We start from the raw sequence: 57,113 nt of genomic DNA on the forward strand, positions 1-57,113 counted from the left end.
GGCTCTGGCTCCATGTGGACGGCGCGCACGGGGCGAGCCTGCTGCTGTCGGACCGGCACCGGGACAGGCTGCGCGGCATCGAGCAGGCCGACTCGCTGACCTGGGACGCCCACAAGATGCTGTTCATGCCGGCGCCGTGCACGCTGCTCTTCTACCGCGACGGCGCGGCGGCGCGCGGTGCGTTCCGGCAGCGCGCCAGCTACGTCTTCGACGAGGAACCGGACGTCTACAGCGCCTACGACAGCGCGGACAAGAACTTCGAGTGCACGAAACGCCCGATGATCATGCCGCTCTGGACGGTCTGGTCGGTCTACGGCCCGGCGCTGTTCGCGCAGAAGATCGACCGGCTGTGCGAGGTGACCCGGCAGGCGCACCGGATGCTCGCCGCCGAGCCGGACTTCGACGTGGTCCACGAGCCGGAGTCCAACATCCTGTGCTTCCGGTACCGGCCGGACGGCCTGGAACCGGCGGCCCTGCACCGGCTGCAACTGGAGATCCGCAACCGGATCCGGGGCGGCGGGCGCTTCTTCATCTCCAAGGTCGACGTCGACGGGGTGGCGGCGCTGCGCGTGGTGGTGATGAACCACCTGATCGACGCCGACCACCTGGCCATGCTCATCGCCGAGATCAGGGACATCGGGCAGCGGGTGCTGCGCGCGAGCACCGCGGTCCGGCACAACCAGCGAAACGGGAGTCATTCATGACCATGATGGATCTGGACATCGCCGCCTCGGCGGAGGTGGCGACACGGCTGATCCCCGAGGAGGAGATGCGTCCCCGCTCGGTGGACGACGTCGTCCGGCTGCCCTCGTTCGCGGAGAAGCTGGAGGAGTGCGGGCGGCTCACCGGGATCCCGTACTGCGAGTCCCCGCTCGACCTGCAGAACGCGCTGGTGTTCCGCAGGCTCCAGCAGCTCGTCGGCATCGCCCTGCTCAACCCGCTGTGGCGCGAGCGGCTGCACTACTTCGGCATCCGCAACGCCCCCGCCGACATGTCCGAGTGGGAGCGGATCCCCCTGTCGGACAAGATCGTGCAGCGGGACATGTTCATGGGCACGCGGGCCGGGATGGTCGTGCCGCTCGACCGCGGCGGGTTCGAGGTGGTGGCCAGCGGCGGCACCGGTGACGGCACGCCCCTGGAGATCGTGTACTCCCTGCGGGAGCTGCGCGACACCTACCGCATCTCCGGGGCGTTCATGGGCGCCTACCAGCTCGGCCGCTACCTGCACGGTCCCCTGCCGCGCTGGCTGTTCACCACCCTGGCCGACTACCAGATGTGGAGCAGCGGGACCATGGTCGGCGGCGTCCTGTCTCACGTTCCGGGGATCAACTACATCGGCGCGGGACCGGTGAGCGCGCCGGTGCTGGAGCACATGTTCTCCTACCCGGGGCACAAGGCGCTGATGGGCATCACCGCCGGCATCGCGCTCCTGCCCGAGCTGGGCGCGGGCCTGTCCCCGCAGGCCAGGGCGAGCTTCCGGGTCGCCATGTACGGCAGCGGCTCCCTGCCGCAGCGCAAGCGCGACGAGCTGCAGGCGTTCTTCCCCAACGTGTCGATCCTCAGCTACTTCGCCGCGACCCAGGCCGAGTGCGTCGGGCTCCAGCTCGACCACACCTCCCCGGCGCTCTCCGCGGTGCCCGGGCTGCACCTGGTGGAGATCGTGGACGAGCACGGCAGGGCCGTCGCCGAAGGCGAGGAGGGCGAGCTGGTCGTCACCCGGCTGCACGCCGACGAGACGCCGCTGCTCCGGCTCAAGCTCGGCGACCGGATGATCCGCCGCCCCGCCCTGGACGGGCCCGGGCTGCGCGCCGAGCAGTTCGAGTTCGCCGGTCGCACCGCCGACGTGCTGCACCTCAACGACAGCCAGTACTCGGCGACGCTGGCCTACGCGGCCCTGCGCGGGCGGCTGCGCTCGGCGACCGGCGTCGACCTGGACCTGGTCGCGCACGAGACCCAGTTCCACAACCACCGCGAGGACCGGACCCTCACCCTGCTGGCGGCGGTGGACGACGCCGAGGGCGTGACCGCGGCCGTCGAGCGCGCCCTCGGTCCGAGCGGGACGCAGCGGCTGTTCACCCAGGCGCTGCCGAGCTCCCTGTCGCTCTTCAACGACCGGGAGGCCAACGCCGCGGCCATCGAGCAGACCGGATACGTGTTCCGGCTGGTGTTCGTGCCGCGTTCCTCGGCGCAGATCGAGCGGACCACCGTGGGCAAGACGCCGCTGGTCAGGGACCGGGGCTGAGCACGTGGTGGCCCGTACGCCCGAATGACACCCGACAAGGGAGGATAGATGAAAGAAAAAGTCAGCATTGTCGTGATGGTCGACGCCGTCGGGGCGTTGTCCGAGCGGACACTGCACAACGGCAATCTCTCGCTGATCGACGACAGCACGGCGGGGAGCCAGCACCAGGGGACCCCCGACCTCATCACGGCGGTGGTCCCGGGACAGGTCGTCCACTGGACGCCCATCCACATAGACGTGCAGACTCCGGTCGAGATCCACTCCATCGAGTTCCTGTCCGGTGTGGCCGTCCCGCCCCCGGCCGATCCGGCGGACGTCCCGCCCGCGGACGACCAGGCGGCCGTGCCGCCGTACCCGGTGGACCCCTCGGCCGTTCCGGCTTTCGGTGCCGTGCCCGCGACGGGGGCCGACGCCACGGACTCCAACGGGCACGAGAACCACGACCTGCTGGTGTGGGAGGGCGTCGTGCCCTACGACATGACGCCCGGTGTCCCCTACCGGTACCGGCTCTCCCTCAAGCTCCACGACGGAGCCAACAGCGTGCTGCACATCGACTCGCCCGCGCTGCTGCGCGTGTGAGCCACGTTCTGCGAAAGGCGGTCTCATGGCCCAGCAACACGGGATCATCGTGCTCTTCGACGTCGAGAACGCGCTGAAGACGCGGTCGCTCGACGGCAACACCTACTGGTTCGACAACATGAAATTCCTCGGCTCGACCGGGGTGGGCACCGAGCAGCTGGTGACGATCGTGCCCGGCACCTACTTCCTCGACGGGTCGCAGGCGACCGAGCAGGTGCTGAACTGGCTGCCCGCGGCGCTGGGGTCGATTCCCCCGACGGTGCCGCGCAACTACCTGGCCGAGCAGGCGCGCGCCGCCGACCGGCGCACGCTGGAGCAGCTGGCCTCGCTCAACGCCGAGGGCGGCGCGAGCGAGACCGAGGTCAAGCAGCTGCAGCAGCGGGTCGGCAAGCGCGTCCGCAAGTCGGACAGCGGGCGCGGCCTCACCGCGGCCAAGCTGCTGGACGTCACCGGCAAGCCCGTGAGCGGCACCGACACGTACAACTATCCGACCCCGGTGATCACCGACATCACCGGCCAGGCCGTCGACGAGAAGATCATTTACCCGGCCCAGTACGGGTCGCCCGACATGATCTACGACGGCTGGTACTGGGCCGCGACCGTGGACACGAGCCGGCCCGGGGTCTACCCGTACACGGTCCACGTTCAGCTGCACGAGCTGGTCGAAAGGAACGACGAGCTGGTCTGGGAGTCCGTGGACCTGACCTGCGAGTCCAGTCTCAAGATCATCAGCGATCCGAAGCGCAACGGGTTCACCGGCGCCGGACTGGGCGTGCTTCCGCTCCCGCCCGTCCCGGCCGCAGGCTGACCCGGTCCACGCCGGAACATTTTCGAACGGAGGAGCCACATGCCCCCGAGGACCAGACAAGCCGAACGTCGGCCCGCCCGGCCCGTGACGATCACCGCGGTGGTCGACCCCGTGGCCGCGCTGGCGTCGGAGAACCTGGACGACAACCTCTATCTCTACGACACCAACAGGGGCGCCGGATCCACCGGTTTCGGCACCCCTGAGCTGCGCAGCCGGGTACGCAAGGGCGACACCCTGCTGTGGAACGTGCTCCCGCTGGAGTGCGAGACCTACGTGGCCCTCGCCGACATCGAGATCGACCCGCGGATCGCCGAGCCCACGCGGAAGGTTTATCCCGGCACCGACATCGTGTTCTGGACCGCCGAGGTCAAGCAGGACCTCACCGAACCGGTCCCGTACCGGCTCTCGTTCCTGCTCGGCACCGTCAGCACGCCGTTCAGCCCCACCGCCCGGCCGGTCCTGGCCGGTCCCGCCGACGAAGGAAAGGAAGGCCGATGACCCAGACGTACGCGGCCACGGACTTCGCCGATCGTGGCCAGCTCAACTCCGTCCAGCTGAACGTGGTGACCCTCGTCGACATGGAGAAGGCCGCCGCGACGAAGTCTCTGGACGGCTGCCTCTACATGATGGACAACAGCATCGGCGGCGTCGGGCAGGGCACCGACCACCTCGAGACCGTCTGCAAGCAGGGGCAGGTGATCAACTGGATCATCCGCCCGATCGACATGCACCGCCGTTCTGACGGCACCTGGCCCCCGATGCCGAAGATCAACAACCTGGTCTTCCTTGACATCGAGAAGGGCGACGAGGACGACGTCGCCGAACGCCGGATCATGACCGAGCTCAAGATCTACGGCGCTCCCGACCGGATGCGCGACCAGTACACCGCCGTCTACTACTACTGGGCCGGGGCGGTGATGAGCGACGCCCGGCCGGGGCTCTACCGCTACCGGTTCGTCCTGGAGCTGGAGAAGGAGCACGGCACCGACAAGCTGTACCTGAACTCGGCCCACTATCCCGCCCTGCGGGTACTGCCCGTCTGACGGTCTCCGGGGCCGCAGGCGCGATGTGGTGAAGGTGGAGGTCATGGTCGCCGCCGGGCGGCGGCCATGACCGGTCGGCGCGCGCGGCCCGGCCCCGGTCGACCCTCCGGCAGGGAAAGCCGGGAAAGCAGGAGCACCAGGTGGTGTGCCCGACCGGGGGGTGTCCCGCCTCCCGGTCGGCTAGCGTGATCGGAACGATGCCCGACCGCGCAGCGAACGGAGTCGCCCATGACGACCACCATCACCGTGATCGGCGGCCCGACGGCCCTGCTGGAGTTCGGCGGGCTGCGCATCCTCACCGATCCGACCTTCGATCCGCCGGGGGATCACCCCGTCGGACCGCTCACGCTCACCAAGACCGTCGGTCCGGCCCTTTCCCCCGCCGACGTCGGCCGGGTGGACCTGGTGCTGCTCAGCCACGACCAGCATCCCGACAACCTGGACGGGCTGGGCCGCCAGGTGGTGTCCGCCGCGCCGCTGACCCTGAGCACGCCCGAGGCCGCCGCGCGTACCGGGGTCACCCCGATGCACCCCTGGCAGCACCACGACGTCGGCCGGGTTCGCGTCACCGCCGTTCCCGCCCTGCACGGCCCGCCGGGAAGCGAGCCCATCGTCGGTCAGGTCACCGGCTTCGTGCTCACCGGCGACGGGCTGCCCACCGTCTACGTCAGCGGGGACAACGCCTCGCTGGAGTGTGTGAAGCTCATCGCCGGGCGGTTCCCGGCCGTCGGCGTCGCGCTGCTGTTCGGCGGCGCCGTCCGCACGCCCCTGATCGACGAGCGGCTCACCCTGGACGCCGCCGAGATGGTGGCCGCCGCGCGCCTGCTGGGAGCACGGCACGTCGTGCCGCTCCACGTCGAGGGCTGGACCCACTTCACCGAGGGCCCGGAGGACGTGCAGGCCGCCTTCTCCGAAGCCGGTCTCGGCGACCTGCTCGTTTCCCCTGCCCCGGGACGGCCGGTCCCCCTTAGTGTGCTGCTGTGAAGGTCGCAGGCAGTGCCGTGCTCGGCATCGACAGGGATCGTGTGTGGTCCGCGCTCCAGAACCCGGCCGTGCTCGTGCGGACGATCCCGGGCTGCGAGCGCCTTGAGGAGACGGGGCCCGGCACCTACCGGATGACGGTCACCGCGGGGGTGGCCTCGATCAAGGGGGTCTACCAGGGGGAGGTCGCGCTGTCCGACCCCGAGGCCCCGTGCCGCTTCGTGCTCAGAGCCCAGGGGCAGGGCACACCCGGCACCGTGGACGCCACCGTCGAGATCCGGCTCAGCGAGGTCGAGGGCGGCACGCGGGTCGACTACGACGCCGAGGCCGTGGTCGGCGGCATGATCGGGGGAGTCGGCCAGCGCGTGCTCGGCTCGGTCGCCAAGAGGACGGCGGGTGAGTTCTTCACCGCCGTCGAGAGCCATCTGGCGGGCGTCGGCCTCCCGGAGGGCGCCCTTCCGGAGGCGGCCGTCCTTCCGGGGGCGGCTGTTCCGGGGGCCGCCGTGGCCCCGCCCGGCGCGGCGATTCCCGTCGCACCCTCCCCGGCCGAGCCGGTCGCCGCGGCGCGGGCCCTTTCCGCGGCGGCCCCGGCCGCCCAGGTCTTCGAACGCCCCGCCGCCCGGTCCCGCCACGACGGCCCGGCGTGGCCGGTCCTGGCGGCGTTCGGCATGGGCGCGGGCGTCGCCCTCGGCAGCGCGGTGATCGGCTGGCTGCTCGGCCGTACCGGGAGGAAACACTGATCACGCGCGGGTGAAGAACCAGCGCTCTTCGGGTCAAGCCGCTGATGCGTTGAGCAGTGAAACATGCCTCTCCTGGCATTTTGGGGTGTGCCGACCACGACGGTGCCCGGGGGAACATGGAGCCGCTGCTGATCCTGCACGCCCTCGCGGCGGTGTGCGCCCCCGCGCTGGCGCGCAGACTCGGCCGTGACGTCTTCCCCGTGCTCGCCGTGGCTCCCGCCTGCGGGTTCGCCTACACGCTGTGGGTGACCACGACGGGCGTCCCCGCCGAGTCGCACCACGACTGGGCGCCGGACCTGGGACTCGCGCTGTCCTTCCGCGCCGACGCGCTGGCCCTGCTCATGATGTCCCTGGTCACGGGCATCGGCGCGCTGATCCTGCTGTACTGCCGCCGCTACTTCGGCGCGGATGAGGAGGGGATCGGCCGCTTCGGCGGGGTGCTGACGGCGTTCGCCGGGGCGATGCTCGGACTGGTGGTCGCCGACAACCTGCTGCTGCTGTACGTGTTCTGGGAGCTGACCACGGTCTTCTCCTACCTGCTGATCGGCCACGACCCCGAGAGCAGGACGGCCCGCAGGGCGGCGATACAGGCGCTGACCGTCACCGCCTTCGGCGGGCTGGCCATGCTGGCCGGAATGGTGATGCTCGGCGAGGCCGCGGGGACCTACCGGATCTCGCGGATCGTCGCGCACCCGCCCTCCGGGGGCCTGGTCCCGGCGGCGCTGGTGCTGGTCCTGGCCGGGGCGCTGTCGAAGTCGGCGGTCTTCCCGTTCAGCATGTGGCTGCCCGCCGCGATGGCCGCCCCCACCCCGGTCTCCGCCTACCTGCACGCCGCGGCGATGGTGAAGGCCGGGATCTACCTGCTCGCCCGGCTCGGCCCCGCGTTCGGCACGCTGCCCGTCTGGCGGGCGGTCGCCGTACCGCTCGGGCTGCTGACCATGCTGCTGGCCGGGTGGCGGGCGCTGCGCGAGTACGACCTCAAACGGATGCTCGCCTACGGCACGGTCAGCCAGCTGGGCCTGCTGTCCGTGCTGTTCGGCGCGGGGACCCGGGACACCGCGCTCGCGGGCGTCGCCATGCTGCTCGGGCACGCCCTGTTCAAGGCGTCGCTGTTCCTGGTCGTCGGCGTCGTCGACCACTCGACGGGCACCCGCGACCTGCGCGAGCTGAGCGGCCTGCGGCGTTCGGCGCCCTGGCTCTGCGCGGTCGCCGCGGCCGCCGCGGCCTCGATGGCCGGGATCCCGCCGTTCCTGGGGTTCGTGGGCAAGGAGGCGGCGTTCGAGTCGCTGCTGACCGGACGGACGGCCGCCACCCTGACGCTGGCCGGGATCGTCGCGGGCTCGGTGCTCACCGTCGCCTACAGCGCCCGTTTCCTGTGGGGGGCCTTCGGCGCCAAACCGGACCGGGAACCGACACCGGTGCACCGCCCGGCCGCCGCCACCTTCCTGCCCCCGGCGCTGCTGTCCGTGCTCGGGCTGGTCGTGGCCCCCTTCGCCGGCCGGTACGGCACGGCGATGGAGAGCTACACCACCACCTTCGCGGACCCGGGCCACGGCACCCATCTCGCCCTGTGGACCGGCGCGCCCGTGCCGCTGCTGCTGTCGGCCGTCGCCCTCGGCGGCGGAGCGCTGCTGTTCGCGGCCGGGGCGGTCGTGGAGCGGACCGGGCGGATCCTGAGCCTGATCGACTCGGGACGGGTCTACTGGGGACTCATGCGGGGGCTGGAACGCTTCTCCCTCCAGCTGACCGGGGTCACCCAGCGCGGCTCGCTGACCGACTACCTCATGATGGCCTTCGTCTGCGTGGCGGGGATCGCGGCCTTCGACGCCGTCTACGGGCCGCTGCAGGGGGTCGACCTGCACGTCGTGTCCTGGGTCCGCCCCGAGCAGCCTCTCCTCGGGGCGCTGCTCGTCGCCACCGCGGCCATCGCCCTGCGGGTCCGCTCGCACATCGTGCTCGCCCTGGTCGCCGGGCTGACCGGGTACGGCACCGCCCTGCTGTTCCTCGTCCACGGCTCGCCCGACCTGGCGCTGACCCAGTTCCTCACCGAGACGCTGAGCCTGGTGGTGTTCGTGCTGGTGCTGCGCAGGCTCCCGCTGGGACCCAGGGAGGGCAGGCCCAGGGTGCCCTTCGGGGTGCGCCTGGGCCTGGGGGTGGTCAGCGGCGCCGTGATGGTCATGGCCGGGATGCTGGCGGTGAACGCCCGGCGGGCGACGCCGGTCGGCACGCTGATGGCGGCCGCCGCGGAGAAGGCGGGGGCCTCGAACATCGTCAGCGCGCTCCTGGTGGACATCCGGGCGTGGGACACCATGGGGGAGAGCTCCGTGATCGTCGTCCTCACCCTCGGGGTCACCAGCCTGATCTTCCTGCGCCGCCGCGCGTACGCGCTGGAACTCCCGCCGGAGGAGGCGCGGCCGGAGGGCGGCACGCACTGGCTCGCGGCGACCCTGCCCGCGGGGCAGCGGGCGGCCGTCCTGGAGATCGTGGCCCGGCTGCTCTTCCACACGGTGCTGCTGATCTCGGTCTTCCTGCTGTTCACCGGGCACGGCATGGTGGGCGGCGGGTTCGCCGGGGGCATCGTGGCCGGGCTCGCGCTGGTGATCCGCTACCTGGCGGGCGGCCGTTACGAGCTGGCCGTCGCGGTGCCCGCGCACGCCGGGGTGCTGATCGGCCTGGGGCTGGTGCTGTCGACGGGCACCGCGCTCTGCGGGCTGCTGGTCGCCGGCGCGCCGCTGACCATGCTCTCCGCGGACCTGACGGTTCCCCTGGTCGGGAAACTGCACCTGTCGACCGTGCTGCTGTTCGACGTCGGCGTCTACGTCTCGGTGGTCGGCATGGTCCAGGACATCCTGCGCAGCCTGGGCGCGGAGCTGGACCGCCAGATCGAGGAGGAGACGGACGAGACCGGCGAGCCGCTCGGTGAGGAGGGGGCCCGGTGACCGTCTCGCTGGTGCCGTTCGCCGCCTCGGGCGTGCTGATCGCCGCCGGTGTCACGCTCCTGCTGGAACGGAGCCTGGTGCGGCTGCTGGTCGGCGTCATCCTGCTCGGCAACGGGGTGAACCTGCTGATCGTCATGACGGGCGGGCCCGCGGGGGAGCCGCCGATCCTCGGGGTCTCCGACCCCGCCCGGATGGCCGACCCGCTGCCGCAGGCGATGGTGCTCACCTCCGTCGTGATCACCCTGGGCATCACCGCCTTCCTGCTCGCCGTCGTCCACCGTTCCTGGCAGCTGACCGGCGGCGACGAGGTGCAGGACGACACCGAGGACCGCAGGGTACGGCTGCGCGCCCGGCGCGGAGAGCTGGCCCGCTCCGTGGCGGCGAGGCGGGAGGCCTACCGGCGCCTGGTCGAGGAACAGCGCGCCGAACTCGCCGCCCTGGAGGCCGCCAGGCGCGAGCGGGAACGCGCCGAGGCCGAGGAACTGCGGCGGCGGATCCTCGACGTCAACGTGGACCTGGGCCGCTGGCTCCAGGAGCACAAGGACGAGGGCCTGTCCGCCGAACAGCTCACGGAGCGGTTCGCCGAGGCCCAGCGCGCTGAGGAGGCCTCCAAGGAGAGCGGACGCGAGCGCGTCGCCCGGATGCGCGCGGACTTCGCCCGCAGGGAGCGGGAGCAGGCCGAACGGGAGCGGGAGATCCGCAGGCGGCTGCGCGCCCGCCGCCGCCAGGCCCGGGCCGAGATGCGGGAGGCGATCAGGGCGGACCGGGAGCGGCAGGCCAGGGCGCAGGATCCCGAGCTGGAGGGGGACGACTGAATGGGGGCGCAGTCGCTGGTCTCGGTGCCGGTGGTGCTGCCGCTGCTGGCCGCCGGGCTCAAGCTGGCCATCGGCGGCCGGCAGCGCAGGCTCCAGGCGGTCATCAGCCTGGTCACGCTCACGGCGGTGCTGGCGGTCTCGGTGATCCTGCTGATCGCGGCCGACACCGGCGGGCCGATGGCGGTCGGCGCGGGGGGCTGGGCGCCCCCGGTCGGCATCGCCCTCGTCGCCGACCGGCTCTCCACGCTGATGCTGGTGGTCTCCTCGGCGGTGACGCTGTGCGTGATGGTCTACTCCCTGGCGCAGGCCTACGCCGACCAGGAGTACACCGCCCCGCTGGCGATCTTTCATCCGGCCTACCTCGTCACGGTCGCCGGGGTCTCCGACGCCTTCCTCTCCGGCGACCTGTTCAACCTCTTCGTCGCCTTCGAGATGCTGCTCAGCGGGTCCTACGTGCTGCTCACCTTCGGCGGGACCGAGTCACGCATCCGCGCGGGAGCCACCTACGTGGTGATCGGGCTGGCGTCGTCGCTGCTGTTCCTGGTCGGGATCGCGGTGTCCTACGGGGCGACGGGCACCGTGACGATGGCCCAGCTCGCCGAGCGGTTCCCGGTACTGCCGGGATACCTCAAACTGCTGGTCGAGCTGACGTTGCTGCTGGTCTTCGTGGTCAAGGCCGCGATCTTCCCGCTGTCGGCGTGGCTGCCGGACTCCTATCCGACCGCGCCGGCCCCCGCGACGGCGCTCTTCGCCGGGCTGCTCACCAAGGTCGGCATCTACTCGATCATCCGGCTGGAGGCGCTGCTGTTCCCCGGCGGCCCGGTGAGCGGCCTGCTGATGTGGGCGGCGCTGCTGACCATGCTGGTCGGGGTGTTCGGCGCCGTCGCCCAGACCGACATCAAACGGATGCTCTCCTTCACCCTGGTCAGCCACATCGGCTACATGGTCTTCGGGGTCGGGCTCTCGACCGCCGCGGGCATGGCGGGCGCGGTGTTCTACGTCGTCCACCACATCACCGTGCAGACCGGCCTGTTCCTGGTGACCGGCCTGATCGAGCGCCGTGCGGGCACCACCTCGCTGGACCGGCTGGGCGGCCTGATGAAGCTGGCGCCCGTGATCGCGGTGCTCTTCTTCGTCCCGGCGATGAACCTCGCGGGGATCCCCCCGATGTCGGGCTTCCTGGGCAAGCTGACCCTCGTCCAGGCCGGGGTGGCCGTCGGCGGCCCGCTGCCGCTCACCCTGGTCGCCGGAGGCCTGGTGACCAGCCTGCTCACCCTGTACGCCGTGGCCACGACGTGGAGCAAGGCGTTCTGGCGGGCGCCGCCCGCCGGGATGGTCGAGCAGACCGGGACCGTGCTGGAGGGCGAGGAGCCGTCCGCCATACGGGCGCGCGGCACCGCGGGGATCACCGGCCGCGCGATCGTCACCAGCGTGAGCATGCCGCTGCCCATGCTGGGCTCCGCGACGGCCCTGGTGGCCCTCGGCCTGTCCTACACGGTGCTGGCCGGGCCGCTGTCCGCCCTGACCCGGCGGACCGCCGCCGAGTTGCTGGCCCGCGAGCCGTACGTCGCGGCGGTTCTCGGGAGCCGGAGATGAGGGCGGCGAGGCCGGTGCCGCGCCTGCTGGGCAGGGCCGTTCCTCCGGGGGAGGTGGCCTGGCTCACGCTGGTGTGGCTGCTGCTGTGGGGAGACCTGAGCGTGGGCAACGTGCTCGGCGGCCTGCTGGCCGGGATCGTCATCGTCTGGCTGCTGCCGCTGCCGCTGGTGGACTCCGGGATCCGGGTCCATCCGGTCGCCGCGCTCGTCTTCCTGCTCCGCTTCGCCGGAGACCTGGTGCTCTCCAGCCTCCGGGTCGCGTTCTGGGCGCTGAGGGTGGGCACCCTGCCGCCGGTCGAGGTCGTCGAGGTACGGCTGCGCACCTCGTCGGAGGTCATGACCGTGCTGATCACGGTGGCGTTGTCGGCGCTGCCGGGCAGCCTGGTGCTCGAGGTCGACTTCGAGGGCAGGGGGCTGGTGCTGCACGTGCTCGGGATCGGGGGGACCGGGCAGCGGGTGCGGGAGATCGTCCAGACGGACGTGACGCGCCTGGAGAGAGCCATCGTGGCGGGCTTCGGCACCCCGGAGGACCGGGAGGAACTGCGTTGACGACGGTGTACCTGGTGGTGCTGGCGCTGCTCGGCGGCGCGGCGGCGATGACGCTCGACCGGCTGGTGCGCGGCCCCTCGATGCTGGACAGGGCGGTCGCGCTGGACGTGCTCACCGCCGTGGTCATGTGCGGGGTCGCCGCGGGGACCATGGCGTTCGGACGCTACTCGACGCTGCCGTTGCTGCTGGTGCTGTCGCTGGTGGGGTTCGTCGGGTCGGTCTCCCTGGCCCGGTTCTTCTCCGGGAGGATCCGTTGACCGCGCCGGACACCGTGTCCCCCAACGTGTCCCTCAACGTGTTCCCCAACGAGTCCCCCAGCGTGTCCTCCGGCATGCCACTCGGCATGCCCCCCGGTGTGCCGGGCGCCGTACCGCACGGCGTGCTGGAGACCGTGCCCGCCGGGGTGATGGGCACCGTGCTGGAGTCCGCGGCGGCGGTGTGCGTGCTGCTGGGCGCCGGGCTGGCGTTCGCGGCCGGGATGGGGATGATCAGGTTCCCCGGCACCCTGGCGCGGATGCACCCGGCGACCAAGCCCCAGGTGCTCGGCCTGCAGCTGATCCTGCTGGCCGTGTGGCTGCACCATCCCACCTGGAGGGTCGCCGGGACGCTGCTGCTGACCGGGTTCTTCCAGGTGATCACGGCGACGGTGGCCGCCTACATGGTGGGACGCGCCGCCTACCGGGCCCGTTCGCCGGAGGACGACGACGGCACGGCCGTCCCTCCCGGGAACTCCGGCGAGCTGTGACCCGCGCCCTTCTCCCGCGAACCCCGGCGAAGGCCCCCGCGCCTCCTCCCGCGCCTCCTCACGTGAACCCCGGCGAAGGCTCCGCGCCCTCTCCCCGCCCGGTTCGGCGAAGGCCCCGCGTCCTCTCCATCGGTCCCGGTGGATGACCTGTGTTCTCTCCCTCCCGCCTCGGCGGATGACGTGCGGGGCCTCTGCGGCCGAGCGGCCGGAGCCGTCCGGCGGGGAGCCGTGAACCCTCGCGCGCGAGGGGCTCCCGGCGTACCCTGGCCCGTATGCGCGAGGCACGTGCGGAGGACGCTCGGACCGAGGCCAGAAGACTGATTCGTGACCTGTTCGGTGCGGAGCGACCGGACGCCGTGACCCTGTTCGGCGAGGCGCGGGCCGTACTCGGCGCCGAGCGTGCCGGGCTCTGCGCGGACCTCGCGCGCGGCGTTCCGCTCACCCGCAGGTCGACCGAGATCGCCGCGCTCGCCGCGCTGCTGATCGGCACCCGGGACCTGGGTGAGGAGTGGTGGCGGCGGGCACGCGGGGAGAAGCTGCCCTCGCCGGACGAGGTGCTGCGCACCGCGACCGCGATCGACCCGTGGACCGACCTGACCGTGCTGGAGATGCTGGCCGCCTGGATCGCCGACGACGCCGCCGACGAGGAGTGGGGGCGCCCGTTCGAGGCGACCGACCTGAACTCCTGGCAGGCGGAGGACCGGGTCGAGCTGCCCGAGGACGCGGTGTCGGGCGAGCGGATCCTGGTCTCCTTCGACGTGGGCGGCAGGCTCGACGCGGTCGTGGTCACGCGCGCCGACGGCGAGCTCGGCTCCAACCTGGACTTCGACTCGCTGCGCTACTCCCGTCCCGCCGAGGCGCAGTGGAGCTGGGGCGTGGCGGCGGGACTCGGCCCGCACCGCCTCGACGGCGAGGAGCCCGATCCCTACGCGCAACCGGTCGATCCCGCCGCCGCCGAGATCCTGCGTGCCTGGGCGCTGCGCCACGGGGCCTCGGCCGAGGACGTCGGCGGGGCCTGGCGGGACCGGGGCGACGTCGTCGCCGCGATCGAGCAGGTCGACTGGATGTGGCGCAGCGGCGAGTGGTTCGCCTGGTGGCGCGGGGTGGCGGCCCTGGTCGAGGGGGAGCCGGCCCAGCTGGCCGCCCGTCTGGAGGAGATCACCGCCGCCTGACGACACGGAACCGGCGAGTGCGTGGAGCCGGGGGAGGCCGGAGAACGGGCGGAACCGGTGGGTGTGGCGAGGCAGGGAGGCGAGAGCGGGCGGAACCGGCGGATGTGGCGAGATGGGTGGAATCAGCGGGGCTTTGTGCTGGTTGCAGCGTTCTGTGAAGGTTGAAATCTACTCAGACGTGATCTGTCCCTGGTGTTACATCGGTCATGTCCGCTTCGCCCGCGCCGTCGAGCGCTACCGGGCCAAGGGCGGTGAGGTCGAGGTGGAGCTGCGGCCGTTCCAGCTCGCGCCGGACGCCGAGTCCACCGGCGCCCCGCTCCTGTCGTGGGCGGCGGCCAAGTTCGGCGGGGCCGAGCGGGCCGGGCAGATGTTCGGGCACGTGACCGAGGTCGCCGCGCAGGACGGTCTGGAGATGCGCTTCGAGCACGCCGTCCACGCCAACACCTTCGACGCGCACCGTCTCGTCCAGCTCGCGAGCGAGCAGGGCAAGGGGGAGGAGGCGCTGTACCGTCTCTTCGCCGCCCACTTCACCGACGGTCTCGACGTCGGCTCGCGTGAGGTTCTCGCCGAACTCGCCGGCGAGCTGGGCGTCGAGGCGGACCTCGGCGGCCAGGACGGCGCCGAGACGGTGAGCCGGGAGCTGTCCAGGGCGCGTGCCCTGGGAGTCGGCTCCGTCCCGCTGTTCCTGTTCGAGGGCCAGTTCGCCGTCTCCGGGGCCCAGCCGGAGGACGCGCTGCTCGCCGCGCTGGAGGAGGTCGCCGAGCGGACGGGGCAGGCCCCGGCGGCGGGCCGGGCCGGGGGCGAGGCCTGCGACGACGACGGTTACTGCGCGGTCTGACGCCGGGGGGCGGAGCCGGGGCCGGGCTCGACCCCGGCCCCGCCCGGTTCTGCAAGATGCTCGTCCACCTGCCGGACGGCCGCGGCGCAGAGCACATGCGCGACGCCCTGATCGAAACCGTCCGGACGCCACCGGCTCGTCTCACGTGCCTGCGCGCGGTGTTTCGAGACGTGTCCCGCGGACCTTGGGTCATGAATTTCAGTGTCCGCGTACCTCGAACGGCCCATGACCGCGCACGTGGTCCGGTACGGGTTGAGGCGCGCTCAGCTTTCGGCGATCAGCTTGCGGTACACGTCGTAGGCGGGCTTGGGCTGGTAGCCGCTGGTGGTCAGCCCGAGTTGGGCGGTCGGCTCGGCACGGGCGGAGTCGGCGTCACGCAGGCCGAACAGCTCGTGGTGAGTGACGTTGTGGCCCGTGGCGGCGGCGGCCACCGTACGGATCATGATGTCGAGCCGGGCGGCCTGGTCCTCGGGCGTGCGGTCGGGCCCGGTGGGGGTGCCGTTCTCGGCGATGTGAATGGGCACGTCCGGGCCGAGGTGGGCGCGGGGCATGCTCTGCTCGCGCAGATGGCGCAGTGCGTGCTCGGTGAGCCCGGCCAGGGCGGGTTCGGGCACGGGAGAGAAGGCGTCCGGGTAGAGCCCCAGGCCCACGTAGTCGACGTGGGCTGCGAAGTCGGCGGGTGCGAGAGCCTCCAGATGCGCCCAGAACTCCTCGTCGCCGCCGAGGAACTCGGGCGGTTCGGCGACGGAGAATCCGAGCCGGACGTCACGGTGCCCGGCCGCGTCGAGTAGCCGGCGGGCGTGGCGCGTCCCGGTGGTGAGGGCGTCGAGGACTCCGGGGGAGCTGCCGTCGATCCAGGGCAGTTTGAAGTTCGGCTCCAGGGTGATCTGCAGGAAGCGCGTGATGGCCCCGTATCGGTGAACGGCCTGCTCGATGAAGGCCAGCCAGCCGTCGAGGTCGCGCTCTGTGGGCAGGTAGCACAGGACCAGGTCGAGCCGGCGGTTTCCTGTGCCGTACCACTGGTCGGGCATGGTCAGCTCGCGCATCCGCCGCTCAGGCGCCAGAATCCGTGCCTTCTCGGGGTCCGCGGGCGTTCCCAGGAAGTGCACGTATTCGCGGACGACGAAGGGCCGTCCGCCGCTCAGCCCGCGGACCAGGTCGTCGATGGCCGCGGGGTCGTCGGGCGGGCCCGTCGTGGCCGCCACCTGGTGTGCCGCGTAGATGCCGTACGTCAATCCGCTCATGTCTGTCCCTTCGCCGGCCATGCCAGATCGCCGTCGTCGATGCGCGCGATCAGCGCGCGGATCCATTCCGCCTCGGCGCGCAGCTGGTGCAGGACGAAGGCGACCTCGATCATGGTGATCTCCGGCAAGCCGGGGTCGCCCGCCCGTTCCAGCTCCGCGATCCGTTCCTCCAGTGACTCCCGCCGCTCGCGCAATACGTGCGGGGCCTCGGCCTGGTCGAGCGCGCCGAGATAGGCCAGGGCGTCCACGAACGCCGAGGTGGTCACCTTGGCCTCGCGGATCTGCCGCCGCACCCGTTCCTTGAAGACGTTCCAGCCCTGATCGGTCAGGGCGTAGACGGTGCGCGCCGGGCGGTTGCCCATCTGCTCGACGCCGGTCGGGGCCACCCATCCGGCGGCCTCCAGCGACCGTACGAGCGTGTAGACGGAGCCGCTCTTGGCGTTCAGGTACGGATAGCGCTCGTTGAGCGCGACCGCCAGCGCGTATTGGTGCATCGGCTGCTCCACCAGGAGGCCGAGCAGCCGCAGGGTCAGTGGATTCTCCACCGCGGTCAAGGGCATGCCCGAATACTATCATTCGTATACGGGTATATGTGGACAGAGGTCTGCGACTCGCCGGAGGAACGTGTCCGTTTTCGTCTCGCAAGCACCGGGGCGAGGGCGACTCTGCCGAACGGCGAAAGGAGACTCGGCTGCGGCGCCGCAGCCGAGCCTCCCGTCAGGTCTCTCGTCGCCGGCAGCCGATCACCGTGTTGCGACGACTCCTGGAACGCGCCTTCGGGCCGGCGGCTTCGGGGTCAGTCCTGGCCCAGGGAACCGGAACGGTAGTGACGGCGGCAGAGGACCTGGTAGCGGATCGGGGCGTCGCCGATGTCGCCGATGACCACCTGCTCACCGGTGCGGACCAACGCGCCGCCGACCACGCGGGCGTTCAGCCGGCCCGGCCTGCCGCACCAGCACAGCACCTCGACCTGCAGGCGGCTGATCTCGTCGGCGAGCTCGAACAGGCGCTGGGCGGCGGGAAACATCTGTGACCGGAAGTCCGAGGCCAGGCCGAAGGCGTAGACGTCGATGCCGAAGTCGTCGGTGAGGTCGGCGAGCTGCTCGATCTGGGCGACGGTGTAGAAGCAGGCCTCGTCGCAGATCACGTAGTCGACACGCTCGTGTTTCCGGACCAGCGCCACCAGGTCGAGGTCGTCCACGACCTCGACGGCGTCGCTGCCCAGGCCTATCCGGCTGGTCACCCTGGGGCCGCCCGAGCGGTCGTGCTTGGTCAGCACCAGACCGTGCCTGCCCTGACGGCGGTGGTTGTAGTTCATCTGCAGGGCCAGCGTGGACTTGCCGCAGTCCATCGGGCCAAAGTAGAAACGCAGCACTCCGTCCCGGGTTCGGGCGGGGGCGGCGGACAGTGCGGACAGTTCGGTCACGGGGCGCCAGCCTAGTGGTTCGAATGTGAAGGTTTGGGCGGACGGTGCGCTGGTAGGAGTGTCGGATCCCCCGCTAAACCCCTAACTTGGCTTGACTGCGGAAAGCGTGGGAGATTCGTGCTGGCTCTATCAAGAAGTGGGAGAACCCATGACGACCACCAACAACTCTGCTCCGCCCGTCAACAAGAACCCTGCCAACAAGACCCCCGCGGTGACGCCCTCCGTCCCGCCCCCCGCCGCCGCGACCGGTGAGACCGTCGAGATCCCCATGGCGCTCGCGGCGATGATGACCGAGGACGAGGCGGTGGCCGCCAAGGCGGAGGCGGCCCGCTGGCGCTACGGGTTCTACGTCGTCGTCACGGGCCTGGTGGTCATCCTGGCCGCCTTCGTGGTGATCGTGATGCGCGGAGGCGACTCGACGGCTCCGTTCGCCGGACTCGTCGGCGTCTCCGGGGCGATCATCGGCGCCTACTTCGGCGTGCAGGTCGGCCAGTCCGGCAAGGACAGGGTCGAGGCCGAGCTGCGCCGTACCAGCGAGATGGCCATCCGGCTGGCCGCCAAGGTGCACGCCCACGACGCCGACTCGGTGATCGGCTCCACCATGGGCCCCCGCCGCCGCTGATCGCCGGGGGCCGTTCGCCGGGCCGGGTCACGTCCGGAGATCGAGCGGCGAGTGGTCCGGGTCCTCTGGGGCGATCGCGTAGCCGGGCACGGACGGCCACCGGACCGTCAGCACCGCCGACTCCTCTCCGCCGTCCAGGAGCGGTCGCCCCCCATCCCCGCATGGCGTGGTCGTCCTGCTGTTCCAGCAGGGCGCTGCGGCCCGGGAGCCCGACGCGGAAGCGGCCGCTGACGAGCACCAGGAGCGCCGTCCGCTCCTCACCTCGCACCTACTGCGCCCGCCGTACGAATCACGGCGAAATACCTTATGGCGCGAGCTCTCAACCACCGCGGGCCGTTCACCGCCGCGTGGAAGATCTACCCAGACCTTCCGTACGGCCGCCACGGCCCTGGCGTGGGCCGGGTAGATCATGCATGCGGGAGCGGTAGCCCACCCAGTACACGGAAGCGCGAGATGACCACATCACACAGCCACGCGTGGCGAGTGTCGCTCGGCTGCCTCCTGGCGTTGTGCCTGCTGTCGACGGCCTGCAATCCCGCCCGGCGGGAGTCGCCCCTGCCCACTGGCACCTCGAACCGGGAGGGCTTGGTCGACGGCCAGGTCGGCCCGATGCGGCTGGTGCACGTCCACATTCTGGCCCCGCCCATGGACCAACAGAAGGCCGGCGACGACCTGGGCCTGTACCTGACCCTGGTCAACGAGAGCGACCAGGAGCAGAAGCTCGACGGCGTCAGCACCGTGCACGCCAAGAAGGTCGTCTACCGCGCCGGCCCGGGCGCTCCGCGGCAGGACGTGAACGTGACGATCCCCGCACGCGCCACTGTCTCGCTCCAGGAAGGGCATAATCGGCCGCACCTGGAGGTCCTGGACATCGACCGCCCGCTCGGGGCCACCCCGATCGACGTCACGTTCCGCTTCTCGACCGGCACGATCACCCTGCGCATCCCGGTGCTGCCGCTGTCGCACGGAGCCGGGACGCCCACGCCGGCCCCCAGCTAGCCGAGGTGGATCAGGGAGGATGTCGGCGTCGTCGCCGACCTGCTACCTCACCAGGCCCGGCCGGACCGGTAATCAGGCCGCGTCCATCGGAACGGCCGGCGGCGACAGCGCGTCCCCCGCGGGCTCGTTGACGCCACTGGCCGTTCGTCGGCGGACAGGTCACCTCGTCCAGACGGGTTCGCCGTCGACGAGGGTCAGGTCGACGCGCGTCCGGCTGATCTCGTCGAGCACGGTCTCGTCGAGGCGCCGGTCGAGGACCACGATGTCGGCACGGCTGCCGGGCTCCAGCGTGCCGGCCTCGTGCTCGCGCCGCAGCGCGTGGGCCGACCCCGCCGTGGCCGCCCGCAGCGCCGAGCGCAGGCTGATCGCCTCCTCGGGCTCGAAGAGCGGGGCGCCGGGCTCGCCGGGGTGGCACCGGTTGACGGCGACGTGGATCCAGTCCATCGGGTTGGGCGTGCTGACCGGCCAGTCGCTGCCGAACGCCAGCCGTACCCCGGCCTCCTGGAGCGTGCGGAAGCGGTACTGCAGGCCCGCCAGCTCACCGGGCAGGTACGGCAGCGTCAGGTCGAGCATCTGCGGGTCGGCCTGCGCCCAGTACGGCTGGACGTTCGCGATCACGTCGAGGGCGGCCATCCGCGCGATGCCCCGGTCGTCGGCGATCTGCAGGTGCGCGAGCTGGTGGCGCCGGTCACGGGGCCCGTTGGCGCGGTGCGCCGCCGCCACCAGGTCGAGGCACTCGGTGACCGCCCGGTCGCCGATGGCGTGGAAGTGCAGGTCGAAGCCCGCCGCGTCCATCCTCGGCACCTCCCTGGCCAGGTCGGCGTGGTCGAAGAACGTCAGGCCGGTACCGGCGCCCTCGACGCCGACGTACGGGCGTGACAGCGCGGCCGTGTGGGTCTCGCACACCCCGTCGTACATGATCTTGATGGCGGTGCAGGCGAACCGCGACCCCGGCACGCAGCCGCGGCGCCGCTCGATCAGCTCGCCGAGGGTGTCCTCATCGGCGTCGCGCGGCCACCACAGGGCGCCGGTGACCCGCGCCCTGAGACTGTCGTCGGCCGCGGCGCGGCGGTAGACGTCGTAGATGTCGGTCGTGGGCACGAAGGGCCCGACGATGGCGTCCTGCCACGACGTCACGCCGTAGGAGAACATCCGGCGCTGGGCCTCCAGCAGGCCGCGCCGCAGCCCGTCGGCGTCCACCGGCGGGACCAGGTCGGAGACGAGCTGCATGGCCGACTCGTGGAGCAGTCCGGTCGGTGTGCCGTCGGCGTCGCGATCGACACGGCCCCCGGGCGGGGGCGTGCGCAGCAGCTCGGGCGCCACCCGGTCGAGCGCCGCCGTACTGACCCAGGCGCTGTGGCCGTCGCGGTTGGCCAGGTAGACAGGGCGGCCGGAGCAGGCGTCGTCGAGCTCCTGCCGGGTCGCGGGCCGTCCGGCGAAGTGGGGCAGCGCCCAGCCCCGGCCGAGGATCCACTCCTCGTCCGGGTGGCTGCGCGCGTAGTCGGCCACGGTGCGCAGCACGTCGTCGCGGCTCTCACAGGCGGTGAGGTCGCACCGCAGCAGCTCGACCCCCGACTCGGGCACGTGCACGTGGGAGTCGGCGAACGCGGGCAGCACCGAGCGGCCCCCGGCGTCCAGCACCCGGGTTCCGGCAGGGGCCGAGAGGGCCGAGGGGGCCGTCGCCCCGGACGGGGCGACGGCCGCGACGCGGCCGTCCGCGACGAGGATCGACCACGAGGTCTCCTCCCGCTCGGCCAGGGGCAGGTGGGCGTTGCGGATCAGCAGGTTTCCCGCCATAGCGGAACCTCTCGCTCTCTGCGTCTGGGAGGCCTCTGTGTCTGGGAGGCCTCTGCGTCTGGGAGGCAGCCGACGCGTCCAGGGGTCAGCCGACGCCGGACAGGGTCTTGACGGCGTCCTTCTTGGAGGCGCCGCCGCGCCGGAGTACGAGCGCCACGGCGGTCAGCGCGACCAGGGTCATCAGCAGCATCACCGCCGACATCGCGGCGAGCTCGGGACGCAGTCCCGCGCGGACCGCGCCGAACACGTACACCGGCCACGGCGTCGACCCGGAGACCTGGACGAACGCCGAGATGATCGTGTTGTCGAGGCTGAGGGTGAACGCCATCAGGGCGCCGGCCAGCACGGAGGGGAGCAGCAGCGGCAGGGTGATCTGGCGGAAACGCCGCAGGGGCGGCGCGTACAGGTCGGCGGCGGCCTCCTCCAGCGAGGAGTCCATGCCCTGCATCCGGGCGCGCACCAGGAAGGTCACCACCGCGGTGGCGAACAGCGAGTGGGCGACGACGAGCCGGACCCATCCGCTGTTGAAGATCGCCAGCCCCTGGTCGACTCCGAGCGAGACGAACCACGGGAGCAGCGCCACGCCGGAGACGATCTCCGGAGTGACCAGCACCAGGACGAGCAGCGCGGTGACCAGCCGCCCGGTCCTCCCCGTACGGCGCGCCAGGGCGTAGCCGCACAGCGTGCCGAGCACCATGGCGACCACCGCCGCGCCGGCCGCCGCCCGCACGGACACCGACACCGCCGAGAGGATCTCCTCGTTGGACAGCGCCGCGGAGTAGGCGTCGAACCCGAAACCCTCCCACGAGGCCAGCAGCCGCCCGCTGTTGAACGAGTAGGCGACGATGACGACGATCGGGGTGAACAGGAACGCCAGCACGAGCACGCCCCACACACCCAGGGCCCGGTCTGTCGTCGGCCTCGCGCTCATGCGGGGCTCCCTTCCGCGATACCGCCGATCTCGACGCGGCGCCTGCGGGTGAGAAGCCACGTGCACACGGCGCCGATCACGGCCGTGGCCAGGATCGTCGCGGCGATGACGAGGATCAGCACGACCGCCATCGCCGAGCCGAGCGCCCAGTTCTGGGCCTGCTGGAACTGACTGGCGACGAGCTGCCCGATCATGTTGCCGCGCGCGCCGCCCAGGACGGACGCGGTGATGTAGTCGCCCATGAGCGGGATGAAGACCAGCAGCAGCCCGGCGGCGATCCCCGGCCGGGCGAGCGGCAACGTGATCTGCGTCATCGTCCGCCACCGGTTCGCGCCCAGGTCCTTGCTGGCCTCGCGCAGCGAGCCGTCGACCCGGTCCAGTGCGACGTACAGCGGAAGGATCATCATGGGGAGGTAGTTGTAGACGACGCCCAGCAGTACGGCGCCGCGGGTGAAGAGCATCGAGAACGGCGCGTCGATCAGCCCGAGGCCCTGCAGCGCCTGAGAGGCGAAGCCCTCGGGCGACAGGACCACCTGCCAGCCGATCGTCCGGATCAGGAAGTTGGTCCAGAACGGTACGAGCACGAGGGCCAGCACGAGGAAGCGCCGCTCCGGCCGCACCTTGACGGCCAGCCAGTAGGCGAACGGCAGGCCGATCGCCAGGCAGAGCGCGGTACCGGCCAGGCCGATGCGCAGCGTGTTCGCGAAGCTCGCCAGGAACGTGTCGCCGAGCGCCTCACGGTATCGGTCCAGCGTCAGCACGTCGTTGGCGTGCGTCTGGTACAGCCCCGGCTTGCGGCCGAGGGAGTACCAGAACACCAGCCCGACCGGGGCGACGAAGAACAGCGCGATCCACGCCAGGGCGGGTACGGAGAGCAGGCCCGCGGGGCCCGCCCGCCGTACCGCGCCCGGACCGCGACGGCGTGGGCTCATGCGCCGGCCTTGGCCTTCATCTTGTTGACGATGGCCATGCGCCGCTCCTGGGCGTCGTTGATGACCCCGGTGTACATCGTCGTGAGCTGCTCGGCGGACGGGAAGATCACGTCGAGCAGTCCGAGCTTGAGCTTCTTGGCCTCGTCCTCGCTGCCGGTGACGCCGGTGCCGTAGCCCACGAAGTCGATCTGCTTGATGGCCACCGCCGGGTCGAGCACGTGGTTGATCAGCCGGTGGGCGGCGTCGGCGTTCTGACTGCCCTTGACGATCGCCCAGTTGTCCATCCAGAGGTTGGTCTTGGGGCCGGGCAGGACCCACTTCCACCGGTCCTGCTCGTTGGCGGCGAGGATGCCGCGCCGGGCGTCGCCGTTCCAGCAGTGCATGAGGGCGTGGGTGCCCTGCGGGATCGCGCTGCTGCCGGGCGAGGAGTCGAACGCGGCGATGTGCCGGGCGAGCGTGTCGACCAGGAAGGTCTCGATGGCGTCGAGCTGGGCGGTGTCGGTCGTGCTCTGGTGCCACCCCCTGGCGAAGCAGAGCATGGCGCAGATCTCCCCCGGGTCGTCGACGAGCGAGGTCTTGCCGCTGGCCTCCTTCGAGGCGGCGTCGAAGAAGTCGTCCCAGGTCTTCAGGTCGCGCTTGATGACCTTGGTGTCGTAGACGAAGCCGGTGGTCCCCCAGTACTTGGTGACCGTGTACTTGTTGCCCTTGTCCCACTCCTGGTCCTGGAAGGCCTTGTCGAGGTTGACGAGGTTGGGCAGCTTGGTGTGGTCCAGCTCCTCCAGCAGGCCGTTCGCGGCCATCTGCGGCACGAAGACGCCGGTGGGGATGACGATGTCGTAGCCGCTCGTGCCCTTGGCCGCCGCCAGCTTCGCGATCATCTCCTCGTTGGAGCTGTAGGAGTCGACGAGCACCTTGGGGCCGTACTTCGCGGTGAAGTCCGCGAGCACCTTCGGGTCGTCGTAGGCGCTCCACGAGTAGGCGCGCAGGTTCGCGGTGGCCTGCCCCGAGCCGCTGCTGCCGCTGCTGCTGCCGGTGGAGGTGGAGAATCCGCAGGCGGTCAGCACGGGGGCTCCGGCGACGGCGGCCAGACCCGCGAGGAAGGTACGGCGGGGCAGGCCGGCCACACGCGCGGCGGGCGCCAGCAGGCGGGGAGTCTCGTCGTGGTTCACTGGGCGCTTCCAATCGTGTCGCTGTGGCCGCCTTCGGCGGGGAATACGTGGACGTCGGCGGGGGTCCAGGAGCACCGGACCCGGGTGCCGGCGGAGATGCGGCCGGCCTGGCGGCGGGGCACCCGGGCAAGCAGCTCGTGGCCCGCGTCGCTGTGCACGACGTACTGGAGGACGTCGCCGAGCAGGGAGACCGCGGCGACGGTCCCCGGCAGGGCGTTGACCGGCGCGGTGCCGCCCTGCGCGGTACCGTCCTGCACGGAGCCGCCCTGCGCGGTGCCGTCCGCTCGTGCCGGTGGCGTCTCGGTGACGACGACGGCCTCGGGCCGTACCGCGGCGCGCACCGCCCGCCCGGATCCGGGCACCGGCGCCGCGGGCACGACCGTGGCACCGGCGATCTCGATCGCCCGGCCGCCGTCGGCGAGAGTGCCGGGCAGGAAGTTCTGCTGGCCGATGAAGCCGGCGACGAAGGCGGTGGCCGGGTTCTCGTAGATGGTGTACGGGTCGGCGATCTGCTCGATCCGGCCGTTCAGCATGACGGCGACCCGGTCGCTCATCGACAGGGCCTCCTCCTGGTCGTGCGTGACGAAGACGAACGTCGTGCCGAGGCGGCTCTGCAGAAGCTTGAGCTCGACCTGCATGTCCTCGCGGAGCTTGCGGTCGAGGGCGCCCAGGGGCTCGTCGAGGAGCAGCACGCTGGGCCGGTTGACCAGGGCGCGGGCGAGGGCGACGCGCTGCTGCTGGCCACCGGAGAGCTGTGCGGGCCTGCGGTCGGCGAAGCGCGTCATCTGCACCATGTCGAGGGCCTCGGACACCCGGGGGCGGATCTGCGCCCGGTCGACGCCCCGGCGCTGGCGCAGGCCGTAGGCGACGTTCTCGGCGACGCTCATGTGCGGGAAGAGCGCGTACGACTGGAAGACGGTGTTGATGTCGCGCTTGTGCGGCGGCAGGTGCTGCACGGCGGCGCCCGAGATGAGGATCTCACCGCGTTCGGGCTGCTCGAAGCCGGCGAGCATGCGCAGGGTGGTCGTCTTGCCGCATCCCGACGGGCCGAGCAGGGACAGGAACTCCCCGGGTTTCACCGACAGGTCGAGGTCGTCGACGACGGTCAGGGCGCCGAAGCTCTTGGTGACCCCGCGGAGATCGACGGAGCCTTTTCCGGTGCCGGTGCCGGTGCCGGTGCCGGTACTGGCATCGGTGGCCTGTCCGGTGACGGACGGCGAAGTGGAGCTCATACGACCTCCCTCTCGGTCGGGGCCAGAACGCCCATCGCCTGCTCGACGATGCGCTCGGCGGGGGCGACGAAGTCGACGGTGAGACCGGGCTCGCCGTCGCCGAGGGGTTCGAGCGCGGCGTACTGCGCGGCGACGAGGGAGACCGGCATGAAGTGCCCCTCGCGGTCGCCGACCCGCGCGGCGGCGACGTCGGCGGGACCGGACAGGTACAGGAACCACACCCCGGGCGCCTGGGCGCACAGGGCGTCGCGGTAGGAGCGCTTGAGCGCCGAACAGCTCACCACGCCACCGGTCGCGCCGCGCGCGGCGAGCCAGGCGCCGATCTCGCGGAGCCAGGGCTCCCGGTCGTCGTCGTCCAGCGGCTCACCGGCGCTCATCTTGGCGACGTTGGTCTCGCTGTGGAACGCGTCGGCGTCGGCGTAGGCGACGCCGAGGGCGTCGGCCAGCGCCTGGCCGATGGTCGTCTTGCCGGCGCCGGTCACGCCCATCACGACAACCAAAGGTGTTACATATTCTGCAACTCTCATCGCGATCCTGATCCATGGTGGGATGATGTCCGAGAATACTCGTTGATAAGTATGATCAAAATCAATACCTACGACAATAAAGCATACGAATCAGAAGGGCGGCAGCGTGCTCGACGGATCGGACACACCGCAACCAGCCGACCGTTCCGGGGGTTTGCATGACCACGTGCTGGACCGGCTGGGCCTGGCGATCGTCTCGGGGGAGACACCCGAGGGCGAGGTGCTGCGCATCGAGCGCCTTGAGGAGACGCTCGGGGTGTCGCGCACGGTCATGCGCGAGGCCGTACGGGTGCTGGAGTCGATGCAGATGGTGGCCAGCAGGCGCCGCATCGGCGTCACCGTGCTGCCCCGCCCGCAGTGGAACCTCTTCGATCCCCGGATCATCAGATGGCGGCTGGCGGGACCCGATCGCATGGCCCAGCTGGAGTCGCTGAGCCAGCTGCGCTGCGGCCTCGAACCGGTCGCCGCCTCACTCGCGGCCACGCGGTGCACGCCCGAGCAGTGCGGCACGCTCATGTCGGCGGTCATCGGCATGTCCGTGACGGCGAAGCGGGGCGACCTCGACGCCTACCTGGAACACGACATCGCCTTCCACCGCACGATCCTCGAGGCGTCCGGCAACGAGATGTTCTCGGCGCTGTCACAGGTCGTGGCGGAGGTCCTCGCCGGCCGCACCCACCACAACCTCATGCCCGCCGAACCCGAGGCGGCCGCGATCCGCATGCACGCCGACGTGGCCGAGGCGATCCAGCTGGGCAGGCCTCGCGCGGCCGAGACGGCGATGCGCGCGATCGTGCTGGAGTCGATCGAGGCGATGTCGCTGAACACCGGGGTGGACGGCGAGCCCGGCTGAACCCCGTCCCCGGCGCTCCGTCTCCCGCCGCCCCGGGTCCCTCTCCGTCGTCCCCCGCCCGCGGATCACGCGGGCGCGCGGCCAACAGTGCCCAAGGGGCCGGTACGGCTTCGGCAGGGTCCGCCGATTTGAGAGCGGAGCGTAACTGGGTAGATCCGGGGGCATGCACAGCGTCCGTATCGGGGTCGACACCGGGGGCACGTTCACCGACGTGGTCGCGGTGAACGAGCAGACCGGTGAGATCACCACGACCAAGACTCCCTCGACGCCCGCCGCTCCGGCGGACGGCTTCATGGAAGGGGTGCGCAAAGTCCTCCGGAAGGCCGGGCTCGGGGCCGGCCCGGAGGCGGCGGAAGCAGACCTGGAGGCGGTGTCGGCGATCGTGCACGGCACCACCGTCGCCACCAACCAGCTCCTCGAGGACCGCATCGCCGACCTGGGCTTCGTGACCACCGAGGGGTTCGAGTTCGTGCTGGAGATCGCCCGGCAGAGCGTCCCCGACGGCTACGGCAACTCCTACTTCTGGGTCAAACCGCCGAGGATCGTCCCGGTGCACCGGGTCAGGACGGTCGGCGGGCGCCTGGACCACACCGGCGCCGAGGTCAGGCCGTTCGACGAGGCGCAGGCGGTGGCGGCGGCCAGGTGGTTCAGGCAGCGGGGGATCACCGCGATCGGCGTGTGCTTCCTGCACTCCTACGCCGATCCCGGACACGAGCTGCGGATGCGCGAGGTCCTCGCCCGCGAGCACCCCGACGCCGTCGTCTCGATCTCCAGCGACGTGCTGCGCGAGTACCGCGAGTACGAGCGATCCGTCACGACCCTGGTGGACGCCGCCGTCAAGCCCGTCATGCGCCGCTACATCGCCGACCTGTCCGGCCGCCTCGGGGAGGCGGGCCGTGCGGCGGCCGGCGGTGCGGCGCGGGACGGCGGCGGTGCCGTGGCGGGGGCCGGCGGTGCGGTGCCGGGTGGTGGCGCCGTACCGGCGGCCGGGGTGCCGTTCTCGGTGATGAAGAGCAACGGCGGAGTGCTGTCGGCGGCCGAGGTCGTGCACCAGCCCATCACCACGGTCCTGTCGGGCCCGGCCGCGGGCGCGCTCGGCGCCGCGCTGATCGCGTCCACCGCCGGGCACCCCTCGGTGATCACCCTGGACGGCGGCGGCACCTCGACCGACGTCGCGGTCGTGGTCGACGGTGAGCCCTCGCTGACCACCGAGGGCAGCGTCGGCCGTTACCCCTGCAAGATCCCGATGATCGACATCGTGACCGTCGGCGCGGGCGGCGGATCCGTCGCGTGGATCTCGCCGGAGGGCACGCCGAAGGTCGGACCCCGCTCCGCCGGGGCCGACCCGGGGCCGCTCTGCTACGGCAGGGGCGGTACCGAGGTCACCGTCACCGACGCGCACGTCTTCCTGGGACGGATCCCGCCGCACCTGCTCGGCGGGGAGATACCGCTCGACGTCGACGCCGCCCGGAGGGGGATCGAGGCGCTGGCGGGCGAGATCGGGCTGACCCCGGAGCGGGCCGCGGCCGGGATCCTGGAGATCAGCGCGTTCAACCAGTCCAACGCGATCCGCAGGATCACCGTGAAACGGGGCCTGGACGTGCGTGACTTCCCCATGGTCGCCTTCGGCGGCTCGGGACCCCTGCTGGTCTGCCGGCTGATCGACATCCTCGGCCTGCCGTCGGTGATCGTCCCGCCGGATCCGGGCAACGTCTCGGCGTTCGGCCTGCTCACGGTCGACGTCAAGAACGACTACGTGCGCACCTTCGTCACCGGGGACCTCTCCCTCGACGCCGCCGCCGCCGTCTTCGGCGAGCTGGAGGGGCAGGCGGCCGAGGCGCTCGGCCGCGAGGGGTTCGCCGCCGAGCGGCACGTCTACGCGCGCAGCGCCGACCTGCGCTACCACGGCCAGGCCTACGAGGTCAGGGTGCCCGCCCCGGCCGGACCGCTGGACGAGGCGTGGCGCGCCGAGGTGCTCGGCCGCTTCCACGAGGCGCACCGGCGGCTCTACGGGTACGGCTACCGCGACGACCCCCGGCACCGCGTCGAGTGGGTCAACCTCCGCGTCTCCGGCATCGGTCCCATCGACCGCCCCGTCATCGGGCGCAGGCCGTACGGCACCGCCCGCCCCCGCCCCGCCGGGACCCGCGAGGTCTTCTACGACGAGTGGGGCCCGGCCCCGATCCACCGCCGCGCCGACCTGGCACCGGGGGCGACGGTCCCCGGTCCCGCGGTCGTAGAGGAGTACGGCTCGACGCTTCCCGTGCATCCCGGCTTCACGGCGACCGCGGACGAGTTCGGAAACCTGGAGGTGCGCCGTACCGGGCACGAGGGACGGAGCGGCCGGTGAGGGAGGACGGGATGGGAGCCGGAGAGAGGGACGAAGAGGTGCGGAGCACGGACGGGACCCGCGGGAAGACGGACGCGGGCCCGCGGCGGCCGGGAGGCGCGGAGCGCCGGGCGAACGCGGGCGGGCGGGCGGCGGGCGGCGCCGACCCGGTGCTGGTGGAGATCGTCGAGGGGACCCTCGCGTCGGTCGAGAAGGAGGTCGAGACCGCCATCGCGCGCACCGCGCGCTCCCCGATGATCCGCGACGCCCACGACTTCCGCGCCGGCATCCACGACGTACGGCTGCGCAAACTGACCGGCAGGTCCTACTCGGCGCTGGTCCAGCCCGTCGTGCGGGACTTCCCGATCGAGGAGATGAGACAGGGCGACGTGTTCTTCCACAACGACGTCTACCTGTCCGAGGGCGGCATCGGCCACCTGCCCGACCTGTGCGTCACGGTCCCGGTCTTCCACGGCGGCGCGGTCGTGGCGTTCGTGCAGGCGTTCGGGCACCACGACGACATCGGCGGGGCGGTGCCCGGGTCCATGCCCTCGCACGCGCGCAGCGTGTTCGAGGAGGGACTGATGGTCCCGCCGATCAGGCTGTGGGACGCGGGCGTGCCGAACGGGGCGGCGCTCACGATCATGACGCGGAACTCCCGGATGCCCGACTCGCTGGCTGGTGACCTGGACGCCGAGTGCTCGGCCTGCCTGATGGGCGCGCGGCGGCTGGCGGAGTTGTTCGACCGCTACGGGCGCGAGGCGGTCGAGGCCTGCTTCGACGCGATCATCGCCAGGACCACCGAGACGTTCCGCAGGGAACTGCTGGCGAGGATCCCCGAGGGCACGCACGTGTGGGAGGACTACGCCGAGCACGACGGCGTCGACGCGCCGCGCCTGCACACCCAGCGGATCACCCTGACCGTCGACCACTCGGCGCCCGCGCCGCTGCTCATCGACTTCACCGGAACGTCGCCGCAGGCCAAGGGGCCGATCAACCACGCGGGCGACTACGCCGACGGGGTGTTCCTGAAGAAGTGGCTCGCGCCGATCCTGCGCAACCTGGCCGAGACCCCGGAGCGGATGGCCGAGCTGGACGTCAACGAGGGCGTCGTGCCGCTCGTCGAGATGCGCTTCCCGGAAAAGGGGACGCTGCTCACCCCGATCTTCCCGGCCCCCACGAACGCCAGGACGTTCGTGATCCTGCGGCTGCTGGGGGTGCTGGCGGGTGTCCTGGCCAAGGCCACCGGCGGCCGGATGCCCGCCGACCAGGAGACCATCCGCTACACCGGCGTGTACGGCGACGACGCCGACGGCGGGCCGTACCTGATGCGGGAGGTCCTCGGCGGCGGCTCGGGAGGACGGTGGTACGCCGACGGCGAGGACACCATCCACGTCGTGCCCGACTCGCGCAACATCCCGGTCGAGTTCGCCGAGTCCCGCTGGCCGTTCCTGGTCGAACGGCTCGGCCTGGCCGTCGACTCCGGCGGGCCCGGTCTCCACCGGGGCGGTCTCGGCTACGACAAGCACCTGCGGATGCTCCGTGACGCCTCGTTCATGTCCATCGCGGACCGGTCCATCCTGTCCTGCTGGGGCGTGAACGGCGGCCGTGCGGGACGGCCGTTCCTCGTGGAGATCGAGGGCAGGGCGATGGAGGGCCTGGTCGACGACTCGCCGGTCCGCGCGGGCGAGGTCATCCGGATCCGCACGACCGGGGGCGGCGGATGGGGCTCCCCGCTGGAGCGCGACCCGGCCCTGGTGGCCGCCGACGTCCGCGACGGCAAGGTCTCGCCGGCGGGGGCCCGCGACGACTACGGCGTCGTCCTGCGCGGCCCCCGCGACGACCTCCGGGTGGACGCCGAGGCCACCGCCTCGCGCCGGGCCGAGCTGCGCGCCCGCGCGGGGGACGGGGCGTCGTTCTTCGACCGGGGGCCCGGTTTCCCCTCGCTGTCGGGCGGGGCGCCGTACGCCGAGGTCGACCTGACGTGATCCGGTACGGGCTCGGCGGAGGGCAAGGCTTGCGAATTCGGCGGCGGGAGGGTTCGCTGGGGACATGCCTTCGACGATCACCGCGGTACGGCACGGTCAGAGCGAGTCCAACGTCGCCTTCGCCAGGGCCGAGGCGGACGGGGTCGCCGTCGTCCTGACGGGTCTCGACGAGGACGTCCCGCTCACCCTGTTCGGCCGCGGGCAGGCCACCGCGCTGGGCAGGCGCCTGGCGGAGGGGGAGGCGCCCGAGGTGGTGTGGTGCTCGCCGTACCTGCGGGCCGTGCAGACCTGGGAGCTGGCGGCCGCCCACCTGGACGCGAGCCCGGAGGTGCGGTTGGACGCCCGGCTCGGAGACCGCAGGATGGGCCGCCTGGCGGGGATGAACCTGGCCGCGATCAGGGAGAGCTTCCCGGAGGAGGCCGATCGGCTGCTGCGGTCGGAGCACACCTACCGCGCGCCCGACGGGGAGAGCTTCTCCGACGTCGCCGACCGGGTGCGCGAGGTGGTGGCGGCCATGCGCGCCGAGTGCGCCGGGCGGCGGGTGCTGGTCGTCGCGCACGACACCGTGGTGCTGATGTTCAAGCACGTCATCGAGGGGATTCCGCTGGACTCCGTGGTGGTGTTCGCCCCGGTGCTGAACGCCTCGCTCTCCGTCTGGCGGGGATCGCGGCCGGAGATCTTCAACGACGATGCCCACCTTCGTGACATAACGGTCTGACCTATTCCCCGCTTCCCATTGACTGGCGCGCCGTCCTGCGGTCTGCTGCGCTAGGCGCCGGTGATTGTCTCCGGCGGGGTTCGAGGAGGGGCTCATGCGTCCGCGCGCGGTGATGGCCAGTCTCGTGCTGGCCGTGGCGTCGGCGTTCACCACCCCTCCGCCGGTCGTGCCCGTCCTGGCCCCCGCCCCCATCTCCGGTTCGGCAGACATCGCCACGGCCTCCACTCCCGCCCCCGCTCTCGGCTCTGCCTCCGCCTCTACCTCCGCCTCCGGTCTCGGCCCCGCCGAGATCCTCACGGCTCCGGCGCCGCGGTCCGCGGCCGGGTGCGACCCGATCGCGGGCGCCCAGTGCCTGCTGCCCTTCCCCAACGACTGGTTCACCGTGAACGCGCGCACCGGCACCGGGCTGCGGGTCGCCCTCTCCGCGGACGCCATGCCCCGCAACGCGGCCGGCACCCCGGTCGATCCGGCGCGCTGGAACACGGCCGACGGTTTCTCCCCGGGCTCCATGCTGCTGGCGCAGGTGCCGGGCCTCGACCTCGTCAGGACCGGTGCCGCGCCCGTCACCGACATCGGGTGGTCCCTGCGCCGCGACGCCCCCATCGTGATCGTCGACACCACGACGGGGGAGCGCTGGCCGTACTGGGCCGAGCTCGACGCGGGCGCCGCCGATCCCGCCAGGCGGGCGCTGATCGTCAGACCGGCCAGGAACTTCAGCGAGGGTCACCGCTACGCCGTCGCGCTGCGCGGGCTGAAGGACGCCGCGGGCCGGGACATTCCGGCCACGGAGACCTTCACCAGGCTGCTGGGCGCGGAGCTCCCCCCGGACGATCCGCTCGCGGGACGGCAGCGCGCGCTCCACCGGACGCTCGAGGACCTCGCCAGGGCGGGGGTCGACGCACGGGGGATCAACCTCGCCTGGGACTTCACCGTGGCCGGCCAGCAGGGCATCGCCGGTCCCGTGCTGAGCATGCGCGACCAGGCCCTGCGCGCCCTCAAGGGCGGCTCGCCGCGCTTCACGGTCGACTCCGTCACCGACCTCACCCCGGAGCGGGACCCCGACATCGCCCGTGAGATCGCCGGCGAGATCACGGTCCCCAACTACCTCGACAAGCCGGGCGGCCCGCCGGGATCGAGCCTCAACCGGGGAGCGGACGGGCTGCCGCGCCCGCTCGGCGACGGCGACACGCTGAAGGCGCGCTACCAGTGCGTGATCCCGCGCTCGGCGTTCAGCAGGCCCGCACGCCTGGCGCTGTACGGCCACGGCCTCCTCGGCAAGGCGACCGAGGTGCGCGCCCGCGACGTACGGGCGATGGCCGGGCAGCAGGGCTTCGCCTTCTGCGCCACCAAGTGGATCGGCATGTCCGACGAGGACGTCCAGAACGTGACGGGAGCCTTCCAGGACATCTCCCGGTTCGGCACGGTCACCGACCGGCTCCAGCAGAGCCTGCTGAACGCCGTCCTCCTGGGCCGGGCGATGATCAGCCGGGACGGTTTCGCGAGCGACAAGGCGTTCAAGGACCAGCGGGGCGGGCCGCTGATCGACTGGCGGGCCGGTCTCGCCTACGACGGCAACAGCCAGGGCGCCGTCGTGGGCGGCGCGCTGGTCGCGGTCTCCCCGGACGTGCGCAACGCCGTCCTCGGCGTGGCCGGGATGAACTACAGCACCCTGCTCGACCGGAGCGTCGACCTCCAACCGCTCCGGCGGATCATGGACTCCGCCTACCCCGACGCGCTGACCCGGCAGATCTGCCTCGCGCTGGTCCAGATGCTCTGGGACCGGGCCGAGACCAGCGGCTACGCCCAGCACCTGACCGACAACCCGCTGCCCGGCTCACCCCGCCACCGCGTGCTGCTGCACGTCGCCTTCGGCGACCATCAGATCCCCACGGTGACCGCCGAGGTCGAAGCCCGCACCGTGGGGGCACGGATCCACCAGCCGGCCGTCGCCGCGGGCCGCGACCGCGACGTGACACCGTACTGGGGCATCAGGGCGCTGCCCGCCCGGCCGTACGCCGGATCGGCCCTGGTCGTCTGGGACAGCGGAACCCCCGCGCCGCCGGTGACCAACACGCCCCCACTCGGCGCGCCGTACGGCAGGGACCCCCACCAGGACCCGCGCAACGATCCGGAGGCCCGCGTGCAGAAGGCCCACTTCCTGCGGGAGGGCGTGGTCATCGACGTCTGCGGCGACGCCCCCTGCGTGTCGGACCCGGCGGGGCGGTCCTGAACCCTCCCCGGCGGCTCCCGGGCCGCGAGAGCACGCCCTGCGGAACCCGGGAAGCGAGGGGCCCGGAAGGTCAGAGCCGGACGAACTCGCCGGGGACCGAGCCGCCGTCGAGCAGGAGGTCGGCGCGGTCGCGGGTGCCGTCGGCGGCGAACCACCCCTCCTCGGCCCGCCTCCACTGCCGCCACTGCGCCGCGTAGCGGTCGCCGTCCCGGGCCAGGACACGGGCCAGGCGCAGCTCCTGCGGCGCCTCGACCCAGACGGTGAAGGCGGCCGGGGCGGTACGGCGGGCCGTGCTCACCCCTTCGAGGAGCAGCACCGGCGCGACCGGCACCTCCACCCAGCAGGTGTAGGCGTCCCGCACCCAGTCGTAGCGCCGGTAGCCGCCAGGCAGCCCGGCCGCCAGCGGGCCGAGCACCTGCTCCTCCACCCGCCCGAACCACGCCTGCGGCGGCTCGTCCCACGGCACGGGGAAGTCGTCGCTGTGGATCACCTGCGCCCCCAGCGCCTCCGCGAGGCGCCCGGCGAAGGTCGTCTTCCCGGAACCGCCGGGTCCGTCGATCGCGACGACACGGACGGGCCCGCACGAGGGCGGCAGCCGCCGGATCGTTCCGGCGAGTTCGTCGAAGGAGACGGTCGCATCCACCCGTCCATGGTGTCAGCCGCCACGCGGCCCCACGGTTCGGGCCGTATGGGTGGAGCCGGAGCACCCGGGCTGGAAGGATCTCCGATGAACCGGGCTGGGCGAGGGACGGCGGGGGGCGCCTGGCAGGCTGACCGGTGAGGGACATGCGTTTTCCGCCCCGCTTCGATTAGGCTCGGCGACCACTGATGGAGGTTGATCTTGCACGGAGCCCTCGGCGACATCGTCGTCCTCGACCTCTCCCGCGCGCTGGCGGGACCGCACGCCGCGCAGATGCTCGGTGACCTGGGCGCCCGGGTGATCAAGGTGGAGCAGCCCGGCGTGGGCGACGAGTCCCGTGGCTGGGGGCCGCCGTTCGTCGGCCCGGACCACGACATCTCCACCTACTTCCTCGCGGCCAACCGCAACAAACTGTCGATCACCGTGGACATGAAGTCCGCCGAGGGCCGGACCCTGATCGAGCGCCTGGTCCGGCAGAGCGACGTCCTGATCGAGAACTTCCGCACCGGTGTCCTGGACCGGCTGGGCCTCGGCTTCGAACGGCTGCACGAGCTCAACCCCCGCCTGGTCGTGCTGTCGATCACCGGCTTCGGCCACGACGGCCCCGAGGGCGGCAGGCCGGGCTACGACCAGATCGCCCAGGGCGAGGCCGGTCTGATGAGCCTGACCGGTCCGTCCCGCGACGAGCCGTACCGGGTCGGCGCGTCGATCGCCGACCTGCTCGGCGGCATCCACGGCGCCTACGGCGTGGTCGCCGCGCTCTACGAGCGCGAGCGGACCGGCATCGGCAAGGTCGTGCGCACCTCGCTGCTGGCCGCGGTGACCGGGGTCCACTCCTACCACGGCACCGCCTGGACGGTCGGCGGCCAGGTGCCCGGGGCGGGCGGCAACCACCACGCCTCCATCGCCCCCTACGGCGCCTTCCACTGCGCCGACGGCATGATCCAGATCGCGGTGGCCAACGACGCGCAGTGGCGGAAGGTGGCCGTACTGCTCGGCATCGATCCCGCCGTCCCGAAGTACGCGACGAACCGCGAGAGGTTCGCGCACCGGCCCGAGCTGATCGCCGACATCGAACGGGCGCTCGCCGGGCACGACCGCGCCCACTGGCTGGCCGCGCTCGCCGGCATCGGGGTGCCCGCCGGGGCGATCAGGTCCATCGACGAGGTCTACGCCTGGGAGCAGACCCGCTCCCAGGGGCTGCTCGTCGAGGTCGACCACCCCGTGCTCGGCACCATCGAACTGCCGGGCCCGCCGCTCCGCTTCGACGGCGAGCCCCCCATGCGCCACGGCGCCCCGCCCGCGCTGGGCCAGCACAACGACGAGGTCCTCGCATGGCTGGAGGAACGTGAAGGATGAGAGCCGGCTCCAGGCGCGTCCCGCCCCGGGGGGACGGGGGAGGCAGGAGATGACCAGGGTCAGGCTCGACGCCCGCGCGCTGGTCGCCGCCCTCCTCGACCCGGGGACGTGGCGGTCGTGGGACGAGAGGCCCGCCGACCCCGCCGCACCGGGGTCCGGCTACGCCGAGGAACTGGCCGCCGCCCGCGCCAGGACCGGATACGACGAGTCGGTGATCTCCGGCGAGGGGCTGCTGGACGGGCGCAGGGTCGCGGTCGTCGCATGTGAGTTCTCCTTCCTGGCCGGGTCCATCGGGGTGGCCGCGGCCGAGCGACTCACCGCCGCGATCGAACGGGCCACCGCCGAAGGACTCCCGCTGCTGGCCGCCCCTGCCTCCGGTGGCACCCGGATGCAGGAGGGCGCGCTGGCGTTCGTGCAGATGGTGAAGATCACCGCCGCGGTGGCCGCCCACCGGGCCGCGGGCCTGCCGTACATCGTCTATCTCCGCCACCCGACCACCGGCGGTGTCTTCGCCTCCTGGGGCTCGCTCGGGCACGTGACCGTGGCCGAGCCGGGGGCTCTCATCGGTTTCCTCGGGCCCAGGGTGTTCGAGGCGCTGCACGGCTACCCGTTCCCCGAGGGCGTGCAGGTCGCGGAGAACCTCTTCGCCCACGGCCTGGTGGACGCCGTCGTCTCGGCCGAGGACGTACGGCGGATCGCCATCGGGGTGTTCGCCGTGCTGTGCGCCCCGCGTGACGGGCGGGTCGCGGGACCCGAGCCCGACGAGCGCGTCCAGCCGACCGAGGCGTGGGAGGCGATCAGCCGCTCCCGCAGGGACGACCGCCCCGGCGTGCGGGAGCTGCTCAGGTTCGGCGCCCGCGACGTCACCCCGCTCAACGGCACCGGGGAGGGGGAGAACGACCCCGGCCTGCTCATCGCCCTGGCCAGGTTCGGCGAGGCCCCCGCCGTCGTGCTCGGCCAGGATCGCAGCCGCAGGCAGGTCACCACCCCCTTCGGCCCGGCGGGGCTCCGGGTCGCCCGGCGGGGGATGCGCCTGGCCTCCGAGCTGAACCTGCCGCTGGTCACCGTGATCGACACCTCGGGGGCCGCGCTGTCCAAGGCGGCTGAGGAGGGCGGCCTGGCCGCGGAGATCGCCCGCTCCCTGGCGGACCTGGTCGTGCTCGACGCGCCGACCGTCTGCCTGCTGCTCGGCGAGGGCGCGGGCGGTGCCGCCCTCGCGCTGCTGCCGGCGGACCGGGTGCTCTGCGCCCAGCACGCCTGGCTGTCCCCGCTGCCCCCCGAAGGGGCCTCGGCGCTGCTGTACCGGAGCGTGGACTTCGCCCCCGAGATCGCCGCCGCGCAGGGCGTGAAATCGACCGACCTGCGGCGGGACGGCATCGCCGACCGGATCGTTCCCGAGTTCCCCGACGCCGCCTACGAGCCGGAGGCCTTCTGCCGCCGGGTCGCGCACGCCCTGGAGTACGAGATCACCGGTCTCGTGGGGCAGGCTCCCGCGGACCGTCTCGGTGCCCGCCTGGCCCGCTACCGGACCCTCGGAACGCCTCCGGGGCGGAGCGCGACCGGGGACGCGCGCCCGTAGCGGAGCCCGCGGGGGGAGCGCCCGCGGCACCGCCGGGCCGCGGGGCGCTGTTCCGCGGCCCGGTCGGGCCACGGTCCGGTCGGTCCGGTCGGGCCACGGTCCGGTCGGTCCGTGGCCGGGCCGCGGTCCGGTGGTCTACGGTTCGGCGGGGGCCGGCACGAGGGGGATCGGGACGCGCTCGATCCGGATGGAGAACACCTCGTCGCGCGGGACGACGACCTCGTAGGCGCCGTGGTCGACCATCCAGTAGCCCAGGGCCTCCGCCTTCAGCCCGCTGTGCCCGGTGTAGGCGATGTGCAGGCTCTCCTCGCCGTTCTCCTCGGAGACGTCGAGGACCAGGCAGGGCTCGCCGCCGAACGCGCCGACCGTGCGGACCAGCACCAGCCAGTCGAGCTCCTTGCGGGGGACCACCGCCCGCCAGTAGCCCGCGGCGGCCTCGAAGCCCTCCCGGGCCTCCTCGCTGAACAGCACGACCTCGGAGTCGCCGGGCCCCAGGGCCGCCACATGGGTGCGGTCGGCGTAGCGGGCGACGAAGCCCGCGGCGACCGGCTCGATCTCGCCGCTCATGAGGCCCGCCGCCAGCCGAGGCCATCGTAGACGCCGAACAGGCGTTCCTCACCGGGTGTCACGTGGATGATCTCTGCCCCCGCGGGGATCGGCATGGGCGTTGTGTGGAACTGCGGCACGACGTGCTCGCGCGAGGTCGTGAAACCGTTTCCCGCGAACGGCGGCACGTCGCTCCAGTCGCCGCCCATGTGCGGGCCGTACGGCACGACGTAGTTGTCGATGTCACGGGCGAACCAGCGCATCAGGTAGAGCTCCGGGACCGTGACGGTCAGCTCGGAGCCCTCGAATCCCAGGTCGAGACCCATGAAGAGCTGGGCGGGCGTGGTCAGGCGGGCGCAGTCCTGCACCCGGTAGACGTATCCCGAGACGACGGTCCGCCTGCCGGCGAGATAGGGCACGAGCAGCCGAGGCGGGATGACCTTCTGCATCTGCGTTCTACGCCCAGGTGACTCACTCACGGTCGCATTTTACGATCTGCTGACATGGAGCCGCCGGTGTTCCAGGCACGGTAGGGCATTCCGGGTGGCAATCGTGATCTGCGGATCGAGGACGCAGGTCTGGGTGCCGGGGGCGGGTCCCAGGTCTGCGCGGACCACGCCCATCGGATCGACGAACATGCTCCTGCCGATCCCGAAACCGTCCCTGGCCTCGGGGTTCGGCGCCTGCCCGACGGCCGCGACCCAGACGGTGTTCTCGATCGCGCGGGCCCGCACCAGGGTCGCCCAGTGCTCCTCCTTCATGGGGCCCGAGCCCCATGCCGCGATCACCGCGAACAGCTCGGCCCCCTGGTCGACCAGGGCCCTGCCCAGCTCGGGGAAACGGACGTCGTAGCAGGTGACCAGGCCGATCCTGAGCCCGGCCAGCTCGACGACGGCCGGGCTGTCGCCCGGCGCGACCAGCTCCGACTCCCGGGCGCCGAAGGAGTCGAACAGGTGGATCTTCCGGTAGGCGGCCCTGATCCCGCCCGACTCGTCGATCGCCACGGCAGTGTTGTGGACCCGGCCCTCTCCCGGCTCGAACACCCCCGCGATCACCGACAGGCCGCACGTCTTGGCGGACTCGGCCAGCCCGGTGACGAAGGGACCGTCCAGCGGCTCGGCCAGGTCGGTGATCCGCCTGCCGTACCGGGTGAGCGTGGCCTCGGGGAAGATGGCCAGGTCGGCGCCGTCCGCGGCGGCCTCTTCCATGGCCTCGCGGGCGCGGCGCAGGTTGACGGCGGGCTCCTCGGAGACCGGGATCTGGCACAGTGCGATGCGCGTCACGCGTTCGACCTTATCCGGCTGTTGGGCACCCTTTCCATCCACGTGAGGCGGCGCCACGCCCATTCGCACGGACCGTAACGGAACCTTTCCAGCCATATCCGGCTGAACACCATCTGCGCCGCGAGGACGGCGACGCCGAGCACCACCCCGCTGACCCTGGTCGGATCCGCGGTGAGCAGTGGCAGGGCCGCCAGGATGACCAGGGTGCTGACCAGGTAGTTCGTCAGCGCCATCCGGCCGAGCGGGCTCAGCGCCGCCATCAGCGGCTCACGCATCCGGGTCCGCAGGAGCAGCAGCAGCCCCGCGCAGTACGCCGTCGCGGCCGCCAGCCCGGCGGCGGGATAGAGGCCGCGGAAGTACAGCAGGCGGTCTCCGCCCAGCGCCCGGATCCACAGGTAGCCGAGGACGACCGCCAGCGCGGTGCCGGCCAGGAAGACGGCGGGCAGCAGCCGCTCGGGAGGCTCGTACTCCATCATGGCCATCCCCAGCAGGAACAGCCCGGGAATGAGGATGACGCCGCCGCCCTCGCGCACCCCCCAGAGCGTCACGACGGCCCCGAGCAGCAGCGTCCCCGCGCGGGGCAGGAACGAGGCGGGCAGCAGGACCAGCGCCCCGAAGATCGCGTACGGCAGGAGCACCTCGCCCGGGTTCACCGTCTGGTGGAGCAGCCCGACGCCTCCCAGCACGGCCAGCCTGCGCAGCAGCACCAGGCGGGGACGGCCGGTCCGCCCGGAGGCCGACCTGAGGAACAGTACGAAGCTCAGCCCGAACAGGAACGAGAAGATCGGATAGAACCTGCCCTGCAGCAGATTCTCGACCGCCCAGTCGACCGCGTTCCGTCCCGGGGCCCTCAGGTGCCCGCGCGTGTGCTGCCAGGTGTTGACCAGCATGATTCCGCACACCGCGAATCCGCGGAGGACGTCCAGTTCGTGCAGCCTTCGGGTCACAGAAACCAGACGTACCACCATATGAACGGCTATACACCGACGACCCCCGTCACCAGCGGGCCGACCACGGCCGCCGCCGTACAGGTCCCGCCCCGACGCCCCTTCGCGGGCGGGGCGACCTTCCGATGTGCCGCCCGCGGGGTCGATCTCCCGGCCGGGCCGGATTACTGTGGGGCGTGTGAGCGATCCTCTGGTGGCGCGGATGCGCGAGTTCGGCACGACGATCTTCGCTGAGATGTCGGCGCTCGCCGTACGGACCGGCTCGATCAACCTGGGGCAGGGCTTCCCCGACACCGACGGGCCCCCCGCGATGCTCGACCGCGCGGTCGCGGCGATCCGCGGCGGCGCCAACCAGTACCCTCCGGGGCCGGGCGTCCCCGAGCTGCGTCAGGCGGTCTCCGAGCACCGCAAGGCGAGTTACGGTCTCGACTACGACCCCGACGGCGAGATCCTGGTCACCGTCGGCGCGACCGAGGCGATCGCGGCCGCGATCCTGGCGCTGTGCGAGCCGGGTGACGAGGTGATCGCCTTCGAGCCGTACTACGACTCCTACGCCGCCGCCGTCGCCCTGGCCGGAGCCGTGCTGCGCCCGGTCACCCTGCGCCCGGTCGAGGGACGCTTCACCTTCGACCCGGCGGAGCTGCGCGCCGCCGTCGGCCCGCGCACCCGGGCGATCCTGGTCAACTCACCGCACAACCCCACGGGAACCGTCCTCACCCGTGCGGAGCTGGAGGAGATCGCCCTCCTGTGCCAGGAGCGCGACCTGATCGCCGTCACCGACGAGGTCTACGAGCACCTCACCTTCGACGGCGTCGAGCACATCCCGCTGGCGACCCTCCCCGGCATGCGCGAGCGCACCGTGATGATCTCCTCGGCGGGCAAGTCCTTCTCGGCCACCGGCTGGAAAACCGGGTGGATCTGCGCTCCGCCCCAGCTGGTCCGGGCCGTCCAGACCGTCAAGCAGTTCCTCACCTTCACCGCCGCCGCGCCCTGGCAGCTCGCCGTCTCCTACGCCCTGCGCCACGAGCTGGAGTGGGTCGCCCGGCTCCGCGCCGACCTGGAGTCCAAGCGCGACCGCCTGACGGCAGGGCTCTCCGCGGCGGGCTTCGAGGTCTACCGCCCGGCGGGCACCTACTTCGTCCAGACCGACATCCGCCCCCTGGGCTTCACCGACGGCCTCACCCTGACCCGGGAACTGCCGTCCCTGGCGGGCGTGGTGGCCATCCCGACCCAGGTCTTCTACGCCCATCCGGAACGCGGCGGCCACTTCGTCCGCTTCGCCTTCTGCAAGAAGGACGAGGTCATCGACGAGGCCGTGAAGCGCCTGGCACGCCTGGGCGGATAGCGGCGCCGACCGGCGCCTCCCGGCCGGCCGGGAAGGACGGCCGGGAGCGCGGGGAAGCCGTCCGGATCAAGAGACGATCCGGACCGGGAGGCGTTTGGCGCGTACGGCGGTGCGGATGGCCTTGGCCAGCAGGCCGTACTCCAGGGCCCTGGCGGAGCTGGCGCGGTAGGCCAGGCCGATGGTCCGTCCCGGCGCGGGAGACCGGAAACGGCGCAGTGCCAGCCGGACCCGTTTGCCCGTCTCCACCGGGACCGCCGACTCCGGCAGCAGGGTCACGCCGAGGCCGCCCGCCACGAGCTGGACCAGGGTCGGCAGGCTGGTGGCGTAGGTGGCGGCGGTGGCCCGTGCGCCGACCTCGCGGCAGACGTCGATGGCCTGCTCGCGCAGGCAGTGGCCCTGGTTGAGCAGCACGATGTCCAGTCCCTTGAGCACGTCGAGGTCCAGCGGCGTGTCCGCGGCCGCCAGGGAGTGCTCGGGGGAGAAGGCGAGCAGGAAGTCCTCCTCGTAGAGGGGCTCCTCGACCAGGCCCGCGGTGTCGGTGGGCAGCGCCAGCAGCACCATGTCCAGCCGTCCCTCGCGCACCTCCTCCAGGATGGTCTCGGTCTTGGCCTCGTGCACGGTCAGTTTGAGGCTGGGGAACTTCCGCGAGAACATCGGCAGCAGCACGGGCAGCACATAGGGGGCCACCGTGGGGATCACGCCCAGGTGGGCGGGGCCGTGGAAGGGCTCCCTGTTCTGGGCCACCTCGCCCATCAGGTCCTCGACCGCCTTGAGCACCCGCGCGGCGTGCACCGCGGCCCGGTCGCCCGCGGGGGTCAGCAGGACCTTCCTGGTGGTCCGCTCCAGTAACTGAGTGTGCAAAATCTCCTCCAGGGCGGAGACGGCGCTCGACAGCGCGGGCTGGCTCATCCGCAGCGAGGTGGCCGCCTCCCTGAAGTGGAGATGATCGGCTACGGCGAGGAAGGCGCGCAGCTGAGCGATGGTGGGGGTGGGCTCACTGATAAGGATCACCTCTCAGATTCGTTCGACTGCTCGATTTCTCGAATCAATGCTACGTGCGGCAATGTTGACCTCGACAACGACGTCCCCTGTGAAGGAGATCCGGACTTGCTCACCATCGGTGACCGCTTCCCTGAGTTCGAGCTGACCGCCTGCGTCTCCCTGGACGCGGACAACGCGTTCGCCCAGATCACCCACAAGTCCTACGAGGGCAAGTGGAAGGTCTACTTCGCGTGGCCCAAGGACTTCACCTTCGTCTGTCCGACCGAGATCGCCGAGTTCGGCCGCCTCGAGGGTGAGTTCGCCGACCGCGACGCCCAGGTCCTGGGCTTCTCCGTCGACTCCGAGTTCGTCCACCACGCCTGGCGCAAGGACCACCCCGACCTGCGCGACCTGCCCTTCCCGATGCTCTCCGACATCAAGCGCGAGCTCTGCACAGAGCTGGGCATCCTGGGCCCCGACGGTGTCGCCCAGCGCGCCACCTTCATCGTCGACCAGAACAACGAGATCCAGTTCGTCATGGTGACCGCGGGCTCGGTCGGCCGTAACGTCAAGGAGGTCCTGCGGGTCCTCGACGCGCTCCAGTCGGACGAGCTCTGCCCGTGCAACTGGAACAAGGGCGAGGCCGGTCTGGACGCGAAGCAGCTGCTGGCCGGCGTCTGATGTCCGTCGACACGCTCAAGAGCGCCCTTCCCGACTACGCGAAGGACATCAAGCTCAACCTGGGCTCGCTCGTCACGACCTCGTCGCTCGGTGAGCAGCAGCTCTGGGGGACGCTGCTCGCCTGCGCGGCGGCGACGAGGTCCCAGCGCGTGATCGCGGAGATCGCCGCCGAGGCGGCCGACACCCTGTCCGCCGAGGCGTTCAAGGCCGCCAAGGGCGCGGCCGCGATCATGGCGATGAACAACGTCTACTACCGGTCGATGCACCTGATCGGTGACGAGACCTACGCGACCATGCCCGCCAGGCTCCGGATGACCATCATCGGCAACCCGGGCGTGGACAAGGTCGACTTCGAGCTCTGGTCGCTCGCGGTCTCCGCGATCGGCGGCTGCGGCCGCTGTCTGGAGTCCCACGAGCAGGTGCTGCGGCAGTCGGGGATGCCTCGCGAGCAGATCCAGGAGGCCATCCGGATCGCCGCGGTCGTCAACGCCGTCGCGGCCGTCCTGGAGTCCGAGGCGGCCCTGGCCTCGGTCTGACCCTCCGGCCTTCCCACCACGGGCCCCTCACAGGGGGCGTTCCGGCGGGAGGGGAACGAACGCAAGAGACGGGTACTCCTTCCGAGTGCCCGTCTCTTTCACGTTCTGGAACGTGACAATTCCGCCAATCCTGGCGTACGGCCACCTCTGTTTCTGACGTACGGCCACTTCAATGCGGCAATGCCGCCCCTCGGAAGGCGACCGTGGGAGAAACTGAGGAGAGTTCAGGCACCTCCTTCTCTCCCCCGCGGAGGCAGGCATGGCCGACAGCGAACGCTCCCGCCCCGCATGGGCCGCGCGCCTGCGCGAGCAACGGCGTGACCGATGCTGGAGCCAGCGAGAGCTGGCCCGCCGTCTCGTCCAGTCAGCCGATGAGGACATCCGCCGCACGTTGCCCACACGAGAGAGCATCGTGCGCCTGATCAAGTCGTACGAGGCGGGCAGGCATCGCCCCAGGGACCCCTACCGCGTCCTGTACTGCCGGGTCTTCGGCGTCGCGGAGGCGGAGCTCTTCGCCACGGAGGACGCGCCCTCAACATCCTTGACGCCGTCGAGGCCCCCGCTGCCGATCGTGTCCGCGAGGTCCGTCGCCCCGACTGTGATCGAGTTGCTGTTCGCGGCGTGCACCGATTCCACGCTCGACGGTTTCGCTCAGGAACGGCTGCCCGAAAGTAAATTCGTTGTGGATGCACTCGATGGAGGCGCTATGGACCGCCGTACTGCGATGCAGCTTCTCACCCTGCTCGGAGCCGGAGCACTGGTGCCTCCGAACGCGGTGGACGAGATTCTCTCCGAAGTGGACCGCGCGATCGGCGATCGGGAAGGGTACGACCTCGGAGACTGGGAGCGGATCGCCTGGGAGTACAGCTTCCGCACCAACACCGGACCGCTCGGCGCGCTCGTCGGAGACCTGACGGCCGACATCGCCGAGATCGGGCGGCTTCTCGATCGCACCACCTCGCCGTCCGGCCGCACTGGGCTGTTGCGGGTCACCGTCTCACTCGCCCAGACCCTTTCGGGAGAGTTCACCCATGTTCACGCCACAAGCCAGGCCCGGCGAGCACAGCGGACCGCCCGCCGCGCGGCAGACGCCTCAGGAGACCGTGATCTGCGGGTGGCCGTACGTGCCGCCGACGCGTGGAACTCGTTCGCATTGGGGCAGCCCTCGCAGGTCATCCTCCGGCTCCTCGACGACGCCGTACAGATCTCAGATGGCGTGCCCAGCGTCGCGCTCGCGCGCACGTACGCGGCACGCGCGACCGTGCTCGCCGCGCGGTCGGCCGAGGAAGGTGACGCAGGGGAGGCGGCCCGTACGGCGCTGCGCGACCTCAGGGAGGTCTGGGATCGGCTGCCGGACCGTGACACCAAGGACGAGTTCACCTACTGGGGTTTCTCCGAGCGGGCGATGCGTTTCACCGAGGCGGAGGTGTTCGCTCTTCTGGGCGACTCACGGGAGGCCATGCGTGCAGCGGACCAAGCGTATGCTCTCTACTCGCCCGCACTCGTCCACGGCCGTGCCAATCTCCGGCTCATCCAGTCCTACAGCCTGGTCCGCGAGCGTGATGTGTCCGACGGCCTCGATCATGCCCTTACGAGCGTTCAGGGACTGCCGGTCACCCCGTACCGTCGACTGATCGTCGGCCGTGTCGTCGAAGCCCTTCCCGAGCGGGCTCGCACCCTTCCTGCGGCTCGGGAACTACGTGCCCTGGTGGCGGCGAGCTGAATTCCGTTCCCGGTCGGGGAAGTCCCCGGGCGTGGGATCTCCGTGTGGTGCTCTCCGGTGAGGAGAGGCGGACACTCCTTCTCGCGCTGGGCGATGAGTTGTCCGAATCCCGATATGTCGCCACACCCGGCGCAGTAGCATCTGCGGCGTGCGAGCCAAATGGGGCGTTGCCGTCCTGATCTCGTTGGTGACCGGCCTGGCAAGCGTGCCGGGCGCCGCGATGCCCGCCTGGGGCTCGGGAGGGTTCCCGGCCGGACACCGGGAGGCCACGGGGAAGACCCTGAGGGAGGCCGTGGGGGAGGGCGGCGCGCGCATGGGTGCCGTTCTCACGGGGGGATCCGGGCGCGAGGCCGTACCCGGGAATCCGGGCGGGCGCGCCGCGGTGCCCGCCGAGGCCCGCGCGGTCGACACCACGCACCCGACCCGGGTCGTCGGCACCGGCACACCCGCCGGCTGCACCTCGCGGGCCGTGGTCGAGGCCGTCGCCGCGGGCGGGATCATCACCTTCTCCTGCGGCCCCGCCCCCGTCACCATCACGCTGACCGCGACCGCGAAGGTCCGCAACACCGGGGCCGGGGTCGTGCTGGACGGCGGCGGCAAGGTGACGCTCAGCGGCGGCGGCAGGCGGCGGATCCTCTACATGAACACCTGCGACGAGGCTCAGGGCCGGGTCACCGGGCGCTGCGACGACCGTGGGCAGCCGCAGCTCGTCGTGCAGAACCTGACCTTCGCCGACGGGAACGCGACGGGGCAGATGGAGGAAGGGGGAGGGGGTGGCGCGATCTTCGTCCGGGGCGGGCGGTTCAAGGTCGTCAACTCGCGTTTCCTGCGCAACCGGTGCGACCCCACCGGCCCGGACCTCGGCGGGGCGGCCATCCGCGTCCTGAACCAGTTCCGCGGCCGCCCCGTCTACATCGTGAACAGCACCTTCGGCGGATCGGCGGGCCAGGGGGGCACCTGCTCCAACGGCGGGGCGCTGAGCAGCATCGGGGTCTCCTGGGTGGTGCTCAACAGCGTCATGACGCACAACACGGCGATCGGGCGGGGGGCCAACCCGGCCCGTACCGGCACCCCCGGGGGCGGCAGCGGCGGCGCGATCTACGCCGACGGCGACCGGTTCGGCGTCCGGATCGCCGGCTCGGTGATCCAGGACAACAGCGCCAGGGAAGGGGGCGGGGCGGTCTTCTTCGTCAGCAACGACCGCACCGGCACCCTCACGATCGAGGGTTCCACGCTGCGCGGGAACCGCAGCGCCGGCTTCGAGACCGAGGGGTTCCCCGGCATCTTCTTCCTCGGCGCCGGCAGGCCGAAGGTCGTCTCCTCCACCCTGAGATGACCTCGCGGGCGCCCTGAGGCGCCCCGCCGGGGCGACCGCGTCCGCCGCCGGGCCCCGGCCCGCTCCGCCCCCGAGACCTGGAGAGAGGGCGAAAGCCCGGGACCTGGCGGGCGAAGGCCGGTCCCGGGCTCGTGGAGAGGGCGGGCTACTCCTCGGCCTCGACGGGAACCGGGGGAGCGGTGGGGTCGGTCGGCTGGACGGGGACCGGATGCGCGGAGCGGAGCGGAAGCTCCTTCATCATCAGTACGGCGACCGCGGCCAGTACGGCGATCGGCACGCCCACCAGGAAGACCGTGTGGATGGCCCGGGTGAAGGCCTCCAGGATCACGTTCAGCACGGGGGCGGGCAGTTGGTGGATGGCGGCGGGGGAGCCCAGGTTGGGGGTCGCGCCGCCGGTCAGGGGCAGGTGGGCGGCCTTGGCCAGGGAGATCAGCTCCGAGGTGAGCCGGTTGGACAGGATCGCGCCGAAGGCGGCCACGCCGACCGCGCCGCCGAGGGAGCGGAAGAACGACACACCGGAGGTGGTCGAGGCCAGGTCGGCGCGGGCGACGGCGTTCTGCGCGGCCAGGATCAGGATCTGCATGGAGGCGCCGAGACCGATGCCGAGCACCGCGTTGTCGACGCCGACGATCACCAGCGAGCTGTCGACGTGCAGCCGGGAGAGCAGGAACAGGCCGACCGCGACCAGCAGCATGCCCACCGCGGGGAAGATCTTCCAGCGGCCCGTCCTGGTGACGATCCGGCCGACCGTGATCGAGGCCGTGAGCATGCCCAGCACCATGGGCAGGGTCATCAGGCCGGAGCCGGTGGGGCTCATCCCCTTGACGATCTGCAGGTACTGCGGCAGGAACATCAGCGCGCCGAACATCGCGGCGCCGACGAGCAGCGATGCGACGCTGGTGAGCACGAACGTGGGGTTGCGGAACAGGCGCGGGGGCAGGATCGGGTCGGCCGCCTTGCGCTCGGCCACCACGGCCAGGCCGAACAGCACCAGGCTCAGCGCGCCCAGCCCGTAGGTCCAGCCGGAGTTCCAGTCGAACTCCTTGCCGCCGAGGGACAGCAGCAGCATCAGGGCGGTGGTGCCGCCGGTGATGAAGGTGGCGCCCCACCAGTCGACCTTGGTGTCCCGGCGAGCCAGCGGCAGCTTGAGCACCTTCTGGATGACCACGAAGGCGACGACGGCCAGCGGTACGCAGATCCAGAACGTCCAGCGCCAGGACATGTTGTCCACGATGAACCCGCCGAGCAGCGGGCCCGCCACGGTGGACACGCCGAAGACCGCGCCGATGTAGCCGGAGTAGCGGCCCCGTTCACGGGGCTCGACCACGTCTCCCAGGATGATCTGCGGCAGCGCCGCCAGGCCGCCCGCGCCGATGCCCTGTACGGCCCTGGCCGCGATGAGCTGGCCCATGTCCTGGGAGAAGCCCGCGGCGACCGAGGAGAACGCGAAGACCAGCAGGGCGACCTGGAACATGAACTTGCGGCCGTAGAGGTCCGACAGCTTGCCCCACAGCGGGGTGGAGGCCGTCATGGTCAGCAGCGTCGCGCTGGCCACCCAGGCGAGCTGCTCCTGACCGCCGAGCGTGCCCACGATCGTCGGCAGCGCGGTGCCCACCACGGACGTCGAGATCATCGACGTCAGCATGGCGAGCATCAGGCCGGCCAGGATCTCCAGCACCTGTTTGTGGGTGAAACGCGGCGCGGCCTGGGCCTGGACCTGTTGTTCGGTCAGCATGAACCATCCCCCAAAATATGTACGATACATATGAAATTAGTAGACGCTTGTTTACTCGTCAAATCTGGAAGGATCGGGCAGGTGGAGGAGATACGGCAGCGAGACAGAGAGGGCACGAGGCGCCGCATTCTCGAGGCCGCCCGCCGTCTGTTCGCCGAACTCGGCTACGACCAGGTGACGATGCGCCTGATCGCGGCGGAGGCGGAGGCGAACATCGCGCTGATCAACCGCTACTTCGGGACGAAGCGGGAGCTGTTCGCCGAGGTGCTCGCCATGGAGGGGCGCTTCCCCGGCGTGCTGGCCGACGTCCCCGAAAGGCAGCTGCCCCGCCGTCTGGCCGAGTACGTGGCCGAGCGGCTCCGCTCCGACCAGGGAGGGCCGGTGCTGGCGGCGCTCAGCCGGTCGTCGGCCTGCCCCGAGGTCCGCGAGACCATCAAGGCCCGGGTCAACTCGGCGATCCTGGAGCCGCTGGCCGCGCTCCTGTCCGGTCCCGACGCGATCTTCCGCGCGACCGTCGCCACCGCCCTCATCACGGGCGCGGGCACGCTGCGCCAGCTCTACGGCACCGGCGCCCTCGACTCACCCGACCACGAGACCGTGGTCGCACGCCTCACGAAGATCTTCGAGGCCTGCTTCGAGGTGTGACCGCGGCCTCGTTCCCCGCCGGGGTGTCCGGGGTGTCCGGGGTGTCCGGGGTGTCCGAGGGGAGTGGGGGAGGGCGGCCCGGAAGGCCGGCGGGCGAGGTCCTCGCCGGGACGCGGGATCCCGTCAGGAGTGCGACGATCCCGCCCGGGACTTCGCGGCCCGCGCGGAGCCGCCCGGCTCGTCGTGCGCCCTGGGGATCCGGCAGGCCGTCCCCCGGACGTGGTCGACCTGCAGCGTGCTGTGGTCGATGTGGAAGCGCTCGTGCAGCAGCTCGGCGAGCTCGCGGCGCACCCGGTGGCAGTCTCCGCCGGGGGTGACGGTCACGTGCGCGGACAGGGCGGGAAAGCCGCTGGTCACGGTCCACACGTGGAGGTCCTCGACGTCGGTGACCTCGGCGTGCGCCGCCATCGTCGCGCTCACCTCGGCCGGGTGCACGCCCGCGGGCGCGGCCTCGAACAGGATGCGCCCCGCGTCGCGCAGCAGGCCGTAGGCGGCCTTGCCCATCAGGGCCGCGACGAGCAGGGCGGCGAGCGCGTCGGCCCTGCCCCAGCCGGTGAACCAGACGACCGCGCCCGAGATCGCGGTGGCGATGAAGGCGTACATGTCGTTGAGGATGTGCTGGAAGGCGCCCTCGACGTTGAGGCTGCTGCGGTCCGCCCTGGCGATGAGCCACGCGGCGACCGCGTTGACCGCGATCCCGGTCAGAGCCGTGCCGAGGACCAGAACCCCCTGCACCTGCGGCGGTTCGATGAGCCGGCGGACGCCCTCGTAGACGAAGTAGACGACGAGCAGCGCGAACGTCAGGCCGTTGATCGCCGCGGACAGGATCTCGGCGCGCTTCCAGCCGAAGGTGTACGCGCCGCGGGCGGGACGGGCGGCCATGCCCATCGCGACCAGTGCCAGCGCGATGGAGGCGGCGTCGGTGAGCATGTGCCCGGCGTCGGAGATCAGCGCTATGGAGTTGGCGAGGACGCCGACCGTGACCTCGGCCGCCATGAAGACCGTCAGCACCGCGAGCGCCGCCACCAGATATCGGCGATCGGAGTTCGCGCCGTGGCCGTGGCCGTGGCCGTGCCCATGTCCGAGGCCGTGCCCGTGTCCGTGGGCGTGCCCGTGTCCGTGACCCATCCCGATATCCATCCATTAATACTTGAACAGTTGCTCAGGCATTAAGCAAGGTAAGCCTAACAGAACAAGATCTGAAGCGCGCGGGCATGGGCTGGACAGGAAATGCGCAGCCCGCACACCCGAGGGGACCGGCCCCGCCCGGGTGACGCCGACGGGCCTTCACCGGCCGCGACGGGCGGATGGGCGGGGACGCGGGACCCGCGAGGGACGGGACGGCGCCCACGGGGGAGGCGCCGGCAGGGGACCGCCCGGCAACGGGTACCGCTCGCGGTCTACCGCGACCGCCGCGACGATGTGAAGATTTCCGAGGAACCGGAGACGGATGATGAACGGGGACGGCATGTGCGGGGGAAACCGGAGACGGGTGGCGAGCGGGGGACGGGAACGGTCCGTCCGGGGGAGGCGGGAGCGCGCATGACCTGGTTACGTCCGCTCCGGCCCCGGCCGGAGGCCACCACGCGGCTGATCTGTTTCGCGCACGCGGGCGGCTCGGTCGCCGCCTACCGTGACTGGCCCGCCCTGCTGCCCGAGTCGATCGAGCCGTACGGCGTGCAACTGCCGGGCCGGGCCGACCGGTTCGGCGAACCCCTCCCGGAGGACATGGACGGGCTGGTCGGCTCGGCCGTCGAGGCGATGCTGCCGCTGCTGGACCGGCCTTTCGCGCTGTTCGGGCACAGCATGGGCGCGATGGTCGCCTACGAGAGCACGCGTGTCCTGGAGGCGAGGGGGTTCCACCCGATGCGGCTGTTCGCCTCGGGGGCCAGGGCACCGCACGAGCCCAGGCGGCGGGCCGAGATCTCCTCCTACGACGACGAGCGGTTCATGGCCGAGCTGACCAAACTCGGCGGCACGGATCTGCAGATCCTCGCCAACCCGGAGATGAGAGAGGTCGTCTTCCCCTATGTCCGCGGTGACTTCCGCCTGATCGAGAACTACCGCCACGCCCCGGGGCCCGCGCTGCGCACCCCGATCTCCGTCATCGTCGGCGACGCCGACCCGGTGGTCACCCCGGCCCAGGCCAAGGAGTGGGAGACCCGCACGGTCTCGGACTTCTCCCTGACGGTCCTGCCCGGCGCCCACTTCTACCTGCAGCCGCAGCGTGCGGCGGTGGTCGGGGAGATCGTCCGGAGGGTGGGCGCCGACCGGCAGGAGGGGTGGTCGCGGTGATCACTCGCCTTCACTGTGCTCGTGACCGTCTGGGCGCCGGTACGGCGAGTGGCGAAGCGGGGTGGATCGGCGCCGGCGCGCGGTGCCCGGCTCGGTGAACATTCCCGGTGCCGGCCACTGGGAGCGGTGAGGGGGAGGGCCGCCCCCGGAAGCGGTGTGAGCGGTTTTCGGGGGCGGGTGAGGGAGCGGGGAAGGGACGGTCAGTCTTCCCCGGTTTCCCCGGCCGGTCCGGTCGTTCCGCTTTCCTCGGCCGGGCGGGTCGCCACGGAGACGTAGTCGACCAGCATCGGCCTGCCGGAGACGGTGGCGGCCGTCGGGCCGCCGCCGAAGGCGGAGGGCAGGCCGCCTCCGATCGCGACGTTCAGGATCAGGAAGAAGCCGTGGTCGGTCGCCCTGCGCCAGGTCTCCGGGTCCACGCGGCCGGCCGCGACGGCGAAGATCGGCGCGTCGTCGAGATACCAGCGGATCTCGGTGGCGGTGATCTCGACGCCGTAGCGGTGGAAGCCGCCGTGGCAGGCGGGGCAGGGACGCTCGCCCGAACCGATCCCCGAGGGCTCCCCGCACGGGCCGCCGGGCGTCACCCCGCAGTGCATGGCGGCCATGACCGCCGGGCGTCCGTTCACCGCCTCCATGACGTCGATCTCGCCGATGCCGGGCCAGCCGGTGTAGCCGTCACGCAGCGGGGCGCCCAGCATCCAGAACGCGGGCCAGTAGCCCGCGCCGTCCGCCTCGGTCACCCGGGGCAGCTGGATCCTGGCCTCGACCCGCAGCACGCCCCCCGGCGGAGGCCTGAAGTCGGACCGCCTGCTCTCGACCCGGCCCGAGGTCCAGGCGCCGTCGCGGAGCAGGGGGGTGACGGCCAGGTTTCCCCGGCCGTCGAGGGAGACGTTCTCCGGAGAGGCGGTCATGGTCTCGATCTCCCCGGTGCCCCACCGGGGGGCGGGGCATCCGGGGTAACAGGTCCCCACGTCGTGCAGCCAGCCGGAGGGCAGCGGCGTCCCCGCCGCCCCGGTGAAGTCGTCGCGGAAGACCTCGGTCCAGCCGGACGACGCCTCCTGGCCCGGCCCCGAGCACCCGGCCAGGAGGACGATCATGGTGAGGATCGCCGGGACGATCCTCACAGCACCGTGGGGATGAGGTCGAGGTCTTCCAGGTCCTGCTCCAGCCGGGGCGCGAGCCGTACCGCGAGGGTGTCGGTGATGTGCGCGTCGTCGCGGTAGAGCACGATGCCGTCCAGCGCCGCCGGGCAGGTGTCCCCGGTCCCCGGGCACAGCAGCGGGACCACGTCGAGCAGGCGCATCCCGGGACGCTCGCCCGCGACGATCTGCTCGGCCAGCGGATCGGGACGCAGCCCGGCGCGGCGGGGGAAGGCGCAGTCGCCGACGGGCCCGCCCGACAGGCAGGACGGCACGTCCTTGCCGGGCAGCGGGGTGTCGCGCAGGTAGACCACCGTGGCGCCGAGCCTGGACAGCGGGGTGAGGGTCGCGTCCCAGGCGCGGGTCAGCACGGTCCTGTCGCTCGCGTACGCGTTGAGCGAGGCGACCAAGATCAGCCGGGGCGGCGACTCGGCGGCGAGCCGTTTCAGGGCGTACTCGCGCCAGGCGTCGCACTCGCGGTACTCCCGGCCCAGGCGCGGATCGACGACCGTGAGCCGGGGCAGCGGGCAGCCGGGCTTGGTGAGCACCTCCAGGGCCCATCCCCTCCGTACGGCGACGCGTTCCGCCGCCGCGAACCACTGGCCCGCGTGGGAGTCGCCGATCAGGACGACCCTGTCCTTGGAGGTGGTGTCGCCGAACAGGCACGGCGGGCTGGTCGTCGCGGTCAGCGCGATCTCGCACCCCGCGGACTTGGGGAAGTCGGTCCTGGCCTGGGCGGGCGTGGGACGCAGGGCCGTACCGGGGGCGTCGGCCGTGCCGGCGGGGTCGGCGGCGGCGACCGTGACCTGGGTGGTCGCGGCCCCGTGCACGACTCCGCCGTTGAGCAGGAGCGCGGCCGCGAGGGGCACGGCCATCGCGCTGGTGCCGAGCGCCAGGCCGCGCCGGGGCAGTGCGGAGACCACCTCCGACAGCCGCAGCGGGTTCTCCACCAGCCTCAGCGTCAGCGCCGCGGGCAGGGCCGAGGCCAGGACCAGCGCCAGCCGTACCGGCCAGGGCTGCTCGCCGAGCGCCGCCTCGGCGAGCACCAGGACCGGCCAGTGCCACAGGTACCAGGAGAACGACAGCCGCCCGATCGCGCGGACCGGTGCCAGGGACAGCACCCGGGAGAGCGGCGACCGGAACATGATGATCGCCGCGGTGCCGAGCGTGGGCACCAGCGCGGCCGTTCCCGGGTAGGGCGTCGCGGGGCCGATTCCCGCGACCGACCAGGCGACCGCGGCGCCCCCGGCCAGGCCGAGCGCCCCCGAGGCCACCCGGGCGGCGAAGCGCGGGCGCCGCCCCGTCCTGTCCGCCGTGCCCCCGGTGCCCCCGGTGCCCGGACGGTCCTCGCCGCCGTCCGGACGCCCGAGGTACGGCATGAGCAGGGCGGCGAGGGCGCCCACGCCGAACTGCCAGGCGCGGGAGGGGGAGGAGAGATAGGCCAGGGGGGCGCTGAGGCCGGTCCACCACAGGGACAGGGCGAAGGACGCGCCGGTCAGCGCCACGACGGCGGCCGTCACGGCGGGCACCGGGCTGCGCCCGACGCGGCGGGCCAGCAGGACCAGGACCAGCAGCAGCGGCGCCCACAGCAGGTAGAACTGCTCCTCGACGGCCAGCGACCAGTAGTGCAGCAGGGGGCTGGGGTCCCGTTCCGCGGCCAGATAGTCGGTCTGGCCCGCGACGAAACGCCAGTTGGCGATGTACAGGGCGGCGGTGACGACGTCACCGGCGATGTCGCCGCCGCGCAGGGGCGGCAGCAGCAGCCACGCTCCGGCCGTCGTGGCGAGCAGCACCACACCGGCCGCGGGCAGGATGCGCCTGGCCCGCCGGGCGTAGAACTCGGCCAGTGAGAAGCGGCCGGTGACGGAGACGTCGCGCAGCAGCAGTCCGGTGATCAGGAAGCCGGAGATGACGAAGAACACGTCGACACCGATGAATCCTCCGGCCAGGCCGGGCACGGTGGCGTGGAAGGCGAGCACGGCCAGTACGGCCACCGCTCGCAGCCCCTCGATGTCCGGCCTGAAGCCGAGACGGTATCGCGGGATCACGGCGGGCACTCCTTGGGGAGTCATGTGAGATGTCCGGAAGGTCAGGGAAGAAGCGGCGGCAGGACGGCGAGGCCCGAGGCGAGCAGCACGCCGAGCAGCAGCAGGACGGTGATGGCCAGGGCCTCCGGCCAGCGCAGACGGTGGTTCAACGGAGGATCCTCCACAGGTCACGGATGAGGGGGAGGGCGATGTAGGTGGTGGCGGCGGCGAACAGGGTCAGTGCCCAGTAGTCGTCCCAGCCGTAGACGGGGGCGCGCAGCGCGATGCCGATCCAGGTGGCGCCGGTGGTGAGGGTCAGCCAGGCGAAGGCCATCCGGGCGACGGTGGAGACCAGCGTGCTCCGGCCCGCGGCCGCGCCGCTCGGCACCCACGCGGCGGCCTGGTTGCGCACCGCGTGCACGATGGAGATCAGGTGACAGTAGGCGTACAGGGTCTGGGCGCGGGTCACCTCGAACCGCCAGCGGCTCACCGAGACCGCGGGCAGCAGCACCAGCGCCACCCAGAGCGGCCCCACGAACGGGATCATGTGCCATGCCCGGACGTCCTGCGGGTAGAAGGCGAGCATGACGAGCCCGGGGAGCGGGACCGCGGCGATGTTGGCGGCCGAGACGAAGTAGCTCAGGAAACCGCTGTAGTAGGAGAGCCGCACCCGCCACGACATCGGCGTCCGGTGGAAGTCGCGGTCGAACAGCAGGCTCATGCAGCCCATCGCCCACCGGTACTGCTGGGCGATGTAGGAGGCGACGTTGTCGGGCGACAGTCCCTTGGCCAGCAGCACCGGGACGTACTTGGTGCGGTAGCCGTGCCTCATCAGCTCGACGCTGGTGTAGATGTCCTCGCTGTGGTCGATCCTGGGAAATCCGCCGATCTCCTCCAGGGTGGAGCGCCGGTAGACCACGTTCGTGCCCACGCAGATGGCGCCGCCGTCGGCGTCCCTGGAGGGCTGCAGCCACCGGTAGAACATCTCCTGCGCGGCTCCGGCGGTCCGCTGCAGCCAGGGCATGTCCGCCGTGGTGTCGAAGTACTGCGGAGACTGGGCCACGGCGATCCGCGGGTCCTCCAGATAGGGGACCAGGTGGGACAGGAAGTCGGGACGAGGGCAGAAGTCGGCGTCGAAGACCGCCACCACCTCGCCCGAGCTGATCGACAGTCCGTGGTTGAGGTTGCCCGCCTTCTTCAGGTACCCCTGGTCGGGGCGGGAGCTGTAGCGGAAGCCGTACCGCCCGGCGAGCTCCTCGACCTCGGGGCGCGCGGCGTCGTCGAGCACCCAGACGGTGACCGGACCGTTCCAGAGCAGTGCCGACACGTGGTGGAAGGTGTTGTCCAGGATGTCCATGGGCTCGCCCCTGGTCGGCAGGAAGACGTCCACGGACGGGAAACGGGCGGGCCGCCACGAGCGGACCAGCAGCTCGTGCGATTCCCAGGTGGTCAGGCGCTGGCGCTGCCCGTCGATGAACGACATCGTCCATCCGGTGAGGTTCAGTGCCAGCGCGACGAAAAACGGCCACAGGGCGGCGTGGCGCATGGAGAAAAGGAAAAGCGTCCCCGCGGTGAATGTCAGGGAAAGGGGTACGGACAGAAGTACCCAGCGTCTTTGCGGTCCGAAATAGAGTTTCAGCTCATTGTCGGACGGAGGCTGTGGAAGATGTTGTCCAGCCTTGTCAGGAGGTGCTTCGAGTACTGCAAGCATGCGGAGAACCCCGTTTTCTCAGCTGCGTGGAGTGGCGTGTTTCCCGCCGTGCCCACAACTGTAAACAAAGTTATTGATGCCGCGTGCGGGGGGAGATGATCAAGGGGGAAACGAGGTGTTAACTGAGCGCGATTTCCTACCGTGAAATATCCATCGATGTTCCATGCAATGGAGATATGTCCAATTCGTGGGATGTTTGGATGTGTCGCAGATCACAGATCATGTGAGCCCTTGAGATGGCGATGTTCGCCGAACACAACGGCTTCGTTGGGCGAAAGACGCCCATGAGTCGGGCGGGGAGGGCGGTTACCGTCGCCTGTGGGGAACGATCGCCGATCACGCCGGAGCCCCGAAACGCCGGAGCGGTGGTCACCGGAGAGACGGGCGCCGTCCTGCGAGAGTGATCGACGTGCCCCATCGAAAGATCGAAAGGTGATCAGGGATGCCCGAACCGATTGAAGTGCGCAAGGTGGCGATCGAGAGCGTGACCGACGCCTCCGGGCTGGCCCGGCTCATCGACGACGGGGTGATCGAGGCGCACCGGGTGCTCGCGGTGATCGGCAAG

At 71.6% G+C, this 57,113-nt stretch carries 53 protein-coding genes (2 of these 53 running past the window's edge); 33 read left to right on the top strand and 20 right to left on the bottom strand.

Annotated features, from left to right (window positions below; genetic code table 11):
- The 16 genes from AB0N02_RS07460 to AB0N02_RS07535 form a co-directional block, all read left to right on the top strand.
- Positions 1-704, top strand: partial view of a pyridoxal-dependent decarboxylase gene (locus AB0N02_RS07460; RefSeq protein ID WP_363943686.1) — the 3' end only. It extends 826 nt beyond the left edge of the window; only the last 704 of its 1,530 coding nucleotides appear in the window; the start codon falls outside the window, past its left edge; its stop codon occupies positions 702-704.
- Complete coding sequence (locus AB0N02_RS07465; RefSeq protein ID WP_363943687.1) at positions 701-2,242, top strand: hypothetical protein; 1,542 nt, start codon at positions 701-703, stop codon at positions 2,240-2,242. Before AB0N02_RS07460 ends, AB0N02_RS07465 begins: the two co-directional genes overlap by 4 nt.
- 48 nt (positions 2,243-2,290) lie before the next feature.
- Complete coding sequence (locus tag AB0N02_RS07470; protein WP_363943689.1) at positions 2,291-2,821, top strand: hypothetical protein; 531 nt, start codon at positions 2,291-2,293, stop codon at positions 2,819-2,821.
- A 25-nt stretch (positions 2,822-2,846) separates the two neighbouring features.
- Positions 2,847-3,629: a hypothetical protein gene (locus AB0N02_RS07475; RefSeq protein ID WP_363943690.1), complete on the top strand. Its 783-nt coding sequence runs from the start codon at positions 2,847-2,849 to the stop codon at positions 3,627-3,629.
- 39 nt (positions 3,630-3,668) lie between these two features.
- On the top strand, positions 3,669-4,127 hold the full coding sequence (locus tag AB0N02_RS07480; protein WP_363943691.1) for a hypothetical protein: 459 nt from the start codon (positions 3,669-3,671) through the stop codon (positions 4,125-4,127).
- Positions 4,124-4,672: a hypothetical protein gene (locus tag AB0N02_RS07485; protein WP_363943692.1), complete on the top strand. Its 549-nt coding sequence runs from the start codon at positions 4,124-4,126 to the stop codon at positions 4,670-4,672. The genes AB0N02_RS07480 and AB0N02_RS07485 overlap by 4 nt, the downstream gene beginning before the upstream one ends.
- 228 nt (positions 4,673-4,900) lie before the next feature.
- Positions 4,901-5,656 (top strand): MBL fold metallo-hydrolase, encoded by a 756-nt coding sequence (locus AB0N02_RS07490; protein ID WP_363943693.1) that lies wholly within the window; start codon positions 4,901-4,903, stop codon positions 5,654-5,656.
- Entirely contained in the window at positions 5,653-6,393 is a 741-nt protein-coding gene (locus AB0N02_RS07495) for a carbon monoxide dehydrogenase subunit G (protein ID WP_363943694.1), read from the top strand. The genes AB0N02_RS07490 and AB0N02_RS07495 overlap by 4 nt, the downstream gene beginning before the upstream one ends.
- Before the next feature lie 116 nt (positions 6,394-6,509).
- A complete protein-coding gene (locus tag AB0N02_RS07500; RefSeq protein WP_363943695.1) occupies positions 6,510-9,332 on the top strand; it encodes a Na+/H+ antiporter subunit A in 2,823 nt (940 codons plus the stop codon).
- The gene (locus tag AB0N02_RS07505; RefSeq protein WP_363943697.1) at positions 9,329-10,147 is read left to right on the top strand and encodes a Na(+)/H(+) antiporter subunit C; all 819 of its coding nucleotides are present in this window, start codon (positions 9,329-9,331) and stop codon (positions 10,145-10,147) included. Before AB0N02_RS07500 ends, AB0N02_RS07505 begins: the two co-directional genes overlap by 4 nt.
- Positions 10,148-11,743 carry a Na+/H+ antiporter subunit D gene (locus tag AB0N02_RS07510; protein ID WP_363943698.1) on the top strand — a complete coding sequence of 532 codons (1,596 nt, stop codon included), beginning with the start codon at positions 10,148-10,150 and terminating at the stop codon, positions 11,741-11,743. It abuts the gene before it with no gap.
- On the top strand, positions 11,740-12,291 hold the full coding sequence (locus AB0N02_RS07515; RefSeq protein WP_363943700.1) for a Na+/H+ antiporter subunit E: 552 nt from the start codon (positions 11,740-11,742) through the stop codon (positions 12,289-12,291). Before AB0N02_RS07510 ends, AB0N02_RS07515 begins: the two co-directional genes overlap by 4 nt.
- 5 nt (positions 12,292-12,296) lie before the next feature.
- Positions 12,297-12,548, top strand: a complete 252-nt coding sequence (locus tag AB0N02_RS07520) for a monovalent cation/H+ antiporter complex subunit F (RefSeq protein ID WP_363944219.1) — start codon at positions 12,297-12,299, stop codon at positions 12,546-12,548.
- On the top strand, positions 12,545-13,036 hold the full coding sequence (mnhG, locus tag AB0N02_RS07525; RefSeq protein ID WP_363943702.1) for a monovalent cation/H(+) antiporter subunit G: 492 nt from the start codon (positions 12,545-12,547) through the stop codon (positions 13,034-13,036). Before AB0N02_RS07520 ends, mnhG begins: the two co-directional genes overlap by 4 nt.
- A gap of 272 nt (positions 13,037-13,308) precedes the next feature.
- Positions 13,309-14,208 carry a hypothetical protein gene (locus AB0N02_RS07530; protein WP_363943704.1) on the top strand — a complete coding sequence of 300 codons (900 nt, stop codon included), beginning with the start codon at positions 13,309-13,311 and terminating at the stop codon, positions 14,206-14,208.
- Positions 14,209-14,320: 112 nt separating this feature from the next.
- The gene (locus AB0N02_RS07535) at positions 14,321-15,046 is read left to right on the top strand and encodes a DsbA family oxidoreductase (protein WP_363943706.1); all 726 of its coding nucleotides are present in this window, start codon (positions 14,321-14,323) and stop codon (positions 15,044-15,046) included.
- Positions 15,047-15,309: 263 nt separating this feature from the next.
- Here AB0N02_RS07535 and AB0N02_RS07540 read toward each other — a convergent pair whose 3' ends face one another.
- The 3 genes from AB0N02_RS07540 to AB0N02_RS07550 form a co-directional block, all read right to left on the bottom strand.
- Positions 15,310-16,290, bottom strand: coding sequence for a hypothetical protein (locus tag AB0N02_RS07540; protein WP_363943707.1), 981 nt, complete (start codon positions 16,288-16,290; stop codon positions 15,310-15,312).
- Positions 16,287-16,850, bottom strand: a complete 564-nt coding sequence (locus tag AB0N02_RS07545; protein ID WP_363943709.1) for a helix-turn-helix transcriptional regulator — start codon at positions 16,848-16,850, stop codon at positions 16,287-16,289. Before AB0N02_RS07545 ends, AB0N02_RS07540 begins: the two co-directional genes overlap by 4 nt.
- Positions 16,851-17,086: 236 nt before the next feature.
- A complete protein-coding gene (locus AB0N02_RS07550) occupies positions 17,087-17,716 on the bottom strand; it encodes a thymidine kinase (protein ID WP_363943711.1) in 630 nt (209 codons plus the stop codon).
- 148 nt (positions 17,717-17,864) lie between these two features.
- On the opposite strand from AB0N02_RS07550, the gene AB0N02_RS07555 reads away from it, so the two are divergent.
- Both AB0N02_RS07555 and AB0N02_RS07560 read left to right on the top strand, forming a co-directional pair.
- Positions 17,865-18,338, top strand: coding sequence for a hypothetical protein (locus AB0N02_RS07555; RefSeq protein ID WP_363943713.1), 474 nt, complete (start codon positions 17,865-17,867; stop codon positions 18,336-18,338).
- A 453-nt stretch (positions 18,339-18,791) separates the two neighbouring features.
- Positions 18,792-19,337 (top strand): copper chaperone PCu(A)C, encoded by a 546-nt coding sequence (locus AB0N02_RS07560; RefSeq protein ID WP_363943715.1) that lies wholly within the window; start codon positions 18,792-18,794, stop codon positions 19,335-19,337.
- A gap of 159 nt (positions 19,338-19,496) precedes the next feature.
- Here the strand turns inward: AB0N02_RS07560 and AB0N02_RS07565 are convergent, their stop codons facing one another.
- The 6 genes from AB0N02_RS07565 to AB0N02_RS07590 form a co-directional block, all read right to left on the bottom strand.
- The gene (locus AB0N02_RS07565; protein WP_363943717.1) at positions 19,497-21,134 is read right to left on the bottom strand and encodes an amidohydrolase; all 1,638 of its coding nucleotides are present in this window, start codon (positions 21,132-21,134) and stop codon (positions 19,497-19,499) included.
- An 85-nt stretch (positions 21,135-21,219) separates the two neighbouring features.
- Positions 21,220-22,065 carry an ABC transporter permease gene (locus tag AB0N02_RS07570; RefSeq protein WP_363943719.1) on the bottom strand — a complete coding sequence of 282 codons (846 nt, stop codon included), beginning with the start codon at positions 22,063-22,065 and terminating at the stop codon, positions 21,220-21,222.
- Entirely contained in the window at positions 22,062-22,997 is a 936-nt protein-coding gene (locus AB0N02_RS07575; protein ID WP_363943721.1) for an ABC transporter permease, read from the bottom strand. The genes AB0N02_RS07570 and AB0N02_RS07575 overlap by 4 nt, the downstream gene beginning before the upstream one ends.
- Positions 22,994-24,166 carry a spermidine/putrescine ABC transporter substrate-binding protein gene (locus AB0N02_RS07580; RefSeq protein WP_363943722.1) on the bottom strand — a complete coding sequence of 391 codons (1,173 nt, stop codon included), beginning with the start codon at positions 24,164-24,166 and terminating at the stop codon, positions 22,994-22,996. Before AB0N02_RS07580 ends, AB0N02_RS07575 begins: the two co-directional genes overlap by 4 nt.
- Entirely contained in the window at positions 24,163-25,398 is a 1,236-nt protein-coding gene (locus tag AB0N02_RS07585; protein WP_363943724.1) for an ABC transporter ATP-binding protein, read from the bottom strand. Before AB0N02_RS07585 ends, AB0N02_RS07580 begins: the two co-directional genes overlap by 4 nt.
- Positions 25,395-25,889, bottom strand: a complete 495-nt coding sequence (locus tag AB0N02_RS07590) for a gluconokinase (protein ID WP_363944221.1) — start codon at positions 25,887-25,889, stop codon at positions 25,395-25,397. Before AB0N02_RS07590 ends, AB0N02_RS07585 begins: the two co-directional genes overlap by 4 nt.
- A gap of 190 nt (positions 25,890-26,079) precedes the next feature.
- On the opposite strand from AB0N02_RS07590, the gene AB0N02_RS07595 reads away from it, so the two are divergent.
- From AB0N02_RS07595 to AB0N02_RS07615, 5 genes are all read left to right on the top strand, one after another.
- Positions 26,080-26,778, top strand: coding sequence for a FadR/GntR family transcriptional regulator (locus AB0N02_RS07595; protein ID WP_363943726.1), 699 nt, complete (start codon positions 26,080-26,082; stop codon positions 26,776-26,778).
- A gap of 163 nt (positions 26,779-26,941) precedes the next feature.
- On the top strand, positions 26,942-29,128 hold the full coding sequence (locus tag AB0N02_RS07600) for a hydantoinase/oxoprolinase family protein (protein ID WP_363943728.1): 2,187 nt from the start codon (positions 26,942-26,944) through the stop codon (positions 29,126-29,128).
- Between the two features lie 11 nt (positions 29,129-29,139).
- Positions 29,140-31,095 (top strand): hydantoinase B/oxoprolinase family protein, encoded by a 1,956-nt coding sequence (locus AB0N02_RS07605; RefSeq protein WP_363943729.1) that lies wholly within the window; start codon positions 29,140-29,142, stop codon positions 31,093-31,095.
- Positions 31,096-31,159: 64 nt separating this feature from the next.
- Positions 31,160-31,813 (top strand): histidine phosphatase family protein, encoded by a 654-nt coding sequence (locus AB0N02_RS07610; protein ID WP_363943731.1) that lies wholly within the window; start codon positions 31,160-31,162, stop codon positions 31,811-31,813.
- A 94-nt stretch (positions 31,814-31,907) separates the two neighbouring features.
- Positions 31,908-34,043 carry a hypothetical protein gene (locus tag AB0N02_RS07615; RefSeq protein ID WP_363943732.1) on the top strand — a complete coding sequence of 712 codons (2,136 nt, stop codon included), beginning with the start codon at positions 31,908-31,910 and terminating at the stop codon, positions 34,041-34,043.
- A 70-nt stretch (positions 34,044-34,113) separates the two neighbouring features.
- Here AB0N02_RS07615 and AB0N02_RS07620 read toward each other — a convergent pair whose 3' ends face one another.
- On the bottom strand, positions 34,114-34,686 hold the full coding sequence (locus AB0N02_RS07620) for a hypothetical protein (protein WP_363943734.1): 573 nt from the start codon (positions 34,684-34,686) through the stop codon (positions 34,114-34,116).
- Positions 34,687-34,884: 198 nt separating this feature from the next.
- Here AB0N02_RS07620 and AB0N02_RS07625 point away from each other — a divergent pair, with 198 nt between their 5' ends.
- Together AB0N02_RS07625 and AB0N02_RS07630 are read left to right on the top strand one after the other, a co-directional pair.
- The gene (locus tag AB0N02_RS07625) at positions 34,885-36,042 is read left to right on the top strand and encodes a CoA transferase (protein ID WP_363943735.1); all 1,158 of its coding nucleotides are present in this window, start codon (positions 34,885-34,887) and stop codon (positions 36,040-36,042) included.
- 49 nt (positions 36,043-36,091) lie between these two features.
- Positions 36,092-37,621, top strand: a complete 1,530-nt coding sequence (locus tag AB0N02_RS07630; protein ID WP_363943737.1) for a carboxyl transferase domain-containing protein — start codon at positions 36,092-36,094, stop codon at positions 37,619-37,621.
- A gap of 135 nt (positions 37,622-37,756) precedes the next feature.
- Here AB0N02_RS07630 and AB0N02_RS07635 read toward each other — a convergent pair whose 3' ends face one another.
- From AB0N02_RS07635 to AB0N02_RS07650, 4 genes are read right to left on the bottom strand one after another with little or no spacing between them, the layout of a single operon-like run.
- On the bottom strand, positions 37,757-38,188 hold the full coding sequence (locus AB0N02_RS07635; protein WP_363943738.1) for a hypothetical protein: 432 nt from the start codon (positions 38,186-38,188) through the stop codon (positions 37,757-37,759).
- Positions 38,185-38,646, bottom strand: coding sequence for a hypothetical protein (locus tag AB0N02_RS07640; protein ID WP_363943740.1), 462 nt, complete (start codon positions 38,644-38,646; stop codon positions 38,185-38,187). The genes AB0N02_RS07635 and AB0N02_RS07640 overlap by 4 nt, the downstream gene beginning before the upstream one ends.
- A 9-nt stretch (positions 38,647-38,655) precedes the next feature.
- Positions 38,656-39,450, bottom strand: coding sequence for a carbon-nitrogen hydrolase family protein (locus AB0N02_RS07645; RefSeq protein WP_363943742.1), 795 nt, complete (start codon positions 39,448-39,450; stop codon positions 38,656-38,658).
- On the bottom strand, positions 39,447-40,397 hold the full coding sequence (locus AB0N02_RS07650) for a DUF418 domain-containing protein (protein WP_363943744.1): 951 nt from the start codon (positions 40,395-40,397) through the stop codon (positions 39,447-39,449). The genes AB0N02_RS07645 and AB0N02_RS07650 overlap by 4 nt, the downstream gene beginning before the upstream one ends.
- Before the next feature lie 178 nt (positions 40,398-40,575).
- Between AB0N02_RS07650 and AB0N02_RS07655 the strand changes: the two genes are divergently transcribed.
- Complete coding sequence (locus AB0N02_RS07655; protein ID WP_363943746.1) at positions 40,576-41,742, top strand: pyridoxal phosphate-dependent aminotransferase; 1,167 nt, start codon at positions 40,576-40,578, stop codon at positions 41,740-41,742.
- 66 nt (positions 41,743-41,808) lie between these two features.
- On the opposite strand, the gene AB0N02_RS07660 is transcribed toward AB0N02_RS07655, so the two are convergent.
- Entirely contained in the window at positions 41,809-42,753 is a 945-nt protein-coding gene (locus AB0N02_RS07660; protein ID WP_363943748.1) for a LysR substrate-binding domain-containing protein, read from the bottom strand.
- Between the two features lie 96 nt (positions 42,754-42,849).
- On the opposite strand from AB0N02_RS07660, the gene AB0N02_RS07665 reads away from it, so the two are divergent.
- The 4 genes from AB0N02_RS07665 (at position 42,850) to AB0N02_RS07680 (ending at position 46,999) form a co-directional block, all read left to right on the top strand.
- Complete coding sequence (locus AB0N02_RS07665; RefSeq protein ID WP_363943750.1) at positions 42,850-43,404, top strand: peroxiredoxin; 555 nt, start codon at positions 42,850-42,852, stop codon at positions 43,402-43,404.
- The gene (locus tag AB0N02_RS07670) at positions 43,404-43,940 is read left to right on the top strand and encodes a carboxymuconolactone decarboxylase family protein (RefSeq protein WP_363943752.1); all 537 of its coding nucleotides are present in this window, start codon (positions 43,404-43,406) and stop codon (positions 43,938-43,940) included. The genes AB0N02_RS07665 and AB0N02_RS07670 overlap by 1 nt, the downstream gene beginning before the upstream one ends.
- Before the next feature lie 259 nt (positions 43,941-44,199).
- Positions 44,200-45,663: a helix-turn-helix transcriptional regulator gene (locus AB0N02_RS07675; RefSeq protein ID WP_363943753.1), complete on the top strand. Its 1,464-nt coding sequence runs from the start codon at positions 44,200-44,202 to the stop codon at positions 45,661-45,663.
- Between the two features lie 148 nt (positions 45,664-45,811).
- The gene (locus AB0N02_RS07680) at positions 45,812-46,999 is read left to right on the top strand and encodes a hypothetical protein (RefSeq protein ID WP_363943754.1); all 1,188 of its coding nucleotides are present in this window, start codon (positions 45,812-45,814) and stop codon (positions 46,997-46,999) included.
- 145 nt (positions 47,000-47,144) lie between these two features.
- Here the strand turns inward: AB0N02_RS07680 and AB0N02_RS07685 are convergent, their stop codons facing one another.
- The gene (locus AB0N02_RS07685; RefSeq protein ID WP_363943755.1) at positions 47,145-48,734 is read right to left on the bottom strand and encodes an MDR family MFS transporter; all 1,590 of its coding nucleotides are present in this window, start codon (positions 48,732-48,734) and stop codon (positions 47,145-47,147) included.
- An 81-nt stretch (positions 48,735-48,815) separates the two neighbouring features.
- On the opposite strand from AB0N02_RS07685, the gene AB0N02_RS07690 reads away from it, so the two are divergent.
- Positions 48,816-49,379: a TetR family transcriptional regulator gene (locus AB0N02_RS07690; RefSeq protein ID WP_363943756.1), complete on the top strand. Its 564-nt coding sequence runs from the start codon at positions 48,816-48,818 to the stop codon at positions 49,377-49,379.
- Positions 49,380-49,502: 123 nt separating this feature from the next.
- Here the strand turns inward: AB0N02_RS07690 and AB0N02_RS07695 are convergent, their stop codons facing one another.
- Positions 49,503-50,507 (bottom strand): cation diffusion facilitator family transporter, encoded by a 1,005-nt coding sequence (locus AB0N02_RS07695; RefSeq protein ID WP_363943757.1) that lies wholly within the window; start codon positions 50,505-50,507, stop codon positions 49,503-49,505.
- Between the two features lie 414 nt (positions 50,508-50,921).
- Between AB0N02_RS07695 and AB0N02_RS07700 the strand changes: the two genes are divergently transcribed.
- Positions 50,922-51,674 (top strand): alpha/beta fold hydrolase, encoded by a 753-nt coding sequence (locus AB0N02_RS07700; RefSeq protein WP_363943758.1) that lies wholly within the window; start codon positions 50,922-50,924, stop codon positions 51,672-51,674.
- A 200-nt stretch (positions 51,675-51,874) separates the two neighbouring features.
- Here AB0N02_RS07700 and AB0N02_RS07705 read toward each other — a convergent pair whose 3' ends face one another.
- The 3 genes from AB0N02_RS07705 to AB0N02_RS07715 form a co-directional block, all read right to left on the bottom strand.
- Positions 51,875-52,795 (bottom strand): glycoside hydrolase family 16 protein, encoded by a 921-nt coding sequence (locus AB0N02_RS07705; RefSeq protein ID WP_363943760.1) that lies wholly within the window; start codon positions 52,793-52,795, stop codon positions 51,875-51,877.
- Positions 52,792-54,858 carry an acyltransferase family protein gene (locus tag AB0N02_RS07710; RefSeq protein WP_363943761.1) on the bottom strand — a complete coding sequence of 689 codons (2,067 nt, stop codon included), beginning with the start codon at positions 54,856-54,858 and terminating at the stop codon, positions 52,792-52,794. The genes AB0N02_RS07705 and AB0N02_RS07710 overlap by 4 nt, the downstream gene beginning before the upstream one ends.
- A gap of 145 nt (positions 54,859-55,003) precedes the next feature.
- The gene (locus AB0N02_RS07715) at positions 55,004-56,383 is read right to left on the bottom strand and encodes a cellulose synthase catalytic subunit (RefSeq protein WP_363943762.1); all 1,380 of its coding nucleotides are present in this window, start codon (positions 56,381-56,383) and stop codon (positions 55,004-55,006) included.
- 607 nt (positions 56,384-56,990) lie between these two features.
- Here AB0N02_RS07715 and AB0N02_RS07720 point away from each other — a divergent pair.
- Positions 56,991-57,113, top strand: partial view of a ring-opening amidohydrolase gene (locus tag AB0N02_RS07720; RefSeq protein WP_363943764.1) — the beginning only. It continues 969 nt past the right edge of the window; the window shows 123 of its 1,092 coding nt (coding positions 1-123); its start codon is at positions 56,991-56,993; its stop codon lies beyond the right edge, outside the window.

This window comes from Streptosporangium sp. NPDC051022 (assembly GCF_040683035.1).
GTDB lineage: Bacteria > Actinomycetota > Actinomycetes > Streptosporangiales > Streptosporangiaceae > Streptosporangium.

Bases quoted from the DNA above. Each gene is read 5' to 3' on its own strand.
- AB0N02_RS07465 (WP_363943687.1), top strand. From the start codon at position 701: ATGACCATGATGGATCTGGACATCGCCGCCTCGGCGGAGGTGGCGACA.
- AB0N02_RS07575 (WP_363943721.1), bottom strand. From the start codon at position 22,997: ATGAGCCCACGCCGTCGCGGTCCGGGCGCGGTACGGCGGGCGGGCCCC.
- AB0N02_RS07670 (WP_363943752.1), top strand. From the start codon at position 43,404: ATGTCCGTCGACACGCTCAAGAGCGCCCTTCCCGACTACGCGAAGGAC.
- AB0N02_RS07565 (WP_363943717.1), bottom strand. From the start codon at position 21,134: ATGGCGGGAAACCTGCTGATCCGCAACGCCCACCTGCCCCTGGCCGAG.
- AB0N02_RS07540 (WP_363943707.1), bottom strand. From the start codon at position 16,290: ATGAGCGGATTGACGTACGGCATCTACGCGGCACACCAGGTGGCGGCC.
- AB0N02_RS07585 (WP_363943724.1), bottom strand. From the start codon at position 25,398: ATGAGCTCCACTTCGCCGTCCGTCACCGGACAGGCCACCGATGCCAGT.
- AB0N02_RS07530 (WP_363943704.1), top strand. From the start codon at position 13,309: ATGCGCGAGGCACGTGCGGAGGACGCTCGGACCGAGGCCAGAAGACTG.
- AB0N02_RS07685 (WP_363943755.1), bottom strand. From the start codon at position 48,734: ATGCTGACCGAACAACAGGTCCAGGCCCAGGCCGCGCCGCGTTTCACC.
- AB0N02_RS07500 (WP_363943695.1), top strand. From the start codon at position 6,510: ATGGAGCCGCTGCTGATCCTGCACGCCCTCGCGGCGGTGTGCGCCCCC.
- AB0N02_RS07715 (WP_363943762.1), bottom strand. From the start codon at position 56,383: ATGCGCCACGCCGCCCTGTGGCCGTTTTTCGTCGCGCTGGCACTGAAC.
- AB0N02_RS07605 (WP_363943729.1), top strand. From the start codon at position 29,140: ATGGGAGCCGGAGAGAGGGACGAAGAGGTGCGGAGCACGGACGGGACC.
- AB0N02_RS07610 (WP_363943731.1), top strand. From the start codon at position 31,160: ATGCCTTCGACGATCACCGCGGTACGGCACGGTCAGAGCGAGTCCAAC.
- AB0N02_RS07555 (WP_363943713.1), top strand. From the start codon at position 17,865: ATGACGACCACCAACAACTCTGCTCCGCCCGTCAACAAGAACCCTGCC.
- AB0N02_RS07545 (WP_363943709.1), bottom strand. From the start codon at position 16,850: ATGCCCTTGACCGCGGTGGAGAATCCACTGACCCTGCGGCTGCTCGGC.
- AB0N02_RS07560 (WP_363943715.1), top strand. From the start codon at position 18,792: ATGACCACATCACACAGCCACGCGTGGCGAGTGTCGCTCGGCTGCCTC.
- AB0N02_RS07475 (WP_363943690.1), top strand. From the start codon at position 2,847: ATGGCCCAGCAACACGGGATCATCGTGCTCTTCGACGTCGAGAACGCG.
- AB0N02_RS07480 (WP_363943691.1), top strand. From the start codon at position 3,669: ATGCCCCCGAGGACCAGACAAGCCGAACGTCGGCCCGCCCGGCCCGTG.
- AB0N02_RS07510 (WP_363943698.1), top strand. From the start codon at position 10,148: ATGGGGGCGCAGTCGCTGGTCTCGGTGCCGGTGGTGCTGCCGCTGCTG.
- AB0N02_RS07615 (WP_363943732.1), top strand. From the start codon at position 31,908: ATGCGTCCGCGCGCGGTGATGGCCAGTCTCGTGCTGGCCGTGGCGTCG.
- AB0N02_RS07600 (WP_363943728.1), top strand. From the start codon at position 26,942: ATGCACAGCGTCCGTATCGGGGTCGACACCGGGGGCACGTTCACCGAC.
- AB0N02_RS07635 (WP_363943738.1), bottom strand. From the start codon at position 38,188: ATGAGCGGCGAGATCGAGCCGGTCGCCGCGGGCTTCGTCGCCCGCTAC.
- AB0N02_RS07630 (WP_363943737.1), top strand. From the start codon at position 36,092: ATGACCAGGGTCAGGCTCGACGCCCGCGCGCTGGTCGCCGCCCTCCTC.
- AB0N02_RS07700 (WP_363943758.1), top strand. From the start codon at position 50,922: ATGACCTGGTTACGTCCGCTCCGGCCCCGGCCGGAGGCCACCACGCGG.
- AB0N02_RS07485 (WP_363943692.1), top strand. From the start codon at position 4,124: ATGACCCAGACGTACGCGGCCACGGACTTCGCCGATCGTGGCCAGCTC.
- AB0N02_RS07490 (WP_363943693.1), top strand. From the start codon at position 4,901: ATGACGACCACCATCACCGTGATCGGCGGCCCGACGGCCCTGCTGGAG.
- AB0N02_RS07515 (WP_363943700.1), top strand. From the start codon at position 11,740: ATGAGGGCGGCGAGGCCGGTGCCGCGCCTGCTGGGCAGGGCCGTTCCT.
- AB0N02_RS07470 (WP_363943689.1), top strand. From the start codon at position 2,291: ATGAAAGAAAAAGTCAGCATTGTCGTGATGGTCGACGCCGTCGGGGCG.
- AB0N02_RS07675 (WP_363943753.1), top strand. From the start codon at position 44,200: ATGGCCGACAGCGAACGCTCCCGCCCCGCATGGGCCGCGCGCCTGCGC.
- AB0N02_RS07570 (WP_363943719.1), bottom strand. From the start codon at position 22,065: ATGAGCGCGAGGCCGACGACAGACCGGGCCCTGGGTGTGTGGGGCGTG.
- AB0N02_RS07695 (WP_363943757.1), bottom strand. From the start codon at position 50,507: ATGGGTCACGGACACGGGCACGCCCACGGACACGGGCACGGCCTCGGA.
- AB0N02_RS07535 (WP_363943706.1), top strand. From the start codon at position 14,321: ATGGGTGGAATCAGCGGGGCTTTGTGCTGGTTGCAGCGTTCTGTGAAG.